This window comes from Methanobrevibacter sp. (genome assembly GCF_015062935.1).
Classification (GTDB): Archaea; Methanobacteriota; Methanobacteria; order Methanobacteriales; family Methanobacteriaceae; genus Methanocatella.
The window spans coordinates 1-57671 of sequence record NZ_SUTM01000011.1 but is presented as its reverse complement, the minus strand read 5'-3'; the positions used below and the strand labels follow the sequence as shown (position 1 = coordinate 57671).

General features: G+C 34.3%; 65 protein-coding genes (1 of these 65 running past the window's edge). 22 read left to right on the top strand and 43 right to left on the bottom strand.

Annotated elements, in window-relative coordinates:
• A protein-coding gene (locus E7Z81_RS06715) for a phosphoglycolate phosphatase (protein WP_292745626.1) crosses the window boundary here: on the top strand, window positions 1-85 show its end. It extends 620 nt beyond the left edge of the window; the window shows 85 of its 705 coding nt (coding positions 621-705); the start codon falls outside the window, past its left edge; the stop codon is at window positions 83-85.
• A gap of 7 nt (window positions 86-92) precedes the next feature.
• Entirely contained in the window at window positions 93-1403 is a 1311-nt protein-coding gene (locus E7Z81_RS06710; RefSeq protein WP_292745624.1) for a TldD/PmbA family protein, read from the top strand.
• Window positions 1404-1418: 15 nt separating this feature from the next.
• Here E7Z81_RS06710 and E7Z81_RS06705 read toward each other — a convergent pair whose 3' ends face one another.
• From E7Z81_RS06705 to glp, 3 genes are read right to left on the bottom strand one after another with little or no spacing between them, the layout of a single operon-like run.
• Window positions 1419-1670: a hypothetical protein gene (locus E7Z81_RS06705; protein ID WP_292745622.1), complete on the bottom strand. Its 252-nt coding sequence runs from the start codon at window positions 1668-1670 to the stop codon at window positions 1419-1421.
• A 9-nt stretch (window positions 1671-1679) separates the two neighbouring features.
• Window positions 1680-2141 carry a GyrI-like domain-containing protein gene (locus E7Z81_RS06700; protein ID WP_292745620.1) on the bottom strand — a complete coding sequence of 154 codons (462 nt, stop codon included), beginning with the start codon at window positions 2139-2141 and terminating at the stop codon, window positions 1680-1682.
• Window positions 2142-2167: 26 nt separating this feature from the next.
• Window positions 2168-3391, bottom strand: coding sequence for a gephyrin-like molybdotransferase Glp (glp, locus tag E7Z81_RS06695; protein ID WP_292745618.1), 1224 nt, complete (start codon window positions 3389-3391; stop codon window positions 2168-2170).
• A 106-nt stretch (window positions 3392-3497) separates the two neighbouring features.
• On the opposite strand from glp, the gene eif1A reads away from it, so the two are divergent.
• The 4 genes from eif1A to E7Z81_RS06675 all read left to right on the top strand — a co-directional run bounded on the left by eif1A (window position 3498) and on the right by E7Z81_RS06675 (window position 6566).
• Entirely contained in the window at window positions 3498-3803 is a 306-nt protein-coding gene (gene eif1A, locus E7Z81_RS06690; RefSeq protein ID WP_292739265.1) for a translation initiation factor eIF-1A, read from the top strand.
• Between the two features lie 27 nt (window positions 3804-3830).
• Window positions 3831-4604: a serine protein kinase RIO gene (locus E7Z81_RS06685; RefSeq protein WP_292745616.1), complete on the top strand. Its 774-nt coding sequence runs from the start codon at window positions 3831-3833 to the stop codon at window positions 4602-4604.
• Window positions 4605-4710: 106 nt separating this feature from the next.
• Window positions 4711-5652, top strand: coding sequence for a bile acid:sodium symporter family protein (locus tag E7Z81_RS06680; protein ID WP_292745614.1), 942 nt, complete (start codon window positions 4711-4713; stop codon window positions 5650-5652).
• Window positions 5653-5948: 296 nt separating this feature from the next.
• Window positions 5949-6566, top strand: a complete 618-nt coding sequence (locus tag E7Z81_RS06675) for a KH domain-containing protein (protein ID WP_292745612.1) — start codon at window positions 5949-5951, stop codon at window positions 6564-6566.
• 30 nt (window positions 6567-6596) lie between these two features.
• Here E7Z81_RS06675 and E7Z81_RS06670 read toward each other — a convergent pair whose 3' ends face one another.
• On the bottom strand, window positions 6597-6818 hold the full coding sequence (locus tag E7Z81_RS06670) for a hypothetical protein (RefSeq protein ID WP_292745610.1): 222 nt from the start codon (window positions 6816-6818) through the stop codon (window positions 6597-6599).
• A complete protein-coding gene (locus tag E7Z81_RS06665; protein ID WP_292745608.1) occupies window positions 6811-7548 on the bottom strand; it encodes a hypothetical protein in 738 nt (245 codons plus the stop codon). The genes E7Z81_RS06670 and E7Z81_RS06665 overlap by 8 nt, the downstream gene beginning before the upstream one ends.
• 417 nt (window positions 7549-7965) lie before the next feature.
• Between E7Z81_RS06665 and top6B the strand changes: the two genes are divergently transcribed.
• The 5 genes from top6B (at window position 7966) to E7Z81_RS06640 (ending at window position 13349) form a co-directional block, all read left to right on the top strand.
• Window positions 7966-9675, top strand: coding sequence for a DNA topoisomerase VI subunit B (gene top6B, locus E7Z81_RS06660; protein WP_292745606.1), 1710 nt, complete (start codon window positions 7966-7968; stop codon window positions 9673-9675).
• Window positions 9676-9684: 9 nt separating this feature from the next.
• Window positions 9685-10782, top strand: coding sequence for a DNA topoisomerase IV subunit A (locus E7Z81_RS06655; RefSeq protein ID WP_292745604.1), 1098 nt, complete (start codon window positions 9685-9687; stop codon window positions 10780-10782).
• Between the two features lie 133 nt (window positions 10783-10915).
• The gene (locus E7Z81_RS06650) at window positions 10916-11188 is read left to right on the top strand and encodes a metal-sensing transcriptional repressor (RefSeq protein ID WP_292745602.1); all 273 of its coding nucleotides are present in this window, start codon (window positions 10916-10918) and stop codon (window positions 11186-11188) included.
• A 61-nt stretch (window positions 11189-11249) separates the two neighbouring features.
• Window positions 11250-13115 (top strand): cation-translocating P-type ATPase, encoded by a 1866-nt coding sequence (locus tag E7Z81_RS06645; protein WP_292745600.1) that lies wholly within the window; start codon window positions 11250-11252, stop codon window positions 13113-13115.
• A 30-nt stretch (window positions 13116-13145) separates the two neighbouring features.
• Window positions 13146-13349, top strand: a complete 204-nt coding sequence (locus E7Z81_RS06640; RefSeq protein ID WP_292745598.1) for a heavy-metal-associated domain-containing protein — start codon at window positions 13146-13148, stop codon at window positions 13347-13349.
• Between the two features lie 12 nt (window positions 13350-13361).
• On the opposite strand, the gene E7Z81_RS06635 is transcribed toward E7Z81_RS06640, so the two are convergent.
• A complete protein-coding gene (locus E7Z81_RS06635) occupies window positions 13362-14117 on the bottom strand; it encodes an alpha/beta hydrolase (RefSeq protein ID WP_292745596.1) in 756 nt (251 codons plus the stop codon).
• 271 nt (window positions 14118-14388) lie between these two features.
• On the opposite strand from E7Z81_RS06635, the gene E7Z81_RS06630 reads away from it, so the two are divergent.
• The gene (locus tag E7Z81_RS06630) at window positions 14389-15405 is read left to right on the top strand and encodes a phosphorylating glyceraldehyde-3-phosphate dehydrogenase (protein ID WP_292745594.1); all 1017 of its coding nucleotides are present in this window, start codon (window positions 14389-14391) and stop codon (window positions 15403-15405) included.
• A gap of 36 nt (window positions 15406-15441) precedes the next feature.
• Window positions 15442-16278, top strand: coding sequence for a TIM barrel protein (locus tag E7Z81_RS06625; RefSeq protein ID WP_292745592.1), 837 nt, complete (start codon window positions 15442-15444; stop codon window positions 16276-16278).
• Here E7Z81_RS06625 and E7Z81_RS06620 read toward each other — a convergent pair.
• Together E7Z81_RS06620 and E7Z81_RS06615 are read right to left on the bottom strand one after the other, a co-directional pair.
• Window positions 16275-17423: a zinc-ribbon domain-containing protein gene (locus E7Z81_RS06620; RefSeq protein WP_292745590.1), complete on the bottom strand. Its 1149-nt coding sequence runs from the start codon at window positions 17421-17423 to the stop codon at window positions 16275-16277. The two genes, E7Z81_RS06625 and E7Z81_RS06620, sit on opposite strands and share 4 nt — an antisense overlap.
• Window positions 17420-18493 (bottom strand): metallophosphoesterase, encoded by a 1074-nt coding sequence (locus tag E7Z81_RS06615; protein WP_292745588.1) that lies wholly within the window; start codon window positions 18491-18493, stop codon window positions 17420-17422. The genes E7Z81_RS06620 and E7Z81_RS06615 overlap by 4 nt, the downstream gene beginning before the upstream one ends.
• A gap of 89 nt (window positions 18494-18582) precedes the next feature.
• Here E7Z81_RS06615 and E7Z81_RS06610 point away from each other — a divergent pair, with 89 nt between their 5' ends.
• Window positions 18583-19707, top strand: a complete 1125-nt coding sequence (locus tag E7Z81_RS06610; protein WP_292745586.1) for an AAA family ATPase — start codon at window positions 18583-18585, stop codon at window positions 19705-19707.
• Here E7Z81_RS06610 and hemA read toward each other — a convergent pair whose 3' ends face one another.
• The 3 genes from hemA to E7Z81_RS06595 are packed head-to-tail and all read right to left on the bottom strand — an operon-like array spanning window position 19708 to window position 22008.
• Window positions 19708-20907, bottom strand: a complete 1200-nt coding sequence (gene hemA / locus E7Z81_RS06605) for a glutamyl-tRNA reductase (RefSeq protein ID WP_292745584.1) — start codon at window positions 20905-20907, stop codon at window positions 19708-19710. It lies immediately after the preceding gene.
• Window positions 20907-21524, bottom strand: a complete 618-nt coding sequence (locus tag E7Z81_RS06600; RefSeq protein ID WP_292745582.1) for a bifunctional precorrin-2 dehydrogenase/sirohydrochlorin ferrochelatase — start codon at window positions 21522-21524, stop codon at window positions 20907-20909. The genes hemA and E7Z81_RS06600 overlap by 1 nt, the downstream gene beginning before the upstream one ends.
• A gap of 1 nt (window position 21525) precedes the next feature.
• Window positions 21526-22008, bottom strand: coding sequence for a methanogenesis marker 9 domain-containing protein (locus E7Z81_RS06595; protein WP_292745580.1), 483 nt, complete (start codon window positions 22006-22008; stop codon window positions 21526-21528).
• Window positions 22009-22241: 233 nt separating this feature from the next.
• Between E7Z81_RS06595 and E7Z81_RS06590 the strand changes: the two genes are divergently transcribed.
• Window positions 22242-22931, top strand: a complete 690-nt coding sequence (locus E7Z81_RS06590; protein ID WP_292745578.1) for a M48 family metallopeptidase — start codon at window positions 22242-22244, stop codon at window positions 22929-22931.
• Between the two features lie 6 nt (window positions 22932-22937).
• Here the strand turns inward: E7Z81_RS06590 and atwA are convergent, their stop codons facing one another.
• The 11 genes from atwA to E7Z81_RS06535 form a co-directional block, all read right to left on the bottom strand.
• The gene (atwA, locus tag E7Z81_RS06585) at window positions 22938-24536 is read right to left on the bottom strand and encodes a methyl coenzyme M reductase system, component A2 (RefSeq protein ID WP_292745576.1); all 1599 of its coding nucleotides are present in this window, start codon (window positions 24534-24536) and stop codon (window positions 22938-22940) included.
• A gap of 72 nt (window positions 24537-24608) precedes the next feature.
• A complete protein-coding gene (locus E7Z81_RS06580) occupies window positions 24609-25319 on the bottom strand; it encodes a tRNA-dihydrouridine synthase (RefSeq protein WP_367263064.1) in 711 nt (236 codons plus the stop codon).
• A 29-nt stretch (window positions 25320-25348) separates the two neighbouring features.
• On the bottom strand, window positions 25349-26110 hold the full coding sequence (locus E7Z81_RS06575; RefSeq protein WP_292745572.1) for a GTP cyclohydrolase III: 762 nt from the start codon (window positions 26108-26110) through the stop codon (window positions 25349-25351).
• 20 nt (window positions 26111-26130) lie between these two features.
• Window positions 26131-27036 (bottom strand): 2-phospho-L-lactate transferase, encoded by a 906-nt coding sequence (cofD, locus tag E7Z81_RS06570; RefSeq protein ID WP_292745570.1) that lies wholly within the window; start codon window positions 27034-27036, stop codon window positions 26131-26133.
• An 8-nt stretch (window positions 27037-27044) separates the two neighbouring features.
• Window positions 27045-27809 (bottom strand): coenzyme F420-0:L-glutamate ligase, encoded by a 765-nt coding sequence (locus E7Z81_RS06565; RefSeq protein ID WP_292745568.1) that lies wholly within the window; start codon window positions 27807-27809, stop codon window positions 27045-27047.
• A gap of 33 nt (window positions 27810-27842) precedes the next feature.
• Window positions 27843-28469, bottom strand: a complete 627-nt coding sequence (locus E7Z81_RS06560; RefSeq protein ID WP_292745565.1) for an IMP cyclohydrolase — start codon at window positions 28467-28469, stop codon at window positions 27843-27845.
• Window positions 28470-28487: 18 nt separating this feature from the next.
• Window positions 28488-28901, bottom strand: a complete 414-nt coding sequence (locus tag E7Z81_RS06555) for a biopolymer transporter ExbD (protein ID WP_292745563.1) — start codon at window positions 28899-28901, stop codon at window positions 28488-28490.
• An 8-nt stretch (window positions 28902-28909) separates the two neighbouring features.
• Complete coding sequence (locus E7Z81_RS06550) at window positions 28910-29749, bottom strand: MotA/TolQ/ExbB proton channel family protein (RefSeq protein ID WP_292745561.1); 840 nt, start codon at window positions 29747-29749, stop codon at window positions 28910-28912.
• 93 nt (window positions 29750-29842) lie between these two features.
• Window positions 29843-30457 (bottom strand): ribonuclease HII, encoded by a 615-nt coding sequence (gene rnhB, locus E7Z81_RS06545; RefSeq protein ID WP_292745559.1) that lies wholly within the window; start codon window positions 30455-30457, stop codon window positions 29843-29845.
• Window positions 30458-30496: 39 nt separating this feature from the next.
• Window positions 30497-31570, bottom strand: a complete 1074-nt coding sequence (locus E7Z81_RS06540; RefSeq protein ID WP_292745557.1) for a rod shape-determining protein — start codon at window positions 31568-31570, stop codon at window positions 30497-30499.
• A gap of 2 nt (window positions 31571-31572) precedes the next feature.
• A complete protein-coding gene (locus E7Z81_RS06535; RefSeq protein ID WP_292745555.1) occupies window positions 31573-32211 on the bottom strand; it encodes a hypothetical protein in 639 nt (212 codons plus the stop codon).
• 415 nt (window positions 32212-32626) lie between these two features.
• Between E7Z81_RS06535 and E7Z81_RS06530 the strand changes: the two genes are divergently transcribed.
• Genes E7Z81_RS06530 through E7Z81_RS06515 form a run of 4 tightly spaced genes read left to right on the top strand, consistent with a single transcriptional unit; the run spans window position 32627 to window position 35671 of the window.
• Window positions 32627-33328 carry an archaetidylserine synthase gene (locus tag E7Z81_RS06530; protein WP_292745553.1) on the top strand — a complete coding sequence of 234 codons (702 nt, stop codon included), beginning with the start codon at window positions 32627-32629 and terminating at the stop codon, window positions 33326-33328.
• A 42-nt stretch (window positions 33329-33370) separates the two neighbouring features.
• The gene (locus E7Z81_RS06525; protein WP_292745551.1) at window positions 33371-34537 is read left to right on the top strand and encodes a DUF515 domain-containing protein; all 1167 of its coding nucleotides are present in this window, start codon (window positions 33371-33373) and stop codon (window positions 34535-34537) included.
• A 37-nt stretch (window positions 34538-34574) separates the two neighbouring features.
• Window positions 34575-35297, top strand: a complete 723-nt coding sequence (locus E7Z81_RS06520; protein ID WP_292745549.1) for a class E sortase — start codon at window positions 34575-34577, stop codon at window positions 35295-35297.
• Window positions 35297-35671: a dihydroneopterin aldolase family protein gene (locus E7Z81_RS06515; protein ID WP_292745547.1), complete on the top strand. Its 375-nt coding sequence runs from the start codon at window positions 35297-35299 to the stop codon at window positions 35669-35671. Before E7Z81_RS06520 ends, E7Z81_RS06515 begins: the two co-directional genes overlap by 1 nt.
• Window positions 35672-35674: 3 nt before the next feature.
• On the opposite strand, the gene mfnA is transcribed toward E7Z81_RS06515, so the two are convergent.
• From mfnA to rplJ, 3 genes are all read right to left on the bottom strand, one after another.
• Window positions 35675-36832: a tyrosine decarboxylase MfnA gene (gene mfnA, locus E7Z81_RS06510; protein ID WP_292745545.1), complete on the bottom strand. Its 1158-nt coding sequence runs from the start codon at window positions 36830-36832 to the stop codon at window positions 35675-35677.
• A 62-nt stretch (window positions 36833-36894) separates the two neighbouring features.
• On the bottom strand, window positions 36895-39168 hold the full coding sequence (gene ppsA / locus E7Z81_RS06505; protein WP_292745543.1) for a phosphoenolpyruvate synthase: 2274 nt from the start codon (window positions 39166-39168) through the stop codon (window positions 36895-36897).
• Between the two features lie 183 nt (window positions 39169-39351).
• Window positions 39352-39834 carry a 50S ribosomal protein L16 gene (gene rplJ, locus E7Z81_RS06500; RefSeq protein WP_292745541.1) on the bottom strand — a complete coding sequence of 161 codons (483 nt, stop codon included), beginning with the start codon at window positions 39832-39834 and terminating at the stop codon, window positions 39352-39354.
• Window positions 39835-40058: 224 nt separating this feature from the next.
• Here rplJ and E7Z81_RS06495 point away from each other — a divergent pair, with 224 nt between their 5' ends.
• Together E7Z81_RS06495 and E7Z81_RS06490 are read left to right on the top strand one after the other, a co-directional pair.
• Complete coding sequence (locus E7Z81_RS06495; protein ID WP_292745539.1) at window positions 40059-40286, top strand: KEOPS complex subunit Pcc1; 228 nt, start codon at window positions 40059-40061, stop codon at window positions 40284-40286.
• A gap of 75 nt (window positions 40287-40361) precedes the next feature.
• Complete coding sequence (locus E7Z81_RS06490; RefSeq protein ID WP_292745537.1) at window positions 40362-41360, top strand: hypothetical protein; 999 nt, start codon at window positions 40362-40364, stop codon at window positions 41358-41360.
• Here the strand turns inward: E7Z81_RS06490 and E7Z81_RS06485 are convergent.
• On the bottom strand, window positions 41344-42438 hold the full coding sequence (locus tag E7Z81_RS06485; protein WP_292745535.1) for a nucleotidyltransferase family protein: 1095 nt from the start codon (window positions 42436-42438) through the stop codon (window positions 41344-41346). The genes E7Z81_RS06490 and E7Z81_RS06485 overlap by 17 nt on opposite strands.
• 88 nt (window positions 42439-42526) lie before the next feature.
• Between E7Z81_RS06485 and E7Z81_RS06480 the strand changes: the two genes are divergently transcribed.
• The gene (locus E7Z81_RS06480; RefSeq protein ID WP_292745532.1) at window positions 42527-43783 is read left to right on the top strand and encodes a dihydroorotase family protein; all 1257 of its coding nucleotides are present in this window, start codon (window positions 42527-42529) and stop codon (window positions 43781-43783) included.
• Window positions 43784-43832: 49 nt separating this feature from the next.
• Here the strand turns inward: E7Z81_RS06480 and E7Z81_RS06475 are convergent, their stop codons facing one another.
• The 17 genes from E7Z81_RS06475 to mtrE all read right to left on the bottom strand — a co-directional run.
• The gene (locus E7Z81_RS06475) at window positions 43833-45068 is read right to left on the bottom strand and encodes a 4Fe-4S binding protein (protein WP_292745530.1); all 1236 of its coding nucleotides are present in this window, start codon (window positions 45066-45068) and stop codon (window positions 43833-43835) included.
• Between the two features lie 20 nt (window positions 45069-45088).
• Window positions 45089-46516: a Ni/Fe hydrogenase subunit alpha gene (locus E7Z81_RS06470; protein ID WP_292745528.1), complete on the bottom strand. Its 1428-nt coding sequence runs from the start codon at window positions 46514-46516 to the stop codon at window positions 45089-45091.
• A gap of 1 nt (window position 46517) precedes the next feature.
• Window positions 46518-47444, bottom strand: coding sequence for a F420-nonreducing hydrogenase (locus E7Z81_RS06465; protein ID WP_292745526.1), 927 nt, complete (start codon window positions 47442-47444; stop codon window positions 46518-46520).
• A 16-nt stretch (window positions 47445-47460) separates the two neighbouring features.
• Window positions 47461-47886 (bottom strand): hydrogenase iron-sulfur subunit, encoded by a 426-nt coding sequence (locus E7Z81_RS06460; RefSeq protein WP_292745524.1) that lies wholly within the window; start codon window positions 47884-47886, stop codon window positions 47461-47463.
• A gap of 330 nt (window positions 47887-48216) precedes the next feature.
• Complete coding sequence (locus E7Z81_RS06455) at window positions 48217-49467, bottom strand: SufD family Fe-S cluster assembly protein (protein WP_292745522.1); 1251 nt, start codon at window positions 49465-49467, stop codon at window positions 48217-48219.
• A complete protein-coding gene (locus E7Z81_RS06450; protein WP_292745520.1) occupies window positions 49436-50191 on the bottom strand; it encodes an ABC transporter ATP-binding protein in 756 nt (251 codons plus the stop codon). Before E7Z81_RS06450 ends, E7Z81_RS06455 begins: the two co-directional genes overlap by 32 nt.
• Window positions 50192-50335: 144 nt before the next feature.
• A complete protein-coding gene (locus E7Z81_RS06445) occupies window positions 50336-50605 on the bottom strand; it encodes a PRC-barrel domain-containing protein (protein ID WP_292745518.1) in 270 nt (89 codons plus the stop codon).
• A 54-nt stretch (window positions 50606-50659) separates the two neighbouring features.
• Window positions 50660-51268, bottom strand: a complete 609-nt coding sequence (locus tag E7Z81_RS06440) for an NTP transferase domain-containing protein (protein WP_367263042.1) — start codon at window positions 51266-51268, stop codon at window positions 50660-50662.
• 18 nt (window positions 51269-51286) lie between these two features.
• Window positions 51287-52756 (bottom strand): methanogenesis marker 14 protein, encoded by a 1470-nt coding sequence (locus tag E7Z81_RS06435; protein WP_292745516.1) that lies wholly within the window; start codon window positions 52754-52756, stop codon window positions 51287-51289.
• A 163-nt stretch (window positions 52757-52919) separates the two neighbouring features.
• On the bottom strand, window positions 52920-53852 hold the full coding sequence (gene mtrH / locus E7Z81_RS06430; protein WP_292745514.1) for a tetrahydromethanopterin S-methyltransferase subunit H: 933 nt from the start codon (window positions 53850-53852) through the stop codon (window positions 52920-52922).
• 13 nt (window positions 53853-53865) lie between these two features.
• The gene (mtrG, locus tag E7Z81_RS06425; RefSeq protein WP_292745512.1) at window positions 53866-54105 is read right to left on the bottom strand and encodes a tetrahydromethanopterin S-methyltransferase subunit MtrG; all 240 of its coding nucleotides are present in this window, start codon (window positions 54103-54105) and stop codon (window positions 53866-53868) included.
• A 13-nt stretch (window positions 54106-54118) separates the two neighbouring features.
• A complete protein-coding gene (locus E7Z81_RS06420) occupies window positions 54119-54325 on the bottom strand; it encodes a tetrahydromethanopterin S-methyltransferase subunit F (RefSeq protein ID WP_292745510.1) in 207 nt (68 codons plus the stop codon).
• A gap of 13 nt (window positions 54326-54338) precedes the next feature.
• On the bottom strand, window positions 54339-55052 hold the full coding sequence (mtrA, locus tag E7Z81_RS06415; protein WP_292745508.1) for a tetrahydromethanopterin S-methyltransferase subunit A: 714 nt from the start codon (window positions 55050-55052) through the stop codon (window positions 54339-54341).
• The gene (locus E7Z81_RS06410; protein WP_292745506.1) at window positions 55053-55382 is read right to left on the bottom strand and encodes a tetrahydromethanopterin S-methyltransferase subunit B; all 330 of its coding nucleotides are present in this window, start codon (window positions 55380-55382) and stop codon (window positions 55053-55055) included.
• A 17-nt stretch (window positions 55383-55399) separates the two neighbouring features.
• Window positions 55400-56212, bottom strand: a complete 813-nt coding sequence (mtrC, locus tag E7Z81_RS06405; protein ID WP_292745504.1) for a tetrahydromethanopterin S-methyltransferase subunit MtrC — start codon at window positions 56210-56212, stop codon at window positions 55400-55402.
• A gap of 1 nt (window position 56213) precedes the next feature.
• Window positions 56214-56915, bottom strand: a complete 702-nt coding sequence (gene mtrD / locus E7Z81_RS06400; RefSeq protein WP_292745502.1) for a tetrahydromethanopterin S-methyltransferase subunit D — start codon at window positions 56913-56915, stop codon at window positions 56214-56216.
• A 13-nt stretch (window positions 56916-56928) separates the two neighbouring features.
• Window positions 56929-57671, bottom strand: a 743-nt coding sequence (gene mtrE / locus E7Z81_RS06395) for a tetrahydromethanopterin S-methyltransferase subunit E (RefSeq protein WP_292745500.1), incomplete at its 5' end; no start/stop codon positions are given.

Genomic DNA, 57671 nt, shown 5'->3' with positions numbered 1-57671 from the left:
CAAACTCAAACAGATCAGCACATACACCTGCGAAAAATTATTCGGAGACGGTGTAGCTGAAGCCATCGAAAAATTTGCACTATAGTGATAATATGATATATGAAATAGCTGAAAAAGCAAAAAATGCTGTAAAAAATAACTGTGATGCCTACGAGATTTATGTAGATGAATCAAACGTTATTGAACTTGACTCCAAACAGGACGAGCTGAACTTTGCAAAAGAAGAAATCGAGCAAGGGGTCGGAATAAGAATCATCAAAGACAATAGAATAGGTTTTGCATTTACATCAAACTTGGATAAAATTTCCCAAACAGCAAATCAAGCTATTGAAAATGCAAAATTAACAAAGCAAGATGAAAATTATGCCTTTGCCGAAGAAGAAAAAGTGGTTGATGTAAAAAAAGTTTATGATAATAAATTCAATGATTTAGACCTTGATGAAGGTGTTGAACTTTTAAAGAATGTTATCTCAACAGCCACCGACAGCGGATGCGAAGTAACCGGTTCAGGTTTTTCAGCAAGTGAAGGACGTTCATTAATTCTCAATTCCAACGGAGTTTCAATAGAAGATGAAGGAACAGGCTTTGGAATAGCATTGTCCGTGACACTTCAAAAAGACGGAGAAATTGCAACTGCATACAATTCCCAGTCCTCAAGATTCTTCGATCTTGATGGTGAAAAATTAGCAAATGAAGTATGTGATTTAGCAAAAAGATCACTAAACACTAAACCGGTAAAAACCAATGATTATGATGTAGTGCTTGACTACTATGCTGCAATTGGTCTTTTGCAGACATTTATGGGAGCATTCAATGGTGAAAATGTAAGAAGAGGAAGGTCGATTCTGAAAGATAAAATGGGCAGTGAAATAACAAACCCTACCCTTACAATTACAGACAATCCGCTTTTAGAAAAAGGAATGAACACCGGAAAATGTGACGGGGAAGGAACTCCATCTCAAAAAACTGACCTGATAAAAGATGGTGTTTTGAACTCATTTATTTATGATATCTACACTGCCAATACCGTAGATACCAAAACAACATCAAACGGATATAGAGGTTCATATTTAACAACCCCAATGATTGCACCAAGCAATCTGGAGTTTAAATTCAGTGAAATGAAGGATTTATCTGAAATTGACAAGGGAGTTCTGACAACTAGCGTACTGGGTGCACATACTGCAAATCCAATTTCCGGAGACTTCTCAGTTGAAGCAAGCAATGCATTCAAAATAGAAAACGGAGAATTGGCAGATCCTATTAATAAGGCCATGATTTCCGGAAACATATTTGAAATCATGAAAAAAGTAGAAGGTCTGAACTCCGAAATAAAGCAATACGGATCATTTGTCATGCCTAAACTATTGGCGCATGACTTGCGTGTTGTTGGTCAAAATTAAAAAAAAGAAGAAAAATTAAATTCTTTTTAATTTTTCTCTATATCTATCGAGTGAATCAGTTTTATAATCGTTTTCTAAATGAATGGAAGTCAATTCCTTGTTTTTGTCAAAATCTCTAATTTTTTCTTTTAAAATTTTATCAATATCTTTATCCAATTGTTTTAATTGGCTTTCATAAGCAAATTCTGTTTTTCGCATATTGATGTTGGTTTTGCGAGCAAGATTTGCAATTTCTTCTTCAATATCGATACCTTTCTTTTTAGACATCAAATCACCCTACATCTCAATTATAGGCAATTGAATTTCAGTTACGAATTCATCTTCGTCATCACAGTTGTAGAAGTTTTTAATTAGAACTTCTTTAGGAGATCCGATGATATCATAATGATTTGCTTGTGCGATTTCAACAAGTTCGGCATAGGTATCCATGATATTATCTGTGGAACCGTAATGCTTTCCGGCCAGAACCTTGTTTTCAATCATGTCCACGACACGAATTCTGTCAGTTTCATCTGCATCTTCTTTTATTGCAATGCTGACATCATAAACTACATCACCCTGATTTACTTCATGTCTTGGTGAGAAATAAACAATGAACGGTTCGCCTTCAGTTTCAATATTTTCAGCATCTACCCAACCCATTAGTATTGAAAGGAATATTCCTAAATCTTCAATTGGAGTTTTGCAGTTTATTACTCCTAATTTTTGTTCCGGAATCATTTTTACTTCATAATCCATAATAGCACCTACTTAAAATTTTAATTTTAATTGAATAAATAAACTTCTACTTCTTCACCCTCGTCAACCAGTTCAACCAATTTTGGAATTTTCACATAACCGTCGGCAGTGGAAAGTGAAAATATAGCTCCTGAATCCTTGAATATTGGCTGAATATTTTCACCATCTACTTTAACAAGCTGATACTGCATTCTTCCAACCTGAGAGTGAATTCTTTTTGTGATTTTGCCTTTAACAGTAGCCAATTCAAAGTCCTTGTCTATTCCTGCAAGTCTTGTTAAAGGTTCAGCTACAAATGCATTGAATATCATTAATGCAGAAACAGGATTTCCAGGAAGGCCGATGACAAGTTTGCCGTCAATGACGCCTACAATTGTCGGTTTTCCAGGCTGGACTGAAATTCCATGGATACGAACTTCTCCAAGCTCATCAAGAACATGTTTTAATACATCTCCCAAACCTGCTGATGTTCCGCCTGAACAGAACAGTATGTCAACTTCTTCAAGGGATGTAACTATCTTCTCTTTTACCTCATCATAGTCATCTCTCATAACCCCCAAGAATTTTGCATCTGCACCACAGGAAATGGCATCGTTTTTAATCATTCCACCATTTACATCATAGATTTTTCCATATTCCAGCTCTTCACCCTGAAGTGTAATTTCATTACCTGATGACACTATACCAACAGTCGGTTTTTTATAAACTTCAATAGTTTCAAATCCCTGGGAAAGCAAAACACCGATTTTACCAGGGTTGAGGAAATCACCTTTTTTAAGAATCAGTTTACCTTCTTCAATGTCAGAACCTTTTTTGGCAACATCCTGAAATGGTGTTACTGTAGTTAAAAGATTTACTTCGCCGTCCATCTTTTCAGCATATTCAACCATCAAAACAGCATCAGATCCTTCAGGCATTGCTGCGCCGGTACTGATTTCAATACATTTTCCTTTCTCTACCTTTTTATCGGTTGTTGCACCGGCTTCAAGAAAATCAATGACTTCCAAAGTGTTTGGAGATTCTTCGGATGCGCCGAAACTGTCACTGGCCATTATGGCAAATCCGTCCTTCAAGGCTTTGTTGAATGGAGGAAAGTCCATTCTTGAGTAAACATCTTCAAACAGTATTCTGCCATAAGCTTCACTTACATCAATCTCTTCACTTTGTGGCTTTAAGTTTTCATTAAATAAATTTTGAATAATATCAATAGCTTCATCACATTCTTTAATTTTTAAAAATTCGGTTCCCATTGTTACCACTTTATATAAAATCCAATAAATTAATATATAATATATTGATATAAATATAAATAATTTAATCTTATGGAGAACGTATTATTATTTTGGAGGAGAGTATTTGTCAAGACCTAATAACAATAATCAACAAGAGTACAGAAGAGTAAGAACTCCTAAAAAAGGAGAAATACCTGGAGTAGTTGAACAAATCATGGGACACGGAAAACTAAAAGTCCGCTGTGCTGACGGAAATATAAGAATGACCAGAATCCCTGGTAAAATGAAAAAACGTATTTGGATTCGTGAAGGAGATGTAATCCTTGTAAAACCATGGGACTTCCAGGCTGATGAAAAAGCAGACGTAATCTGGAGATACACCAAAACCGAATCCAACTGGCTTGAAAGAAAAGGCTACTTAAAAATGTAGTCTTCACTACTTATTTTTTTGATACAAATGGACCGCAAGATTGCTAAAGCCGACAAGGCACATGAAAAATTGCATTCCCAGAAAAGAAAAAAGGACAGTTCCGACAGGAAAGTGGGAAATGAAATTTTTGATAAGTTGACACTTGAGACATTATACAAATTAGCAAATCAGGGCCATATTGATGTTTTAAACGGCGCCATAAGTACAGGTAAAGAAGCCAACGTACTTACAGGCATTACAGACGATGAAAAATTTGTAGCTGTTAAAATCTATAGAATAGCTACTTCTGATTTTAAAAAAATGGACTATTACCTTAAAGGCGATCCGAGATTTAACATTAAAACCAAAAACAAAAGAAAAATCATCTATTCATGGGTTACAAAGGAATTTAAAAATCTGACCAGACTGTATAATGCTGGAGTAAATGTTCCCGAACCTATAACCAGTGCAAATAATGTATTGATTATTGAGTTTATCGGCGATGAAAACGGAAATCCTGCACAGCCCGTTAAAAACCAGCCGCCACAAAATCCTGATGAATTTTTCAACAAACTGCTTGTGCAGCTGAAACTCTTTGTAAATGAGGCAAAACTGGTTCATGGAGATTTGTCCAATTACAATATTTTAAATCTGAATGAAGAACCTGTTATCATTGATGTTTCACAGTCAGTAGTTTTAGACAATCCTATTTCTAAAGAACTGCTTGAAAGAGACATAAATACATTAGTTCGCGAATACACCAAACTTGGTGTTAAAACCAGTTTTGATGAAATATGGGAATATGTCAATCCCAAATTTTGAATACCTCCCCATAAATCAAATAAATAACTCACCAATCGGACAATCCAATTTATCAACCGCAATAATTACCAATACGTTTTTAATGTTCTAAATCAAAAATTGAACTATGAAAGGGATTTTTAACATTATTGAAAAATATTTTTTTATAATAATATTGGTGGCAGTAGCTATTTCTTTAGTTTATCCGAATTCATTCAAATGGGTTTTAAGCGAATATAATGGCATCAATATTCTTAATTTACTTTTAAGTGTTGTTCTTTTTACAATGGGAACCACATTGAAAACAGATGACTTCATTAATGTGTTAAAAAATCCTAAGGCAATTGGAGTTGGAATTTCAGCGCAATATATCGTAATGCCACTTATAGCATTTGCTCTTGCAAGGGCATTTTCACTTGATACCGCCTTGACAGTCGGACTCATTCTTGTTGGAACAGTTCCTGGAGGAACCGCATCTGACGTCATTACTTTTCTTGCAAAGGGAGATGTGGCACTGTCAGTTTCTTTGACTGCAGTTTCTACTGTAATTTCTCCTATACTAACTCCAATAATCACATTATTGTTAATAGGCAATCAAATTCATTTCAATCCAGTAGACATGTTCATTTCAATTGTTCAAATAGTGATTGTTCCAATTATTTTAGGTTTAATCCTGAATTACAAATTCCCTGATTTTTGTGAAAAATTAAAAAAATATTTGCCTACTGCATCATCAATTGTAATCTGTTTAATCGTTGCAGGAGTAATTGGAGCCAATAAACAAGCTATCTTAACCTCATCCGCTATAATACTCATTGTCATTATCCTACAATATGCCCTTGCAATGTTAATCGGATTTGGAATTGGCCGCCTTGCAGGAATGGACAGAAAACAGATAATTACAGTAGCTATCGAACTGGCATTTCAGAATTCAGGTTTGTCAACCAGTCTTGCAAAAACCCATTTTCCAAACTTATCTCAGGCAACAGTTCCAGGAGCGCTTTATTCAGTCCTGCAGAATTTTGCAGGATCAATTCTTGCATATGCCTTCAGAAAATATCAATCCTAACGGAGAAATGCCCACCAGTAACTCACATATTACAGGGCAATTCGAGTTTGTTTTTTAAAATAACTGATGGCGATTCAGGAAGATAATGGTGTTACTCCAGTAGCATTCCAACTTATCTTTATTTTTATTATTTTTTAGAATTTATTTATCATCATTTTTTATATATCATTAATTTACATGGAATTCTGAAGAAAAACCGCAAGTAAAACATATTTTTAGGGAAATATGACAATCCTAAATTTTAAATATTTTTGATTAGATAAATATTATTAGTTTTAATTTAAAAAGGTGATAAAATGCCGGAAACAGATTATTTAAAAATACCTCAAAACAGAGTTGGGGCTTTAATCGGAAGCAACGGTAATGTAAAAAAATCAATTGAAAAAGCAACAGGAACACTGCTGGATATAGACAGCGATGACGGTACTGTTTACATTACACCTAGAGAAGATATGGAAGACCCTTTAGGTGTCTGGAATGCAAATCATATTGTTAAGGCAGTAGCTCGCGGATTCAATCCTGAAGTTGCTTTAAAACTTGTCAGTGATGATATTTATTTAGAGGTTATCAGCTTACCATTATACATTGGAAAATCCAAAAAAGCCCTTGCAAGACATAAAGGCAGAATTATTGGAAAAGACGGGAAAACACGCGAAATAATTATGGAAATGGCTGAAGTGGACATGGCAGTTTATGGCAAAACTGTTTCTCTAATCGGTGAAATGGACAATATAATGATTGCAAAAGAAGCCATTGAAATGATTTTGAACGGATCCAGACACAAATCTGTCTATGGATTTTTAGAACATAAAAAAGAAACTTTAAAAATGAAAGAATTCAAAGACCTCGTTGGAATTGAAGACGATAAAATTGAATTCAAGGACGGCATCGACTTTGATGAAAAAGATTATTAGGAGTTAATACTCCTAAAACTTATTTTTTAATTATTCTGTGAACCGATACCAAAAAGTCATTTTTTCGGGAATGACTGTAATGCCAATATCAGCAAAAATCTCTTTTAATTTGTATTTTCCAGAAACTATATTTGGATTATTCATTCTTTCTCGAGATTTTTGACGATTTTCTGGTGAAATAAGTTCTGATTTATTAAAACCAACATCTTTAGTAACTATTACTTTTTTTTCACCTTGATAATAATCATGCATCCAAATACCTCCTAGTTAGTTTAATATTATCCAATCTATTATTTAAATAACCTAACAAAAAATTACCATATTTCTCATTAAGATTATCCAATACAAGATAACCTTCATCCAAATCTTCACAAATTTCATCCAAAATAGCTTGTAAACCTTCATCCAAATCTTTACGAATTTCATTAATAAAGGACTCATCAAAAACCTCTGTTTTTGATTCTAAAACCCATAATTCCCTTTGAGACAATACAATTTCAAATTCTTCAAAATCATACTGCAACATTTCAAAATTTTTGCCCGAAGGAGGAGAGCCATATTTTCTTGGATGATTATGAGCAGACGCAATATGCATTCCTTTGAGAAAATTTGGATATATTGTCCCACTTACATGGTCAGGAGAGCCATCATCTGCAAAATTACATGAAACAATGTTTCCAGTTTCAATGTCAAAATAGATCATGCATTCCACATCCAAGTCATGAGTTTTCTTTCTGAACATGTCAACAGTTTTTACAGCCTTATCCGAAAATTCAGCAGGCAGGTCATCTTTAGTTATCGGCGAAAGTGACCAGTCAATTGGAAGATGCCTGTATCTTTCATATTCCTTGTCAGTTATTTTAACTTCAAAAGGAATCAAAAATCCACCGCGATTATCTCTAAGAAGTCTCTTATGCGATTCTATGAACTCATCAAGGTGAAGTTTGCGGACAATATTGTTAATACTATTTTTTGAAATCATGACTTTTAATTTATTATTAAAATTATTTAAACTAGTCAGTTTCAAATAAAAACAATTTTACTGAGTAATTACAATATTATAAAGCCATACAACTTTTTATTTATTTTAAAAAATAAACTCCATAAACCTCTAAAAACAGAATCAAATAAATATTACATATCTGAAACAATTTTAATAAAAGATTGCTATAAAAATTATGGAATTAATAGCAAACTATTATATACTTCAACCAACATATATAGATAGCATAGTGTAAATACTATATTTTCTACATGTTTTTAAATTATTATTTTACCATATATTTAATCGACTTAGATAGGGTAGGGTATAAATATTACTTTTCAAATGCTCTCTCATTTCATTTAAATATAGTCAGGATAATAACTAAAACATACTTAATTATTAGGAGGAAAAATTTTGGCTCAAGAACAAGTAGGACTTGACTGGGAAGAGGACTTTCAGAGATTGACCCCATCTGAGTTCTTCAGAAAAAATAAACAGATGCTTGGATTCACAGGTAAAATTCGTTCTTTAACTATTGTTTTCCACGAACTGATTACAAATAGTTTTGACGCAGCTGAAGAAGCAGGAATATTGCCTGATATTGATATAGAATTAAAGCGTGTTGATAAAGAACATTACATTTTAAGACACAAGGATAATGGACCTGGAATTCCTGAAGACTATGTAATGCAGGTATACTGTATGATGTTTGCAGGATCCAAATTCAGAAACATCCAATCAAGAGGACAACAAGGTTTAGGATGTAGTGGTTGTGTGCTTTTATCACAGATGACTACCGGTAAACCTGCACGCGTAATTTCATGCTACAAAGACGGGGATGAAATTAAAGGAGTGAAAATGAAATTCCAGATGGATGTTAAAAACAACCGGGGAATTTTAATGGAAAGAGAAGATTATCCTGCCGAAAGTACTGGAGTATGCATTGAATTACAATTCAAAGAAGTATCATACTCACTTGCAGAGCAGGGTGCTTTCGAATACATCAGAAGAACCATGATTGGAAACCCTCACGCAAAAATCACATTCAGAGACCCATCAGGACACAAATATATTTTCAAAAGAGCAGCGAATGTTGTCCCAGTACAACCAAAAGAAGTATTACCTCACCCTAAAGGTGTAAGTGCTGATGACTTAATGACAATGGCACAAAATACCGACAGTAGAAGATATAAAAGTATGTTAACCTCATCAATGTCAAGAATGTCCAACAAAAGAGTTGATGAAATTGCTGAACTCACCGGCATTGATATGAATAAACGTCCTAAAGCTATGACATTCCCTGAAGCGGAAGCTATCGTGCACTGCTTTAAGAAAATGAAATTCATGGCTCCTCCAACAGACGGACTTATACCAATCGGATCCGAACAGATTGAAAAAGGTATGAAACAGATTCTTAAACCTGAATTCGTAACCACAATTACCAGAAAACCTGTAACCTATGCAGGAGGTGTTTCATTCATTATTGAAGCAGGACTTGCATACGGAGGAGATGCAGGAAGAGTTGTCAATGAGAAAAGAAAATCTGAAATTATGAGATTTGCTAACAGAGTTCCGTTAACATTTGATGCAGGAAGCTGTGCTATTACAGAAGCCCTCAAAAGTATTGACTGGAAACGTTACGGCCTAAAAGATATGGACAACACCCCATTGACATTATTTGTAAATATTATTTCAACTCAGGTACCTTACCTTTCAACAGGAAAACAAAGTGTTTCACCAGAACCTGAAATTGTTCACGAAATCAGACAGGCAACAATGAAATTAGCCCGTAAATTACAAAAACACCTGAGAGCTAAAAGAGCAGCTAAAGAAAAAGAAAAACGTTCTAAAGTATTTGAAGAATACGTTCCAGTTATTATCGAAGAAGCTGCAAAACTCGGTGAAACCGGAGTTCCTGAATATCAAGAAGTTTTAGCAAAAGTAACAAAAAGAGCTCTTGCAGAACTGCTTGGTGAGAAAGTTGAAGAAGAAGAGGAAGAAGAAGAACTTGATGCAATTATCATGGAAGAAGTTGATGAATACGGACGCGCAGTTGAAGAAGGTCAATCCGCATTAGATAACTTCGAAGAAGATGAAGTTGAAGATGGTTTTGAAGATGAATAGGTGATTTAAATGGCTGAAGATACAAAAAAAGGTAGATTACATAAAGAAGAAAGAAAAGAATATACCTTCAATAAGCTAAAAGGTTTAGGTCAAGAAATCATTGAAGAAATTGAAAAAAACAAAGTCCCTAGTATTAGAATCCCATCAAGAGGTACTGGAAATATTGTTTACGATGACGCAAAAAGATACTACGTCTTAGGTGACAGATTCGGTAGAAGGTCCTTAGGTAATGTGAAACAAATCAGAAAATTAGGACAAATGGTTTATGTTGCAAACTTCTGTAAAGATCTTGTTGCTCGTGAAAAAACAGCTACAATCAGGGAAATGTACTATGTTTCCGAAGGATGGGGAATCAGTTTTAAATCACAGCAAGAATCCAACATCGTTGGAGAAGACTTAGAAGTAACTCTCGGAACCACCCGTGAAGATTTAGGTTTAATGCCTGAAGAAGACGGTGCATCAGTTTACGGAAACCTTACCCTTCTTGATGAAGTGGAAGTTAATGCTGCAAAAATGGGAAAATCCGGTTACACAATTTCTCCTACTATTGACCAGGTCGAATTTTTAGACCATAAAGTAGACAAAGTACTGGCAGTGGAAACCATGGGAATGTTCCACAGGTTAGTTCAGGAAAACGCACACGAAAGGTTTAACTGTTTAATTGTTGGACTTAAAGGACAAGCCGCTCGTGCTACAAGAAGATTCATTAAAAGAGTCAACACAGAATTAGACTTACCGGTATATATCTGTAACGACGGAGACCCTTGGGGATTCCACATTGCACAGGTAATTATCTCAGGAAGTGCAAAATTAGCTCACGTTAATCATGACCTCGCAACTCCTGACGCCAAATTCATTGGAGTAACTGCATCCGACATTATCAACTACGATTTACCTACAGATAAACTCAAAGATGTAGACGTCATGAGACTAAAAGAGCTTTCTAAAGACCCAAGGTATAAAACTGATTTCTGGCAAACCGAAATTAAGAAAATGCTTAAGATTGGTAAGAAAGCAGAACAGCAATCTTTCTCAAAATATGGGCTCGAGTACGTAGTAGACGAATACTTCCCAGCTAAATTTGAAGAAATGGAAAATCAAGCATGATCTTGAACTTTTCCTCCTTTTTTTATTTTTTTAAACTATTTTTTACACTTACATTTTTTTGGAACTGATTTAAGAAAAACTTTATATAGTGCAACAGCATATACATACCCCCATAGGTATAGGAAGTGTTATTTTGAAACAATGTATGGATAGTGACAATCTTCACAGAAGAATAAAAAAAATCATTGGCCAGTTAAATGCTATAGATCGTATGATTGATGAGGACATTCCTTGTGAACAGATATTAATGCAGGTAAATGCATCAAAATCTGCATTACACAAAGTAGGACATATTATTGTCGAAGGACACCTCGAACATTGTGTTAAACAGGCCATTGAAGATAATGATACTGATGAAGCATTGGGTGATATTTCATCAATTTTGGAATATTACTCTAGACTTTAATTTTTTTTAAAGTAACCTTATACCCCATGGGGTATACCTATACCATTGGAGGCTGTTTAAAATGAAATTTACAAGAGATGAAAAAAAAGACATATTGCTCATAATAATCTCAGCAATAAGTTTAATCATTAGTTTCATACTATCTCTCAATTATATTGCAGTAATTGCAGTAATTCTATGTGGAATACCAATATTCAAAGAGTGTGCCGAAGGATTAATCACAGAATTCGACATAAAAGCAGATTTACTTGTATCAATAGCTATTATCGCATCAATAATAATCGGAGAAGTATTTGCTGCAGGAGAAATTGCAACAATAATGGCTATCGGAGGATTTTTAGAAGAATATACTGTATCAAAAACCCAATACAAATTAAAAGAACTTGCAAACATAACCCCTCAAGTAGCAACAAGAATAAAAAATGGAATTGAAGAAAAGATACCTGTTGAAAAAGTACAAATCGGAGACATCATAAAGGTTCTACCCGGAGAAAGTATTCCAACTGATGGAATAATTTTAAATGGTGAAACCTCAATTGACCAGTCAACACTAACAGGAGAGTCACTGCCGGTTGATAAGAAAGTTAATGATGAAGTATACAGCGGAACAATTAACCTCTTTGGATCATTTACAATGAAAACAACAAAAATCAGTGAAGACAGTTCCCTTCAAAAGTTAATCAGACTAGTGGAATCATCAGCACCTGAAAATGCAAAAATTGTTAGAACCGCAGACAAATGGGCAACATTAATAGTTGTCATAGCTTTTACTGCAGCAATATTAACCTATTTATTCACATTTGAAATAATAAGATCAGTTACAATACTAGTAGTATTCTGCCCATGTGCACTGGTACTGGCAACCCCAACAGCAATAATGGCGGCCATCGGAAATTTAACAAAATACGGAATACTAGTTAAGGATGGAGAATCCATTGAAGAGCTGGCACAGGTAAGTGAACTGGTGTTTGATAAAACCGGAACATTAACATATGGTACTCCGGAAGTTGTCAAAGTATTTTCAGACAACTCAGAAGAAATGATGCATTTATTGACATCACTAGAATCAAAATCAGAACATCCATTAGCTAAAGCTATTGTCAAACATTACAACAACAGCAATCTATCTGAAGTTGAGAACTTCAAAATGGAAATCGGAAAAGGAATAATAGGGCACATTAACGGTTTAAAAATAATAGCTGGAAATAGAAATCTCATCGAATCAGAAGGCATACCTATGAAATATGGTAAAAAACCGGAAAATGGAGAGATAGAGATTTTTGTTGCAAAAGAAAACGAAATCATTGGAAAAGTTTTACTTGCAGATACATTGCGTGAAAGTTCAAAACAAACAATCAAAAAATTAAAAAGATTAAATGTGAAAACAACATTGCTTAGTGGAGATAATGAAAAAACAGCTCTTGCAATAGCAAAAGAAGTCAAAGTGAGAAATGTAAAAGCAAACTGCCTGCCTGAAGATAAGACAAACTACATCAAAGAGGAACAAACTCTTGGACATAAAGTTGCAATGATTGGAGATGGAATCAATGATGCGCCTTCCCTTAGAAAGGCCAATGTAGGAATTGCAATGGCAAAAATAGGAAGTGACGTTAGTGTTGAAGCGGCAAACATTGCATTAATCAAAGATAATATTGAAGACATTCCTCATTTAATTGATATAGCAAGAAAGACCATCAAAACAATAAATATCAGCATCGGATTTGCATTAACATTGAATGTTGTAGCAATGGCTTTAGCAATTCTGGGAATACTAAATCCAATTGAAGGAGCATTGATTCATAATATCGGTTCAGTCATTGTGATAATTTATTCATCAACACTGACAAAATACAAATTGTCATCTAAAGACTACAAAAGTTCAAAAAAGTTAGGTGTAACTAAAACTTTAAATAAACAGATAACATAATATTAACTATCGATATTAAGGTGATTTATTATGGCTGAAAAAGAAATTAAAGTAGTGGGCATGCACTGCCCATCATGTGTAAAAGCTGTTGAATTATGTTTAACTGATGTTGACGGAATTGATGAAGCTAAAGCAGATTTAGATTCTGGAATAACTAAAATCACCATGTCCGGCGACGTTAGTGATGCTGAAATTAATGAAGCAGTTGAAGAAGCAGGATTCAAAGTAGAATAGAATCCTTTTCACTTATTTTTTTAAAAAATTTTTTAATATTTTTAAAATTTCAATATTATTTTTTCCAACAAGCAGATTATGCTTAACATTATCAAAAACAACCATCTGAGAATTTTTGATTTTATCATGCATTGATTCCTGAAAACTTAAAAGGGACATCTCATCATATTTTCCCGCAAGAATCAAAGTAGGAACATCAATTTCATATAAATTGTCTTCAATATCAATATTCATACAGACATCAACCGCTTTGATTATACCCTCAACATTAGCGTTTTGTGCTGAAACCTCTTTAATCAGTTCAAGTTCTGAAATATTTTCCTCAATGACCTGCGGACAAAGTACTTTCGGTAAAATCAAATCATAAAACTCCTCAAAACTATTTTTTAATGCTATTTTAAAATCATTGAGAATATTTTTTAAATATTCCTCAGTTTTGGCAAAACTGGACATTATCACCAATGAAGACACCAGTTGAGGATGCTTGATAGCGAAATCCAATGCGATTGCGCCGCCTAAAGAAAAAGCAATCAGATTTACTTTATCAATCTTTAATTCACCTAAAAGGTTAAATAAATCATTTACATATGTATCCAATGTAATATCATCATTTCCCAGTTCAGAATCTCCATGACCTCGTAAATCAAACCTTAAAATCTGAAAATCATCTTTTAGAGAATTTGCCAGAATCTCCCAGTAGAGCAGATTATCGGAAAGGCCATGTATGAAAACCAAGGTTTCTCCGCTACCTTCAATTTTATAATTCATATTAACCTATTTATCCAAGCTTACAAATATAATTGCACATGGAAAATAAGTTTAAAAAGCAAAATGATTAATGTTAATGTGAAAAATGAATCACTAAATTGAAATAAAAATCAAAATTAACAAAATACATGAAGCTAGATTAAAAATAAACATACCATAACTAACTGAAAAAAATCAGAGTGGCAAATATCAAATTATAAATAAGTTAAAAAACAAATTTAAATCATATAATAAATTTTTAAAAATTATTATAAATCAAAAAGGGATTAAAATGAAAACTGTTGCAATTAATGGTTATGGAACCATCGGTAAAAGAGTGGCAGATGCTGTAGCCGCTCAAGATGATATGAAAGTTATTGGTGTAAGTAAAACTAGACCAAACTACGAAGCTAGAACTGCAGTTGAAGAAAAAGGATATCCATTATATATTGGAATCCCAGAAAGAGAACAACTATTCAAAGATGCTGGAATCGAAATCGCAGGAACTGTTGAAGACATGATTCAAGAAGCAGATGTAGTAGTTGACTGTACTCCTGGAAGTATTGGTCCGCAAAACCTCGAAATGTATAAAAAAGCAGGTGTTAAAGCTATTTATCAAGGTGGAGAAGACCACGAATTAACAGGTCTTTCATTTAATGCTATTTCAAATTATGATGATTCTTACGGTGCAGATTATACCAGAGTAGTTTCATGTAACACTACCGGTTTAACCCGTACATTATCAACTATCGATCCAATTGCAGACATTAAAAAAGTTAGAGCAGTAATGGTAAGAAGAGGATCAGACCCATCTGAAATTAAAAAAGGACCAATTAATGCAATTGTTCCAAATCCTCCAAAAGTACCTTCCCACCACGGCCCTGATGTAAAAACCGTAATGAAAGGTATTGATGTAACCACCATGGCATTGCTCGTACCTACTACATTAATGCATCAACACAACATCATGGTTGAAATCAACAATGACGTTGAAACTGAAGAAATCGTTGAAGCATTGGAAAAACGTTCAAGAGTAATGGTTGTTTCTGCTGAAGAAGGATTAGGATCCACTGCTGAATTGATGGAATATGCCAAAGAACTCGGAAGAAACAGAAATGACTTATATGAAATTCCAGTTTGGAGAGAATCCATTAATGTCGTAGGAAATGAACTGTTCTACATGCAGGCAGTACATCAAGAATCTGATGTAATACCTGAAAACATTGATGCAATTCGTGCACTTTTAGAAATGGAAAGCGACAACGAAAAATCAATTGCAAAAACAAACAAAGCTATGGGAATATTCTAAATTCCCTCTTTTTTTACTATTTTTTTAACGATTTAAATGAAACATAAAGTACTTTTTGGACCTGCAGGAAGCCCTATCGATTATAAAGGCGCCGCATACAAAGCTCCGAAATATATTTCTGAAGAAGGACTAAACTCCTATGAATACCAATCACCATATGGAGTTAGAATTGGTGAAAAGGCTGCAACAACATTAAAGGAAGAATCTGAAAAACATGACATTTTAGTGTCAATGCATGCCCCATACTACATTAACTTATGTGCTAAAGAGGAATCCAAACTTGATAAAAGCATCGGGCATCTGATTGCAGCTGCACGTGCAGGAGAATGGATGGGTGCTTATAGACTGGTATTTCACCCGGGAGCTTATTTAAACAGAAAACCTGAAAAGGCCATGGAAATATCCAAAAATACAGTCAACAGGCTTTTTGAAGAACTTGAAGCGGAAGGAATTGAAGAGTTTACTTTTGCCCCTGAAACCACAGGTAAAAGAACCCAACTCGGAAACGTTAAAGAAGTTGTTGAACTGTGTGCCACATTCGACCATTTTGAACCTACAATAGACTTCGCACATGTTCATGCAAGAGGGCGTGGTTTTTTAAATAAAAAAGAAGATTATAACTGCATTTTTTCAACAATTGAAGACCATCTGGACATAGACATTTTGCACTGCCATTTTACAACAATCGAATACGGCAGAGGCGGAGAGGTAAAGCATCACGTATTGGATGAAGGTGACGAATATGGTCCCAATATTGAAGATTTACTCAGCAATTTAATCGATAACGGTTGGAATGCAAATATTATTTGTGAAACTCCACAAAGAGACTTGGATTCTTTAAAAATGAAAGAAATATATGAAAATATGATTTAATAATCTTTAACAGAATCAATCAGATCATCCATATCATTAAACAGGTTATGGATATCATCATTATCTTTTTTATTTGAGCTCATATGAATAATCAATTCATTTGTCAAGTCTTCCATTTTGTCAATAAATGCCTGAAGAGTTTCAATTTTTGCATCCAATTCTCTAATGACAAACGGACTTTCAGAAGTATCCAATTCCGCCATTTTTCTTGCAACATCAACTTGAATTGAAAATAAGTTATTTGATTTAGTTATTGATGTTGTAAAACGTTCATAAGCCATGTGATTAGGATCAAATAATTTTACCACCAATTCACTGGCCTTAGCTTGTTTTAAATTATACTCCTGTTCCAACTCTGTGATTTTGGAATCATATTGTGAAGGAACTTTCTTAACAACCGGTTCCTCCCTGAAAATAGGCTTTCCGCATTCGGAGCAGAAATTTTGATTTGCATCAATTGAAGCTCCGCAGTAAATACAAAAATGATTATGATTATCTTCAAAACTCATACTAATATTATTTACATACTTATCTTTAATAAATCTTAGTTCTTTGATGAATGATTCGTGAAAAATTACAAACCTGTCAAAACGCAACAGCAGATTTGCTTTTGCAATATCAAATTCTTCATTAGGATATTCAATATTGATTGATTCGAAACTGGATTTTGACTCTTTGGCAGAATTAATTAATCCCTGCAGGGAATTTATCATTTTATGATATGAGGAAATTAAATCTTCATCATCGAATTCCTTCCAGATGATATTTTCAAATGCCAACATCTTGAAGACAACTTCAGACAAGGAATTCAATGTATCGTCAAACAAATCAGTTAAACCTTCAAAAACGTTTTCCATTCGTTTAATGCGCTCTTTGAATATTGCAAACTGAGATTCCTTTGAAATCTTTTTTATTTCAGAGGTAAACTCGTCAAGAGAAGATGAAAAATCCCCCATTAATTGAGAGTATTGGGAGCTTAGCTGCGAAAACTGGTTAGCAACCTGAGTTAAAAATTCCTCACCGACCAAATCATAATTTAAACTGGACAATTTAGCATGTTCATAATCGGATAATAAGGAACCGCAATTCAAACAAAATAAATCATTATCTCTGTGAAATTTGCCGCAAGTTGAACAATGCCTCATTTTATCGCCTCTCTTAATTTTAAGATTACCAACTCTGAATCAGTACCCCATCTCATCGGAGGATCCATTGAACCTACACCAGTAGTTACATGCAAGTATTTGCCCAGATTATTTTTAAACAGTCCCATATTATATTTGAAAATCAGCTCTGCAAAAAAGATAGCAGGATAAAACTGGCCCCCGTGAGTGTGACCTGACAACTGAAGGTCAAAGCCCAATTGTGAAAATTCCTTCCAGTAATATGGCACATGGTAATTGAGCACATTAACAAAGCCCGGTTTAATTAAAGATTTGTCCAATTCAGGTTTTTTCTTATCATCAAAACTGAATGTCAAACCGAAAATGTTGAGACATTCAAATTCAATGGAATCATTGTCCAAAACAATGATTCCCGCATTTTTACATGCGTCAATGACACTGTCGATGCCAATGTAGAAATCATGATTTCCGGGAGTGAAAATAATCGGCATATTGACATCCTTAAATTCCATAAAATCATCCTTTTCAACAACTGATGAACCGTCAGCCAAATCTCCGGAAATTATAGCCAAATCACAATCTTTTTCAAGTTCCTTTAATTTTTGAGAAATCTGGCGGATAATTGGCTTGTGACGTACAGAACCAAAATGAACATCAGACAAATGGACAATATTAATGTCCCGTGTGAGATTTTCAAATTCCAAAGTTTCCTCATTGACAACTAACTTATGAGCTTTATGGTAATTATAAATTCCCAAAACAGGGACAATAGCGAGAAGTATGCAAATTATCCATAAAGGAATTGAAACAAATAATCCTACAAGATAAATCAAAACAATGTCAATTAGAAACATGAGTGAAACCCACATTCCGACACAATCCAAAGTTGTCAGAAACCTTCCGAAAACTGTTGATTTTCTAGCTTCAAAAAACATTGGCACAAGATGAATTGCGCCAATAAGAATTGCAGGGCCAATCAAATATAAATCATTGACGCCGCCAAACAGTAAAAAGATATATTTAAGCAGGAAAAATTCAAATAAAGCATAAAATGGAGCGCTTAATATTACACGCCTTGTTCTAAAACTCATAAGCAAACCTCTAAAAATATTTTGTTTGCACAAGTATATAAATAATTAAAACAAATGTTATTTTGTAAAAAATATCGGAGGTGAATAATTTGAAAAGTGACAATAAACAGCCGGAAATCAAAACAACTAACCAAAAATCAATTAAAAAAGAAACAGAAACAAAAGACTATGCTGAATTAGTGGTTTTAAAACCCGTAGGATATCCATTCGATTTTCCTTTAATGGATGAAGACATAGAAATTAAAAATACTGTATTATTTGAAGAATATGCCCGTGAACAATGGCTGGGATTAGTTGTAAGTGAAAATTCACATTTATTTGATCAAAAAATCATTCCAGATTACGGTTTTGAAATAGTTACTGCAAAACCGAATAACTCAATTATTTCAGAAAAAACAAAAATTAAACTCATCACTGAAGAATTAAAAACAAAAAGAGACAACGTTAATGTTAGTTCAAATATCCGCCTCCAGGATATAGTTGGCCAAGAAAATGCAAAAAACAAGGTGAAGGTAATTAGAAAATACCTTGAAAATCCTGAAAAATTCGGACCGTGGGCTCCTAAAAATATTTTATTTTATGGACTTCCAGGAACAGGTAAAACAATGCTTGTTAAAGCTCTTTCCAATGAGTTTGAAGTTCCACTGCATTTGATTAAATCAACATCACTGATAGGAGACCACGTAGGAGACAGTGCATCCAAAATTCACGATTTGTTTAAAAAGGCCGGTGAAAATTCACCATCAATAATATTCATTGACGAGATGGATGCAATTGCACTGGACAGGTCATTTCAATCATTGAGAGGAGATGTTTCAGAAATTGTCAATTCACTTTTAACCGAAATGGACGGGATAAGTGAAAACGAATCAGTCATTACAATTGGAGCAACCAATAATCCTGCATCACTTGATAATGCAGTCAGAAGCAGATTTGAAGAAGAAATAGAATTCAAATTACCTACAGACAATGAAAGGATGGAGATTTTAGAAAATAATCTTAAAACAATGCCTATAGAATACGACCTTGACTTGAATAAAATTGTCAAAGTGACTAAAGGATTATCCGGAAGGGATTTAAAAGAAAAAATATTAAAAACAGCTCTTCACAATGCAATTGCCAATGATGAAACTATCATAACAATGAAAAATATAGACTATGCGCTTAAATCTGTTAAGATAAAACATAATGAAGTTAAAGGAATGTTTGAATAATTATTTTGAATTAAACAAATATTCCGCAGCTGCAATAACCTCTTTGTCATCATCTTTTGCAGCATCTTTAACATTTTTTGAAATATCAAAGAATATCTTATTAACAATGGAATTTGTTAAATTATTTAAAATTTTTGCACTGCCATCTACATCAGCCAACTTAACTAATGCTTTTTGAGTTTCACGTTGTCTTATCTCTTCCATAGATGCTCTTAAATTACCAAGAAGATCATCAACTTCCATTATTTTGAAGGATTCTTTAAGTAAAATGAACTCATCTTCAATGATGTTTTCAGCTTCACCAAATTCCTTAATTCTTAGCTGAGTATTGGCATCAGCAATCTCTCTTAAATCATCGATATTGAATAATTTAACACCCAAATCAGACACATCTTCAGAAATATCACGAGGATTTGCAATATCAACCATCATAACATTTTCATAATCCATATCAATATCTATAAGGCGTTTTTTAGTTATTATGGCATGAGGAGCACTGGTAGCACTTATAACCAAATCAGCAGTGGCCAAATACTTTTCCAATTCATTGAATAAAATAGCTTGTCCACCCAAATCTTCAGCAAGCTCCACTGCAACATAATAAGTCCTGTTTGCAACAAAAATAGCATTTAAATCTTTTTCAGCCAATGCTTTTGCAACTAATTTACCCATCTTTCCGGCACCGATGACCAGAACAGATTTATCGTCAAGACTGCCGATATGTTTTTCAGCCAAATCTATAGCGGCAGAACCAATGGAAACAGAACCCTTATTAATATTGGTTTTATTTCTAACTACCTGACCAACATGAATAGCTTTTGTAAAAACAGCATCAAGACCTCTTCCGCAATGACGGTTTTTGATGGCCTTATTCTTTGCATCCTTTACCTGACCCAATATCTGGTCTTCACCAACAATCATTGATTCAAGACCTGAAGTCATCCTTAAAAGATGCATCACTGCAGATTCCCCATACTCAATGATAATATTCTGATTTTCATGAGACAGCAATTCATCATCTTCGGAAATATAATCATTTTTAAGATAATATTCTTTCCTATTGCATGTGGAAATCTCCACATACTCACCAATTGAATATTTATCCTGTAATTTCCAAAACAAATCATCAATATCCTTTGAAATACTTTCCATGGATTGGATATCTGCAATTTTATGGTCAACTCTTAAATTAACTATCACTATAATCCCCTTATCAAGTTATCAATGTAAAGTTTTGCTTCATCAATTTGATTATTTTTAATAAAATCATTAATTTTTTCATCTTCAAAAATGCTGTAAAGATAGTCACGCCTTTCCTTTTGATTTTCAACAGAGTCTTTTAAAAGTGAACGTGCATAGTCCTGAAGTTCAATCTCCAAAATATCTTCAGCCGTGATGATTGACTGAATTTTCTTTCTTAATTGACGAGCCATCAACGGACTTTTGCCGTTTGTAAAAATAGAAATTTCAATATCTCCAATATTAAAACTTGTAGGGACAATAACATCCCCCTCATAAGGCAAATCAGCCCTATTTACCAGTTTATCCTTAGCCAAATTGGAAACATAATCAGACAGCTCTTCATCACCACTGGCTATTACAACCAAATCAGACCAATTAACCAACTCATCAACTTCATCAGTGGAGCATAGAACAGCTCCCTTGTCCGCCAATTCATCAGATAAAAAATTGCCCGCCAATCTTACATTGGCGCCATGGTCTAAAAATTTATTAGCTCTCCTTGTTGCAACTTCGCCGGTGCCTAAAATAAAAACATTCATGTCAGAAGTTTTTAAATAAAGAGATGTCCAATTCATTTTAATCAGAATTTTCAAGAGAGCGAGCATGCAATACTTTGACAGCAGCCCTTAAATCATTATTGCATTCAGTTAAAACATTCATAGCTTCTAACTTAGAAATCTGAAATGTTTCAGCTAGCGCTTCAGCCCTTTCATCAGGATCAGGTTTTTGAACTCCAGTCAATCTTTCAGACAATTCCTTTTTCAAGTCCAAATATTCATCATGACTCATCCCCATATTCCTTAAAGTCATATCTCTTAAAGGACATGGTTTTGACGGTTTACAACACCATACAAGTGACCCGAAACAGGTCCCTGCCCCTTCACCTAATCTAGTTTCTTTTGCAAATTGAGTTTTTATTTCTACATATTCTTGTGGAGTCAAATTAACTTGTCGTAGTGCATTTAATACAGGACATGGTTTTACAGGAGGACAACAAAAAGCAAGCCCTCTTACATCTCCTCCCCTACATATATGAGATGGTGCATCTTCCCAAGTCATGATAAACCTCCAAAATAATTTTAATTAACTTATTAATTGATATAATATAATAATATAATTTATTTTAACTTTGAATATATAACCTTTTTTATAAAAACAATTTTATGCAATAAATTCATTGATTAAAAAAGAAATTAATAATATATGTGCATTATCTTTTAATGGGACATGAAAAAAAATATTCTAGTTTGACCCTAAAGGTTTAAAACCTTATTTGACCATATCAATATTAGATGATAAAACAAACCAAAATTATTGAAAATATAACTGTCACCATAGAAAGAAAAAACATTAAAAACATGTATCTGCGCATACTTCCTCCAAATGGAGAAGTTAAAGTGTCAGCACCGTTATTTTTATCTGACGAGGACATCTCCAATTTTATAAAGTCAAAAAAGGATTGGATTTTGAAAAAACAGAAATACATTACAGACAATAACATCAAGGCACCTCTGAAGTACAATACCGGCGAAACACATTATCTTTGGGGCAGACCATATAAACTGCAGTTAATTTCCAATGAGAATATAAAACATGCTTTAATTGACGAAGAACAATCAATAATGTATCTGCCTGTTTCCAAACGAAGCACAATAGATAAACGTCGCAAATTGCTTAATGAGTTTTACAGAAACGAAATGAAAAAAGCAGTTCCGGCAGTTTTAGACAAATGTACAAAAATCGTTGGAAGAAAACCATCAGAAGTAAAAATAAGAAGCATGAAAAATTGGGGAAACTGCAATCAGAATAAAAGAATTACCCTAAATTTGAATCTTGCAAAAAAAGATCCCATATGTCTGGAATACGTCATGATTCATGAATTATGTCATCTGATAGAATTCAATCATGGAAAAAAATTTAAAAAATTAATGGACAAATTTTGCCCAAACTGGAAAGAAATAAAAAAAAGATTAAATGAATAAGAAGACTTATCTGTCTTTAAGCATATCTTCTTTTTCATCTGGAGTTAATTGCTGTACAATTTCTTCAGGAGTACCGATATCCAATAATTTTCCTCCCCTCATTAAAGCTGCCCTGTCACAAACATCTAAAACAAAGTCCATATCGTGAGAAACGATAATGAAAGTTTGTTCTAATTCTGCACGAGCTTTAAGGATGGAATCGGTAACAATTACTCTTGTAATAGGGTCCATAGTACCTGTTGGTTCATCTAAAACAATGAGTTTAGGTTCTTTAATTAATACCTGAGCAAGAGCAACCCTGTGTTTTTCCCCTACACTTAACTGGTCAGGGTATTTATCAAGAATAGTTACTGCAACTTCATCAGAAAATCCGACTGTTGTTAATGCATGAATAGCTTTAATTTTACCAAATTCAGCAGGCAGATTTAAACTGATTGCATCGGTTAAGTTTCCTAAAATAGTCCTGTGAGGATATAAAGAATATTCCTGATGTAATAAACCGATATAAGGCATGATTCTTCCACGGTTTAAAGGACCAACTTTTGTCATGTCAATCCATTCATCACCAAGTTTGATATCGATTTTACCGCTACTTGGTTCGGTTAATCCCATAAGCATACGGGTGGTTGTAGTTTTTCCAGAACCGCTTAAACCAACGATACCGAAAATTTCTTCTTTATTGATTGTTAAATTAACGCCGTCTACAGCTTTAACTACTCCTCTTTCAATTGAATAATAATGTTTTTTAACATCTTCAATCACAACTTCAGGTTCACCGAATTCAGGGATTTCAGGCTTTTTAGGAACTGGAACAGTTTCCATAAAATGATCAACAACAGTTTGAGGTTCACCTTGTTCTTTAATTTCACCATGTTCCAACCAGATTACCTCATCTGCAAGTTCAATCATTACTTCCGGCCAGTGGGAGGTAATCAGCATAGTAATTCCTTCATCTTTCACACCTTCTTTTAAGGTATTGTGAAGTTTTACTGCTGTTTGTGGGTCTAAAGTACCAGTAGGTTCATCAGCTAAAAACATCATTGGATTTTTAGCCAATTGTCTTGCCAATACTACTCTTTGTTTTTCCCCACCACTTAAATCACGAGCAATGTGAGTAATCCTGTGGTTCATTTGAACCATTTCAAGCAGTTCTAATGCAAAATAGATTTTTTCATCATATTCAATTTCATCGCCCATCGCTCTTAAAACATTCTCAATAACAGTTTCTTCATCATATAAAGCGAAGTTACGTTGAAGCATGATGGAAATTCTTCTTTTAATACTTGAAAATAATTTTCTGTCACAGTTATAAAAATCAATTTCTTGCTGTTCTAATGTTCCGCCACAGCTACATTTTTCACCAACGTGGGATGGAGAATCAACAGCCAAACAATCCGGACAAACAGCAAGGTTCATTATAATTTGACCAGCGTCAGGTTTATAATCTAAAGTACCCCTTAGCATATTTATTAAAACAGATTTTCCACTACCACTACGTCCTAAAATTCCTAAAGTCTCTCCTTCATTAATCTTTAAGTTAATATCTTTAAGAACATCAACACCGTCAAATGTTTTTGTAATATTCTTAAGAGTTATAAAATCCATGAAATCACCTATTAAGATAATGTTTATTCTAAATGATTAATAATACTTTCTAATAACAATTGTTTTAAAATATCAAAAATTAGCAATATTAAAATCTAAATTCCCTGAAATAACCGCACGAGCTATTGAAAACCCATAAACTCCAGTATTAATCATTTTTTTAACATTTTCACTAGAGTTTACTGAATTATTTCCAATGACTTTAATATCAGAACAATCACAGACACTTTTTAAAAGATTATAATCAGCGTCAAACACTCCTTTTTTCATAGCATCAATATGCAAATAATCAGCACCTGCATCTTCAATAATCTTAGCTATGTCAAGAGTATTAACTCCATCGACATTAGCTCTGATTTTTACTGAAACCTCACAGTCAACATTATTGACAATTTTAGATATGAAATTACCCAAATCGTCCCTTTTTAACATTTCTTGGCCACAACCAATGGCTATAATTTCTTCTTGACGACAATGACAGTTAATTTCAACAATATCCAATCCATTAATTTTTCCAACTTCAATTATTGGCTGCGGAGTTGTTGACCGTACATTTGCAGATACTTTTACATCCTTATGCATAGATTTGATTGAAGCAACTTCCTTTTCAATATGGGAAAAAATTTCATCAAGAGGAAAATGGAATTCTTTCCTGCCCCTCTGAATTATCTTATTGCTTGCTTCAATTGTAGGAGCATCTAAACTATATCCTCCCAAAGTAGCTACATCAAAACCATACGGAATAACCTTATTTAAAAAAGTACTGTCAGTTATTCCGGCCATAGGCGCAACTACTTTAAGCATAATACTCCTCAGTATTCTTTTTCAACTACCCAAGTCCACATTTCATTGTTATGGGCACGAATTTCTTCAAGACCAATATCAGCCATATATGCTGCATCTTCAGCATTTTTACCTCTGCCGATACCTGCCTTAAGTTTAATTCCAATTTCTTCATCAATTTCAACCATGATATCTTCAATTTCTTTTTCTGAAAGTCCGTTACATGGGGACATGAAATTATCTCCACCGATGAAGAATAATAATGCTCCTTTTTTAATTAATTTTGTCATTAAGTAATGTTGAGCTTTATTAACCATGAAACTTGTATCAAAAGCAGATTCAATATCGGTTAAGGTTTCTGTAACGCTGTTAATATCAATGTGCGCTGCTTGAACAAAGCTGTCTTCTTCACTGACTAAACTATCAATAGCTAAAATCTCTTTTCTTTCTCCAGATTGTGCGCTTCCTGCTTTTTGTAAAGCAATTGTAGCTAATTTTTGGGCTTCATGCGGAGTTTCTGCAGCACCTACTCCCATACTAACAGTAATAGGATACCTATTTCTAATTGATCTTTGAATTCTTAAATGGTCTTCTTCATTGAGTCCATTTGAAACAGCAAGCAAATTATCAAATCTTGTGAAGAAAACTAATCCTTTTTTATTACCAAAATGATTATTTAAATCAGCAAATAAATTTGCTTGAAGCATTTGTAAATCAGATTCAGTTCTTGGTCTTGGAGTTACAGTCCAAGGTCCATAATTGTCAATTTGTATTAATGTCATTTGTATCATTGAATAACCGCCCCTCAATATTAAGGAATACTATCTATAATCAATTGTGCTAAATTTTTTTTAACACCTAAATTATTCATTATAGTATTTGTAATTGTTACCTTATTAATTATTTGATTTAATTCCTGTTCTAAATTAACATCTTCATTGTCGATTACAATATTATCTAAAAAATCTTTATACAATGTGGCCACACCTACTGATGAAACATCAATATCCAATGCTTTCATGAATTTACTTGCAGGACCACTGACGGAATCAGAACCGATAATAGGAGATACCGCTATAACATATGTATTTTTTAATGCTTCTCGCACCCCTTCCATGGACAATATCGGTAAAATTGAAGTAATTGGATTTGATGGTCCGATAATTACTGCATCAGAATTGTTTATAGCATCAATAACACCATCAGCAGGCAAAACCTTTGAAAACTTTACATCAAGAACTTCAGGTTCCTGTTGATGTTTAATTAAGAAATCATGAAATTCCAGCTCACCGATATCGGTAATTATCTTAATATCGGAGTCCTGTTCACTCATAGGAATGACTTTACATGCAAGACCCATATTTTCCGCCTGAATTTGACAGGCTTTTTTCAGACCGTACTTCTCAATCAACAATGTTTTCTGTATTTTTGTTGCCCTGTCTTTATCACCAATTCTTAACAGTTCAGGACAACCTATTTCCTTTAAGCGTTCATGAGTGATGAATGTGTCTCCCTTAATTCCGTACCAAAACTCATCGTTGATCAAGTCCGCCATGGTATATAAAACTGTATCAATGTCCGCTGATACATAAACACCTGAAAAATAATCATTTTCCAAAGTATTGACTATAATATTTAATTCACTTGGGTCAACAATTTCTTTTAATCCTTGCAGTAATTTTGGAGTTCCTGTCCCTCCGGATAACACAGTAATCATTTTTACACCTATTTTCTAAATACATCAAATTCTTTAGGCATCAGTAACTCATCAATATTTGAGTCAGTATTTCTCAATTGGTCAAAACTGTCAAATCCTCGAATTATTACAACAGGCAAACCTTCATCAGCCTGCCCCATAACAAGAGATGCTGCGGCAGAAAGTTCATCAGCAGTTGCAATTTCAGTGGTTTCAAGTTCACGACCATATAAATCTTTTTCACCAACTCTCCTCCAAAGTGGGGAAATACCTGAACAGCCTATCGCAGTTCCAATAGCTCCAAATCTGAATGCCCTTCCCTGGGTATCAGTAATTATAACAGCTATTTCCTGGCCAAATTCCTTTTCCAAATATTCACGAATTTCAAAAGCAGATTTATCTGCATTAACCGGCATTGGAGTGGCAAGACCTTCATCAGCATTAGATTCATCTATACCGGCATTTGCACAGACAAAACCGTGTTTGGTTTCTGTGATGATGAAACTGGGACCAACTTTAATAACCTCGTTTGATTCCTGTAAAATCGCTTCCACAAGTTTAGGGTCTTTGTTAGCCTTTTTGGCCAAATCTAAAGCTTCCTGTGAAGGAGTTAAATCGTCCAATCTGATGAAATTTCCTTCAGATTTTGAAATTAAAGTTTCTGCAATAAGAATTATGTCTCCATGATTAATGGAACATCCCTGTTTGTTAATTGCATCTTTAATAATGAGAGAAATGTCATCCTTATCATTAACAATTGGAATATTCTCTAAACCTATCAATTCAATTGTCATAATATCATCTAAAAAAAATTAAAAAAAAATAAATTATGGATTATAGACATCTATTGTCCATTCTCCATTGAAAACTGCTGCACAGGAAGTTACTGGCTTTTTATAATTAGCAAAAGTACCTTCATCAAAAATAAATTTAGCAGATTCTGTAGCAGTTTTAGCATTAAATTCAACTAAGTCATGTACTTGGCTTCCATATGTTGAAATGAAAACCGCATCACCATATGGAATTTGCTCAACCAATAATTTTTTATCGTTTGCAATTCCTACATAACAGCCATATTCATCTTTCTTATTTGTTGATGTGACAACAGCAGCAATCCTAGGAGTATGATAATCATCCTTTTCATAATCCATGGTAAGCAATGAATATGCAATTGCATCTTTAATATTCATTCCTAAAGCTATCTTATCTGCTATAACATCAGTATGAGAACCATTAGATACAATGGCCATATCCCTAACAATACGGATACAGTTATATGTGATATAGGTGTTCTCATAAATGTCCTTTTCAAAACCTTCCTTTGGAACAATTGCAGCGCGATTTTCGAATTTTAAGCATTGCCTATTTGGAAATGATCTGCTTGAAACACGATATGCTACAAAAGGTTTACCATCACTATTCATCCCTGTTGATAAAATTCTACCAGTATACACTTTAATTTTCCCCCTAAGTTATAACTCCGGACGTTGAACTGCCTGTTGTACGGATATGTCAGGCGGTGTTGTAATCACAATTTCACCTGGCCTAATTGAAACTTGACCTTGGTCAATTACCTTAGCTTGAACACCGACAGCTCCTCCCGAGATTGCATCGGATCTATCCTGACCATTTACTGTAACCTTATGCAAATTTGCGACAGGTACAATGTAATACTCCTGGTCTCCAGAAACATCAGTGACGTTTGGTTTTCCAGTAGCATCAGAAGCAACATCAGAATCATCAGTTTGAACATCAGTAGCTGAAAAATTACTTGTAACAACTAAAAAAATCATTATTGTGAAAAGAATATCAATGAAAGGAACTAAATTGATACTTGGTTTTTGACTTAAAACTTTCTTTTTATGCCTTTTAACATCAATAGCCATCTAATCACCTATTGTTTTAATTTACTTTCAGTAATTTCAGCATTAACATTACATTTCTCTAAAATAATATTCGAAATACTCTTATCCAACATACTAGGTTTAAAAGAAACCTTAATATTGGCGTAAGGATCCGAAATTAATCTTGTATTAACAACACCTTCAGCTTCCTGTAAAGCATCAAGTGCGCATTCCACATTAGAATCAACTCTAACTTTAACTACAGCAAATCCCCAATTGGTCATTTTTGTAGCTAACTCGATTTTGTCCATTTCGGCATCAATGAGATCTTGAATATAAGAATAAATTGGCAATAGAATAATTGCAACTAGAAGCCCCATAATAGTAGTTGTTAAAGCAACGTAAATACCTTCAGCCATAGCTGCAGAATCAGGATGGACACCAAGGGACTTGAATGTCATCCAAATACCAATAACAGTACCTATCAAACCTAAAAACGGAGCCAACTCAGTGATAGTTTTAATAGTACTTAATCCTTTTGTCATTTTCGCCACTTCAACAATGAAGATTTGTTCCATACTTTCCTCAACTTCAGTTTTATTTTTATATCCGATTTTTAAAGTTTCAGAAATAATCTTGGAGATAGGGTTTTTAAATCCATTAATTTGTTTTAAAGCTTCTACAGCTCCACCCCTTTCCATGGATGCGGTTACAACCCCAAAAATCTCAGTAGTATCTACTCTACTAATTTTCCTAAGATAAGCAATCTTTCTTATTGAAATAACTAAACCATAAATACCAATAAAAAGAATGATATATGTAATAATTCCCCCTTGAGTGAAAATATCTACAATACCATCAAGAAATGGACCAATATATTCAATAATCATTTTTATCCTCTTATCCATTTAAATTTAAAAAGTTTATAAAAATAGTTTTATTAATTCATATACTTAAATATTGTTTAAAATATATGAAAAAAATTATTTCATTTTAGCTACAGTTGCCCAAGACCTTCTAACAAAATCAGGCATCTCATCATAAGTATAATTGGTTAAAAACTCTTTTGTTTTTGGATCTGAAGGATAACCGGAACCAATTCCACCGGATTTAATAAAATCCTTATTAATTTGTGCGATTTGATCATCTCTTTCTGCTTTAGCGATGATTGAAGCCGCACTAACTTCAATATATTTATCATCAGCCTTATGTTCCGCAATAACATTAACGCCAGTATCATTGCATAAATTGCTTTGGAAACGTTCGGCCTTAACATCCACTGCATCCACAATAGCTTTTTCAGGTTTGATTTTTAACAAAATAGATTCCATGGCATTTTTCTCAATTTCATTAAGATTAATGCCTTCAGCTCGCATTTCATCAATTTCCCTAGCAGATATGACAACAATCTCATAATCAAACATTTTTTTAAGTTTACGGGACAGAATAGTACGCCTGTTAGGAGTTAATCTTTTAGAGTCTTTAACGCCCATACGCTCTAAAACTTTTTCCATTTTTTCAGGAACAACAACACCTGCAATAACCATGGGACCTAAAACAGAGCCTCTGCCTGCTTCATCAATACCTAAAATATCCATAAAAATCAATAAAAAAAAGAGAAATAAATAAAAATTTATTTATTTCATAGCCCTGAGACGGACTTCAGGTTCTAACGCAAGAGGTTCAGCAGCAACAATAGCTGTTCCTTTTGCAACAACAGTCATTGGATCATCAGAGATTTCAATTGGAATTCCAATTTCATCAAAGATTCTTTCTTTAATTCCACGTAATCTGGAAGTTCCACCTACAGCAACGGCATTGTTATAAACACCCATCATTAATTCAGGAGATAATCTTTCCAAGATAACATTTAAACCACCGATAATTTGTTGCATATATGGTTCAACAGCTTCAGCAATCAACATTGAATCAATAACAACTTTTTTAGGCCTGTTAGTTTCTAAAGATTTTCCAATAACTTCAACACTTAAGTTTTCAATTTGTTCGCTACAATGGACCATACCCACTTCCATTTTTGCGGATTCTGCATCATGAATACCAATAGCTACATCATATTTTTCGGCAACAAGCTCTACGATTTTATTATCGATATCGTCACCACCACATCTAACAGTTTCAATATCATTAATACCGCCGAGGGAAATGATTACAATATCAGTTGATCCTGCACCAATATCAACAACCATAGTTCCATTCGGTTCTGCAATAGGCAAACCTGCACCAATAGCTGCAGCTAAACCTTCACTTATAACCAAAATATTTTGTGCACCTGCTTTTCTGCCGATTTCTTCAGCAGCATTCTTTTCAACTTCAGATGCATCACCAGGAATACCGATGACTATTCTTCCAACACTTTCGCCCTCATTGATACCAATTTGCATTGCTTTAATGAGTAATGCTTGTGCTTGTACAACATTTTCAATAACTCCTTTTTTCAAAGGTCTTACTGCAAGAATATCCTCTGGAGTTCTTCCAAGCATTCTTTTAGCTTCTTCACCAACAGCTAAAACTTCTGAAGGGTCATCTTTTTTCACAGCAACAACTGATGGGATTTGATATAAATCAAATTTATCACCAGAAGGTTTTGCGATAACAGTGTTTAAAGTTCCTAAATCAATTCCTAAACTATTGCTAATGACTCGGGTATTTTCAATTTGTGGTTCTTCCTCATCTTTTCCAAAAATATTCATGATTATTCCTCCGTTACAATATCTTTAAAATCTATAACGAAAATTTTATTAGATGTAGCTACGCTTTGAAATCTACCAACGTCCTTATCTTTTTCGACAGAAACGACTACAGTAGTTAATACAACTTCATTTGCATTGTAAAATGGTTTCAAAGCAGATTTAATGAAATTTGGCAATCTAACGTCATTATTTATATCAACATCGATGAAACTAGTAGTCTGTGATTTCTGAAGAATCTTAAATGGTATTTTTGATTTTTCAATTCTTGAAAAGGCAAATTTTAAAACATTATCCGGTGCCACAAGGACCATCAGATTAGGTTCATCGGACAGGTATCTGCGGGGAATCTGAACATAGGCACCGCCGCAATTTGCCGCATATTGTTTAAACTCATTAATCACAATGGAGTTTCCATAAAGCATCAAGAAATCAAATTTTTTATCTAATTTACCATCTTTTAAAATCGCATGCTCCCTGAATAAAATTTTAATGTTTGAATTGGACAGAATAGCTTTATAAGCCATCTCATCAACCAAATCAACATTACCTGCAATGACACACCAAGTTTTTTCAATCTTGAAACTACTGTCTGTAGTGACTCTTGCAGCTTGTCTGAGAACACGGATATTATCTTCAATCATTTGACTACTCGCAATACAATTAATATAAATTCTGAAACTAAAAATAAATATCCATAATCATTTTTATAAAAATTCAAGCCTGGATAAGGCTTAAATAAAAAAACATTATAGCTATTTATTAACAGTCTAACAATTAATATTTATTAAAAATATTATTATATATATTTTATCTTTGATGGTTAATTTTACAAAATTAATTAATAAATCTCAATTTTTTTAATCAAACTAAATAATGACGCCGAAATGTTAAAAAAAATCACCATATAATAAGTATTATCTAAAAAAATAAAAAATATAACACACTCCAATAAAAATAACACTTATAAATAATTAAATACAAATATAAGTAAAAATAAGCTAAAATCAAAGACAAATTTAATATGTCAAAACATAGAAATTAATTACTGGAGAAAACATGAAAATTGAAGATACATCTATAAGAAAATTTATAGCAATATCAGACATAATATCATTATTGAATATGAGCTGCGGTTTTATATCAATACTGAACTCAATAAACCAAAATTTTGAGCTAGCAGCATTATTCATGATATTTGCAATCATGTTTGACTCAGTAGATGGTTGGGTAGCGAGAAAAATAAATAGAAACGATGCATTAGACTTTGGGAAAAATATAGATTCCCTATCCGATGCAGTATCATTTGGTGTGGCACCAGCAGTATTCCTATATTCAACTATTAACACCACCACCGATATAATTCAACCAATAACAATAATCGTAGGCCTATTAATTGTAATTTGCGGAGTTTTAAGATTGACAAGATACAATGTCATTGCCGATAAAATCGAAACAAAGGATTTCATCGGATTTCCAATTCCGGGAATTGCATTTATATTAGCTACATTATACCTAAGCGGAATATATAACCCATATCTAGCGTTAATCTTAAGCATTATCATTTCATTAATAATGATAAGTACCATAAGATATCCCAAATTCGACAATATTCCGACATTGGCCGTATCATGCATACTAATCGTGCTGCTGATATTGCCTGTTAAATTTGTCCTATTTAACATCAATATTCCTGCGTTATTGTTGTTGATTTTCTGTTTATATTACTTTATAATTAATTTAATTAAAAATTACGCTTAAATTGACACCATCTACTTTTAATCACCAATTAGGAGTAGAACCATGACCGAAGAAAAACCAAGAGATCCATTATTTCCAAAGGGTTTTGGAGAAACAAAGGACCTTAAAAAGCAATACACGGAAGAAACTCTCAAAAAACCTGCGAAAAAAGATGAATTAAGTCCGCTGAAAAAATTGAATCATAAAATCGGAGTTTATCTCAATCCCAAATCAACAAAGATAAGCGATGATGAGCAAAAAAGAAAAACCGGAGTTATCATAACTGCATTAATATTAATTACATTAATCGTATCATCATATTATTTCTTAATTTATCAACCGCAACAGGAAGAACTGTCACTTATGAAAACAACAAAGTTGAATGAGCTTCATGACCTATATTCCGGACCACTGGTAACATCACCAAATGAAATTACATTGGAAAACAAAATCAATAATGCTAAAAGTACCGGAGAACTAGAAAGCATAAACATACTATCGCAGGCGTCAAAAGACTGGAAATCCTACCATAAGAAATCTATAAGCTCAAATATTGATTCATATAACCGAATTATGGCAGTATATTCAAATGAAAGTAAAGACATAATAATGAGCGGAGATGAAGCCGTCAATATCATCAATGAAAATGACGCAACGGTTTTATCAAAGATAAAATTTGAAACACCAAATACCGTGTCAGTGCCAATACTTGTTTCAAGACTGCAGGCCGGAGCGGGACTGATTAATGTAGGCAGCGTCGTTGACATATATCTTAATTCAAACTTCACCAATGAAAGCGGCCAGACCAATTCAAGCCCGGACATAAGCGGATGCACAGTACTTTCCATAATGAGATATGAAGAAAATGGAGAAATCGATTCGGAATATTCAAAGTCCAGAATGAACATTAACGGAAATGACACATATCCCAGAGAAAACACAAAATCATTTTCATCAAATGTTTTGGAACTGCTGAAGGGGTCCATCATAAAAGGATATAGTGAAAAAGAAACTATTGAATTACTCAAGGATTATGGGGTCAAATTATCAAACTATGAACGGCAAATCAATTTAGGAGATCTCGATGCACAGTACATGCTTTTGATTGAAACTCCACAGGACAAGGTTAATTTCCTGTTAAACAATATGGAAAATATAGTGTTGACCATACCAACATCCAAAGCTCCGACATGGATAGTTGAAGAGTTGAGAAGTACCTATGCATATTAAAAAAATTATTATATTAAATATTACAAAATTAATGATTATGAACAGACAAACTATTTCAACAATAATCGTTATTATTTGCATTCTTATAATAGGATTATATGCAATGGGGGAAGTGAATTATTTTTCATCCAAAATTGCTGTGGAAAGGAATATTGAGTCCCCTGCAATTGTCATTCCTTCAATAGGAGTTAATGAAAAGATTAACAATCAATCATTATCACAGGGAGTATTGCATGAACCAAGTTCATATATGCCTGAACAAGGTGACGTGCTGCTGTTTGGACATAGAACCCTGCAAGGTTCACCATTTTTAAGACTTAATGAACTGTCCAACGGCGATGAACTGCTTTTGGAATGGCCAGGAATAGGTGAATTAAAATATACTGTTGTAAACTCAATGATTGTTCCTGCGGACTATAAACTAACAGCAGTTGAAGGAGAAAATAATTTATATCTCATCACATGCGACCCAATTGGATCAACTGAAAACAGACTAATCATTCAGGGAGAATTAAGCAACGTCAGTTCAATAAATGACGATATCATTAAAAATAATCCTCAAGAATCCAACGCATGGATTATTACTGCAATATTTTTAGTGGTAGGATTGATTTTCAGTTATTTCTACCCTAAAGAACAAAGGATATTCATATTGGCTACTGTACTGATTATCTCTGCAATACTGGCATACTGTTGCATAAATCCAATCCCTTCAGAGCTGATATATGACAAGATAATCTTTTTAAACGGAGGAATATAATGGACGTTGATAAAGAATATTTCTCCAATATAACCACAAGGGAAAGAGCCATATTTGAAGGAGCCATTAGTATGGGGGCGTTATTCCACCAGTTTGTTGGAACCCCCATTAACAAAAATACAAAAAGCGGTCTTGAAACAAGTATGGAAGAATCTTTAAAATTGCAGCCTGCAATAGAAGATGTTGATGTGACTATCAGATTCGACAAACTCGAGCAGTCAATGACCGAATTTGAATACACCTCCCTTACAGGGGATATGTTGGATGTTAAAATTTACACAAAAGTAGAAAATGTCAAAGCTACAATAAGAATTGAGTTTATTGAAGAACTCAATTACCCTTTAATGTATGTTGAAGACATTACAGAAGATTGAAAGTTAATATATTTCTTTTAAATCTTCTAATAATTCTTTTAAATGACTTTTTTTGATATGGTTCATAAGGACTATTCTGATAGCTATCGGACATTTGGCTACAGAAACCTTCCAATCTTTTTCTTCTAATTTTTGAGCAAAATCGTTAGTGTCCAAATCAGGATGATTAAATGCAACAATATTTAATTCCGGTTCGCAGACAACATCATATCCTATTTCATTTAAACCATCATACAGATATTTGGTGTTGTTCATCAACTCATCGGCAATTCTGCAATACCCCTGCTTTCCGAAATATTTCATTATTGCATAAGTTGCCACAGTTGAAGCTCCTAAGCGAGTACCTACAATTGTTGACTGGGTTTTAACTGTCAGGTATGGTGAATCAACAGCCATAACATCAAGATACTCCTCTTTTCTAAAGATGATACCTCCTGCAGGAATAGGTGCCAAACCCATCTTATGAGGGTCAACAGTGATTGAACAAACTCCCGGCAGTGAAAAATCAAAAACAGGCAAATCATATCCTAATTTTTTCAAAAATGGAATGGAAAACCCTCCAAAAGCAGCATCAACATGGAAGTAAATATTATTCTCAAATGCAATTTCGGAGATTTCTTTTATGGGATCTATTAAACCCAATTCGGTTGTACCGGCAATAGCTACAATTGCAATAGTCTTATCAGAAATAACGTTTTTTAAAGCATCAACATCGATTTTATAATTTTCATCAAGTTTTGCTTCAACAATTTTTAGATTTAACATGTCCGCAGCTTTTTTAAATGAAAAATGAGCGGATTCTGGTATAATTATTTCCCCATCAGTTATGCCTTTGTATTTTCTTGCATGATTTCTTGCGGCGCGAATAGCCATTATGTTGGCCTCAGTACCGCCAGTTACAATATTGCCATAAGCATTATCTAAACTAAGCAATTCACCAATAGATTTGATAACTTCATTCTCAATAAATTTAGTTCCTTTAAAAAGACCAGGATCTCCAAGATTGGTATCAAGAAACTTGCAGTAAACTTCTTTTGCAAATGGATGGGCTTCAGTACACATTGACCCTAAAATCCTTCCATCAGCATAATCATAATCCAATTTATGAATATCCTCAAGTTCTTTTAAAATTTCATCTTTAGCTATCGGTTTATCTTGCATAAAATACCCTAATAAAAATAAATCAAATCAAAATAATAAAAATAAAAAAAAGAATAAAAAGATTATTCTAAACGTTTACGAGCAGCGTCAAGAATAATTTTTTGTTCAGCTCTAGCAACAGTCTTTCTCACATCAGCGATAGCGTCAGCATTTGAAGATACACTTGTAATTCCAAATCCGACAAGTTTTTCTACAATGTGAGGTACACTACCTGCTTGACCGCAAATACTACAGGTTACACCTGCTTCAGCACATTTTCTAATTGTTCTTTCAATTAATTTCATTACTGCAGGGTGCTCTTCTGAGTAGTGTTTTGCTACAAATTCATTGTTTCTGTCAACTGCAAGAGTGTATTGAGTTAAATCGTTGGTTCCTAAACTTACAAAGTCAATTCCAACTTTAATGTACTCATCAATCATGATTGCAGCTGCTGGAATTTCAACCATCATACCGAAGTCCACATCTTTGTGAGGTTCTAAACCTACTTCAGAACAGAGTGCTTTAGCCTGTTTGAGTTCTTCAGGACTTTGTGATAATGGAATCATGATTCCAATGTTAGTGTAACCTTTTTCGTGTAATTTCTTAATAGCTTTGAATTCACATTTGAGGATTTCAGGTTGGTCAAGTTCCCTTCTGATACCTCTCCAACCAAGCATTGGATTGTGTTCTCTAGGTTCATTTTCCCCACCTTCCAATGTGATGAATTCATCTGTTGGAGCATCTAAAGTTCTGTACCATACAGGTTTTGGATAGAATGCATCTGCTACAATCTGAACATTGTCTGCGATTGTATCAATTAATTCATCTTCTCTTCCATCTGCAATGAATTTACCTGGGTGAACACCTGAGGTTAACATTAAGTGTTCGGTTCTTAAAAGTCCGACACCGTCAGCACCGGTTGCAGCTGCTCTTTCTGCTGCTTCAGGCATACTTACATTAGCTTTTACTTCAGTGACAGTAATGATTGGAGCTGCTTCAACATTTGCTACTGCTGGAGCTTCTTCTTTAGTTTGAGAGATTCCTTCAAATACTAATCCTTTTTTACCATCTAAAGTAACACCAGTATTTTCTTCCAGGGTAGCTGTAGCATTACCTGTTCCTACAACACAAGGAATTCCAAGTTCACGGGAAATGATGGATGCGTGACAGGTTACTCCACCTTCATCGGTGACAATACCGCTTGCTCTTCTCATAGCTGGAACCATATCCGGGGTGGTCATGGTTGTAACCATGATGTCGCCATCTTGGATTTTATCCAATTCATCGATGTCGAAAACGATTTTTACTTTACCGGTTGCCATTCCAGGACTTGCTCCCAGACCTCTTACAAGAACATCTCCAACATCAGAAGGAGAGTCATCTGCTTCTTCTTTAACATCTCCTAAAGTAGTAATAGGTCTTGCTTGTAATAAGAATAAGTTTTCTCTTTCAAAAGCCCATTCGGTATCCATAGGTTCTCCATAATGAGCTTGAACTCTTTTACCCATTTCGGTTAATTCGATGAGTTCTTCGTCAGACAATACTCTTTCGTTTCTTAAATCTTCAGGAACATCAACTTTTACACTTGTTCCGTTTTCATCGTTGGTGTACATTACTTTTTTGTCACTGATTGTGACATTGATGATTTCATTATCTTTTTTATCAACTTGATAGTTATCAGGAGTTACGTCTCCAGATACAACAGCTTCTCCAAGACCCCATGATCCTTCAATTAAAGCAATTTCTTCACCGGTAGATGGGTTTACAGTAAACATTACACCAGCTTTGTCTGCATTTGCCATTTTTTGAACAACAACAGCAATGTATACTTTTGAGTGTTCGAAGTTATTTTCTTCCCTGTAAAAAATAGCTCTTGCTTCAAATAATGATGCCCAACATTTTCTAATGTATTCAATTACTTCATCATCACCTGAAACGTGTAAAAATGTATCTTGTTGACCTGCAAATGAAGCTTCAGGTAAATCTTCTGCGGTAGCGGAAGACCTGATTGCAACGTCAGTGTCATCTTCACCTACTCTTTGACAAAGTTCATTATAGTATTCACGGATGAAAAGTACTAAATCTTCTGGAATAGGAGCTTCAATGATTATTTGTTTAATTTCTTCAGCAGCAGCTTGAAGAGCTTTAGTATCATTAATGTCAATCTTTTCAAGGATTCCCATTACTTGATCGTTAATTCCAGCCTCATCCATAAATCTTTCATAAGCTTGCGCAGTTACTACAAAACCAGGTGGCACAGGAATACCTGCTTGGGTTAATTCACCCAAATTAGCACCTTTACCGCCCGCAATTCCAATGTCAGACTTGTTCAAGTCCTCAAATTTTACAACATACATAACATATAACCTCTTGGATTAAAAATTATATTAAATTGACAACATTAGCCTATAAAATATTACCAATTATATGTATAATATTTTTAATTTTAATGTTTAAATATTTAATTATAAAAATTGAAAAAAAGTGAGATAATAAAAAAAAGTTAAAAAAAAGAGTAGAAAAAGAAATTAATTAAAAATCTATTTAATTAAATCTTCGCCTTTGTCAACAACGATTTTGCATGGAACTGGTAATTTCATACCTGCTCTTTTTAATGCAACTTTTGCTTGTTCAAAGTTCTTTTCTTGGCAGTCAATAGTGATGATTCTTTGATCTTTTTTAACGATAGCTTCAACACTGATTGGTTTACCGAAAGCGTTTCTCATACCACTTTGTACCCTATCCGCACCTGCACCGGTTGCCATTGGGTTTTCCCTTACGATTTGGTGAGGGTATACTCTTAATTTTAAGTGGTAACCCATTCTACCAGCAGCTCTTTGCATTAATCTGTTAGAAGCAATCCTTGCAGCTTCTAAAGAATTGTGTCTAATTTGAGCTGGTTTTTTAACAGCTAAACTTACTGCTACTGGAAATTCATCTTTTAAATTACCCATATCATATTGTACGATTCTTGAGTTTGGGGTTTTTCTAATATAATCTCTTCTTGTATAAGCACGAACCATTATAATTCCTCCGAAATAAAAATAACATGAAAATCATGTTCAATTGAAAAAAATAGCTATGAAATTTGAGTTTGAAAATAGCTATATAAAAATTATATATCGTAATATATAGAATACTTAAATATATTAATTAAGTTATTAATAAAGGTTACCATAAAATCCATGGAATAAGATAAATATCATCAACTGAAAATATTAATATATAATTTGCAAATGTGAAAAAAATGAAAATTAAATCAACATTAACATTAAAATACAAATATAACGAATCAGCTTCCTTAATATATGATTCACTGGAAGTTGATAATGAGAATTATGTTAAAGGCAATATAAATAATGAAACAATTGAATATAAAATAGACAGTGAAAGCTTAGGGAGTTTCCTTGCAACAACTGATGATTTAATCGCATCAGAAATAGTGGCTGAAAAAATTATTGACAAAACTTCCTAAACTATGAAAACTTATATATAAATAAAAATCATAAATATAATCATTAATAAAATTTATCAATGAGAGTGTATACTTATGGAATGTCATTATCACCCAGAAAGAGAAGGAACAGATATTTGTGCAATATGTGGAAAATCTATTTGTAAAGAATGTGGTTTGGAAATTGCCGGAAAAGTTTATTGTAAAGATTGCCTGGAAAAAATTGTCGGCCTCGGACTGGACAATACCCAACAGCAACCTGTGCAAAACGAACCGGTACAAGAAGAAAATATCTACCAGCCACAGGAAGAATATGAAATACCATATGCTCAAGAAGAACCTGTTCAGGAATATAAAGTTATTAGTGACGATTCCCCATACAATATAAAAGACAGTATTGAATACAGCGGAGGACTCGAATCATCATATATCAGTGATAATGAAAGTATTTATCAAGAAGCACCTCAAGTACAGGAAGCACCACAAGTGCAGGAAGTTCCTCAAACTGAATACGAATACATTCCACAGACTGAAGTTCCTCAACAACCAGTTGCTGAAGAACCAGAGTATATATATCCAGATCATAATTATGAACCTCCAACAACACACGCAAGACAGGAACTTGAAGACAAATATGAAAAATATTTAGATGATTTGTACTTTGAAGAAAATGAAGTTCCATTAGGAGAACAACTTGCAAAAGACGAAGCTCAATATGGATCTTTAACCAGAAAAGAATATAAACCTAGACCTGTTGTTGAAGAAGTTCCACAAAAAACCATTCCTAGAAATGAAACCCCTGAAGAAATGGAAGCTAGAATCAGAGCTGAAATCGCCAGGGAAATGAGTGGTGAAAAACTAAAAGACCAACCAAATGAAAAAGGAATTCACAACTTAAATTACCAAGAAGAAAAAGAACCAATGGGTGTTGTTGATATATTATTAACAATAATATTGATTCTCGTGATTTTAGTTGTAATTTATTACCTAGTATACCTATTTATGTTAGGTTCTGTATATCCAACATTTATGGATGCAGTATTCGCACTTAAAAATCCACAAAATGTTGTAAACCACGTTATAACTGGCGTTTAAATAATGAAATATTTTCATTATTTATCTTTTTTTTAAATTTTTCCAAACAATCATCATTCTTATATCCCAATATCCGTATTACTGAGGGATATTTATCTATATACTGTGAGACTAATTTTTTAGGAATCGGATTTTCCAGGACGCTTAGGACCCTTTGGCGAAAATGAGTTGAAAATCCCTGTAAAATCGCATCCTCAATTTCATCAATATTATCAAACGGCCTGTTTTCAACAATACTTTGTGCCAATTTATCGCTGAACAGGTTTAAACCTGCAAGATCATCAAATGAATACTGATTTGCAGTTTCCAGAATACGGTCTGCATCTCTTATTCCATAAATGATTGAATCATTTTTTATCTCACGTTTCAAAACCTCGATTGTTTTAGGAGGCATCATGTCCAAAACATTATCAAAATTATCCTCAAGAATACTTTCACGAATAAGGGTGCCACTTACACCTCCTATACGCTCTACAAAAATAAACTTATCCTTAAAGTCAAATCCTATTTTACTTAATGAGTTTGCAAAAGAGGTTATGACATAGTTATCCTCTTCCAGCTTGCCTTTTAAAAGAATTTCATTGGTGGTCCTGTCGACTACCTTATAGGGTTTTGAAGCAACATGATGGCCCAAGTTAACTCTTTTCAATATTTCATCAATACCTTCCACAGGCTTGTATCCTCTAGGAATATAATCGGTATTCAATGCTTTGAACATGCGGCACAGGCATAATGAATACTGTCCGGAACCCATTATCCCCATAGGTGGTCCCTCAACCACAACATCAGCACCAACAGAAATTGCAATTTCAGCCCTAACTTCCCTGGGCAATATATATGGAATACCTCTACCACTTCGTTCAAATAAACCCGGCACAACAGCTACAAATAATGAGTCAGGAAACATATGTTTTGCAGTTTTCATGCAATGAAAATGACCATTATGTAAAGGATTATACTCAGTAAAATCAGCTATCAAATTAATATCTGATGATGCATCAGAAACATTACAATTTTCATTCAAATCATTGTAAAAAAATTCCATATCACGTGAAAGAATATTTGAAACTTGAGACATAAAATTAAATATAACACTTAAATTAAAAAAAACTTATGTTTTAAAAGAAAAAAAGATAAAAATAACATTAAAAATAAGGGGACAGACAATGGATTTAGTAATAAAAAATTGTAAAATGGCCAATAGAACTGGAGAATTTTTTATTGGGGTTGAAAATGGAAAAATAGTTGAAATCTCAAAAACTCCCATAAAAGGAGATGAATACATAGATATAAAAAACAATTATATCCTACCAGGTTTCATTGATCCCCACGTACACTTTAGAGACCCGGGACTAACCCAAAAAGAGGATTTTAAAACAGGAAGCATGAGTGCAGCCAATGGAGGATTTACAACAGTTATAGATATGCCGAACACAGTGCCTAAAACAAATACCTATGAAGCACTGAAAGAAAAGATAAAAATTGCAAAAGACAAATCCGTTGTTAATTTTGAACTGCAGGCAGGACATAACACCCTTGAAGAAATGGAAAAGATGGTAGAATTAAATCCTATTTCATTTAAGGTATTTATGGACCTTGAAAGTGATGAAAGTCTGGAAGAAATCTTTTCAAACCTGGGAAAATTGCATCAAACAACAAAATACAACGGCCTTGTTGCAGTTCATTGCGAAAAACAATCCATTGTTAGTGATGAGACAAAAAAATTACAGGAAAAAGAAGAAAATGAAGCTATAGACTATAGCTATGCAAGGCCTGCATCATCTGAAGACGAGTCCGTAAAACAGGCCATTCAACTTGCCGGAGACAATGATTTGAAATTGCATATATGCCATTTAAGTTCCCGCAAATCATTAGATATCTTAAAAAGTGCAAGTAAAAATCAGCCTATAAGCTGGGAATTTACACCACACCATTTACTGCTAGACAATTCCGCATACAATGTATATGGAACATTCATTAAAACCAATCCCCCACTAAGAGAAAAACAGGACAGCATCAACATTAACGATTTAGATGAAAATTCAATCATAGGAACAGATCATGCCCCACACACACTTGAAGACAAAACAAAAGGAGTCTGGAGCTCATCACCAGGAATTCCAAATCTCGAAACAGTAGTCCCTCTGCTTTTAACTGAAGTAAACAATGGAAATATCGATTTAAAAATCATTCCTAAAATCCTGTCACAAAATGCCGCAAAAGTATACAGACTTGAAAATAAGGGTAAAATAGATATCAATATGGATGCTGATTTTACAGTGATCGATTTGAAAAGAAAAGGCAAATTCAACATAGAAGAATTTAAAACAAAAGCAGAATACTCTCCATTTGATGGTTGGGAATATATGGGAATGCCTATAATGACAATCGTTAATGGAAAAGTAGTAATGGATAAAATATAACTAATTTTTTTAAAAAAAAGAAAATAAAAAGGTGTGCGTGTTATCACACCTATTTATAACATAATGCGTCTTCAGGACATGCTTCAATACATTGACCACATAAAGTACAGAATCCTGCAATTGGTAATTTAGGATTTTCTGTTTTGTGAATCATGTCATAAGGACATGCTTCAATACAATCTCCGCATTGGTCACATTTAGATGGGTTGAAAGAAATCCTGTCTCTTGAAACAGGTTCGCCATCAATAGTTACTTCATATGCTTCAACTTTCAATGCATCGTTGGAACATACGGAAGCACAAGCTCCACATCTAATACAACTTACGAAAGATGGTTCTGAGTCAGTTTCTACTAAAGCAGGGCAGGACATACCAGTTTTGGTAACTACACGGATTGCTTCAGTAGGACATTTATTAGCACATGCACCAATGAAATCACATTTTTCGACATCTCTTCCGATACCTTCTGCATCTACAGGAGCACCTTCACCCCATTCGACTTCAATGTCTAAAGCGTCAACAGGACAGACTTTTACACATAATCCACATGCAGCACAAACGCTAGGGATTGCAACAGTTAAACTAGCACTGTTAGCAGATATAAAGTCTCCAGGACAAGCTTCTACACAAGTATTACATCCGATACATTTAGCTGAATCGAAAGTGAATGAAGTAATTTCTTTTGAACGTTTAACAGGTTTTTTCTCGGAAATGAAAATTGCATTCCAAGGACAAGTTTGGGAACATAATCCGCATCTGATACAATCATCATTTACAGTAATAGGGCTTCCTACTTCTTCAAGAGTGATTGCATTTACAGGACAAGGTTCTACACAAGTTCCACATCCGACACAATCATTGATGTAAACAGGACCTTTGCCTTTAAGATCTAATTCATATTCAGCAGGTTCTTTTACACCAGGAATTCCGATTACGTCAACTGGGCAAATGTCAACACATTTTTGACACATTACACAGAAACCTTCAACTTCTTTCAATTTAGCTCCAGTGACTTTAATGGTTTCTTGTGGGCAAACTTCTTCACATTTACCACATGAATCACATAATACAGAGTTGAATACTAATCTTGCTTGCATTACGCCGTCAACAATTTCGAATTCTTCAACTTTTAATGCACCGTTAGGGCAAGCATCTGCACATTTAGGTTCTTCACCACAAGTGTCACAATGAACAATTGAGTCAGGTGTTACTTCAATAGCTGATGTAGGGCAAGTACCTTCACAAGCTCCACATTTTATACAGCCATCTTCATTAAATACTATCATTTATAAAAACCCCCTTAAATTTAGAATTTTTTAATGAGGTTTCCTTCACTGTCTACAATATCTACTTCAGCTAATCTCATTTGACTATCCATTGAGTGGGTAGCGCAAGATAAACATGGGTCGTAAGCTCTGATAACCATTTCCATTAAGTTAAAGATTTTGTCATCTACTTCTACACCAGGTTTGATGTAATCTTTAGCTACTTGGTGAATACCCATTTCCATTGCAGGGTTGTTTTGGATTGTAGCTACAACAATGTTAGCTTTAGTACATAATCCATTATCATCAGATTGATAGTGGTGGATTAAAGTACCACGAGGAGCTTCAACAATACCTACACCTTCACCTTCGGTTCTTTCTAATTCATCTGGGAATTTTTGACCAGATAAATCTTCTTCTAATGCATTAGCAGCACATTCAGCAGATGCTAATAATTCAATAAGTCTAGCATAGTTGAATAATAATGGTGCTTGAGCATATCCGAAAGCGTCACGGAAGTCTTTAAGAGCTTCTTGTGCGAGAGGTGCTTCTTTAGGCATTTGGTCACAAACATTGATCCTAGATAATGGTGCTACTCTGTAAATACCTTCTGGGTATCCCATTTCTTTAATGTAAGGGAATTTTAACCAGGAGTAAGGTTTTACGTGTTCAGCAACGATGTCAACATATTCTTCGTTTCTGTATTCGAAGAGGTCGCTTCCATCTTTGTCTTTGAATCTTACGTTACCGTTATATACATCCCAAGTTCCGTCAGGTTTTACGATACCACAGTGTCTGGTGTCACCGAAGTTACCTAATGAAGAAATTAAGTCAATGTTTTCTTCAAATACAGGGATAGCTAAATCTAAGGTAGCTTGTGCTAATTCAACATTTTGTTTAGCTCTTGCGAGTAAGTCTTTTTGAGTTTCATCATCTAATTCGGTAGAAATACCACCAGGGGTGGATGAGGTAGGGTGAATAGGACGACCACCGATTTTTCTAACCATTTCTAAACCGTTTCTTCTGATGTTAATAGCTTGAAGTGCAACTTCAGGCATATCTTTAATAACTTGGAAAACATTTCTGGTTTTTCTAGTTCCGTTTGGAATGATTAAATCTGGTGCTGCTAAGAAGTAGAAATGAAGAGCGTGGGAGTGCATGTATGAACCCCAGTTCATAATTTCTCTCATTCTGTATGCTGCAGGTAAGATTTCGTAATCATCGTATCCGAAAATTTGGTCAACTGCTTTAGCAGCTGCTAAGTGGTGTTGTACATCACAAATACCACAAATCCTTGGAACTAATCTTGGTAATTCTTCTACAGGACGGCCTGTTAAGAATTTTTCAAAACCTCTGAATTCCATAACATGTAATCTTGTTTCTTCTACATTTCCAGCATCATCGAGGTGTACTGTAATTTTTGCGTGTCCTTCAATACGAGTGACAGGCTCCATAGTAAGTTTAACCATTTTATTCTCCTCCTTTCTGCATTTTCATAGGTACTAAAGCTGCAGGTAATGTGTAAGAGTAGAAAGTACCTACAATATCATCTAATTGATCTGCGACAGTTTCAGGGTCAACGGTTTTATCTTCTTGTACACCGTAGTCAGATGCAATCGCACTGATCATTTTTGCTCCTTGGTCTAATACTTTAGCGGTAGGACCGTAACATCCTCTACATTGGATACCAATGGAAGGACATTCAGCACCACATAAGGATACTGTTGCAGGACCCATACATACTAAACCTTGGGTAATTAAACATAAATCAGGTTCTGGTAAACCTAATTCGAATTGTCTTTTAATGAAGTCCATAGCTAAACCTGCAGGTGGTTTTTCTCTAGGACATACTTCACAGAGGTTGGTTGAAGGTAATTCAATTGTTTCTCCTCTTAATAATGTTAAAATAGCTTCAGCTACAACATCGGAACGAGGTGGGCAACCTGGAATCATTAAGTCAATATCCATACATTCACTTAAAGGTCTTACTCTGCTTTCGAGATGAGGTACATCTTCGTGAGGAATAATTCCTTCAGGGTTTACAGTAGATACGGAATTAATGTATGCTTCTTCTTCTAATTCTTCAACGGTCCATAAGTTTCCAAGACCTGGAATACCACCGTAGCAAGCACAGGTTCCGTAAGAAATAACCATGTTAGCTTTTTCGTTTAACATTTCAGCTAATTCTCTGTTTTCGTCGTTTCTGATTCCACCTTCGACAATAATAATGTCTAATTCAGGTACTTCATCATATTTAGTATCCATGAGTACAGGGGAAAATTCGAAATCCGCGAATTCCATAACATCAATTAAGGATTCGTGGAAATCCGCAATGGATAAGTGGCAACCGGAACATCCGCCTAACCACATAGTTCCTATTTTTACTTTATCTGCCATATAAAATCCCTCCAATTTATCCTTCAGCATCTAATTGTTTTTTCAATGGAGCTGGACCTAATTCTTTGATTCTGTTAACCATCATTTTAACAGATTCAGAGAATTTTTCACCTTCGGATGCGGAAATCCAGTCGTGGTGAACTCTTTCTTTTCCAATTCCCATATCTTCAACTAATTTATAAATTAATCTCATTCTACGATCTAATTTGTAGTTACCAGCGTCATAGTGGCAGTCACCCATGTGACATCCAGCTACGAATACACCGTCTGCACCTTCTTTAAATGCTTTTAAAACAAATTGTGGATCAATTCTTCCAGAACACATTACACGAATAACTCTAATATTCGGTGGGTATTGCATCCTTGCAGTACCAGCTGTGTCTGCTCCTCCATAGGAACACCAGTTGCAACAAAACATTACAATTTTTACATCATCAGCCATAGAGTTTCTCCTCCTCTATAAATATTTTTTTGCGAATTTAAAAAATATTAATTTTTCAAATTCAAATTTTAAAGTTTTTTAAAAAATTTTAAAATCTTTTTTTTAAGACATACAGTTTTAGGCACGCCTTAAAATCACAATTTTATGTACGTAATGAGCTAGCTCAGCATTACATTATGTACTGATTAATATATTTCATTAATAATTAATATAAAGCTTACTTAGAAACTAAAGCCAAAAAGTTTATATACTATAAAACAAGATGTAATACGATAAAAAATCAAATTATTACTTTTAAAAAAAAGAGAAAAAAAGAGAGAATAGATGGAATTACATTCCATCAAGGCTCATATCAATCATTCTTTGAGTTTGCTCAGCCAATTCATCCGGAAGACCTGTTATATCCATATTTAAAAATCCTCTAACAATCATGGATTCTGCATCTTCTTCGTCAATTCCCCTAGAAGTTAAATAGTTGATTTCTTCTTCGGAAATTTTACCGACAGCAGCCTCGTGAGACATTTCGAGATTTGCAGAACTGGCTTCAAGTTCAGGAACTGCATAAATAAAACTGTCATTGGATAAAACTAAACCATGACATTCCAAATGACCTTTAACATCAGGCACAGTTCCTGCCAAATGACCTCTTGCATAAATTTTAGATTCATCCTGAGCAACAGCTCTTGAGATAACTTCTCCTCTAGCACCTTCAGCATTAAGAAGAACTCTTGATCCAACATCAATAATGGAATCTTTTTTACCACCTTGAATACTTTGGAAAATAGCTCTTGAATTTTTACCATCACAGTAAGCTGTAGGGAATGATTGAATAGTGCTTACAGGACTAGTTAAAATGTAATTATTGATATAAGTAGTATCATCCATTAATTTAACACCAGTTCTAGGACGTACTTCAACTTGTTCCGCCCAGTTGTGAACCATTGTAAAAGTAATTTTTGAACCTGGTTTCAAGTACATTTCAGATACACCAACGTGCATTGCAGAACCTACATCGTCACCAGTTGCACATCCAGTAATCAAATGCAATTCTGAGTTTTCCTCAGCAATAATTACATTGTGTGCAGTTTGCATAATATCCTCATCACTGATAAACATACATGCCTGTACAGGCATGACTTCCTTGGTTCCAGGTAATGACCTTACAAAATACCCACTTAAAACTCCGTTTTCCTGTTCGTTTAAAGCAGTTTTAGCTGTGTATTTATCAGCATCAGGTTTGACAACTTTCCAAAGATAGTCTTCCAGCCAGCTATATTTTTCCAATGCAATGGCCATATTCATTACTTCAATTGAATCGGACATGCTATTGTTAGTGAAAATATTACTTTGATCAACCTGTAAAAATGAACCTGACCTGTTTTTTTCTTCAGTATCTACACCCACTTTTAAAAGGTCGTTTTTGGTCTGTTTGCTTAAATCATCCAAATCGTCAATCATGTCCAAAGCATTGACAGTTTCATCAGTAAAATTTTCAATAGTAATATCTGCACCTAAAGCTGCTTTTTTATCTTTTGCTCTTTCAGCATCACTATAAACATTGCGCACACTCAACACATCCATTAAAACCATTTTTTCTAACGTCTTCTAAAATTTCTGAAGGATTTCCAGAACAAGAAATTACTCCATCAATTAAAACATGTGCTTTATCTGCACTAACAAAATTTAAAATATAACCTAAATGAGTAATTAAAAGACCGCTTCTTTTTCTGCTACGTTGTGGTTTATCCTTATCCAATAAAGTTCCAATTTCAGAAGCCAATAATTCGACATTTTCAATATCCACACCAGAATCCGGTTCATCAAACATTGTGAAATCAGGCATTTGAGCCAACAATTGTAAAATTTCAGAACGTTTTACTTCTCCCCCAGAGAATCCTAAATTAACATCCCTGTCCAAGAACTCATCGCTGAATTTAAGTTGTTTGGATAATTCTTGCATTCTAGGATTTAAATCTTCATCCATGTCCTGATGAGAAATAATTTTTAATAAATCTCTTACTGACACACCTCTAATGGATGGAGGTGTTTGAAAACTTACACCAATTCCTAATTTAACACGTTCAGCAGTAGTTAAACCAGTAATCTCTTGACCTTTAAATTTAATTGATCCTTGAACAACCTTATATTGTGGGAAACCTAAAATAGTTAAGAATAAAGTACTTTTACCAGCACCGTTAGGTCCTAAAAGAACATGAGTTTCACCTTCAGCAATAGAAAGGTTAATGTCTTTTAAGACTCTTTTTCCAGCTACTTCAACTCCCAAATTTTCAATTTCAAGCAACATATAATCACCTTAAAAATAAATATGAATTTGTTTTATAATAATATAATTATGATTTATTAAATATAAATAGTTAACAATTGATTTAAAAACAGGAAGTATTTTTTGAAAAAAATTATTAAAAATAAAAAAAGAGGATAACTGAAATTATTCAGTTACAATAATGAATTCGCCGACTTTTTCGACTTTAGCGAAAGGAACTAATAATAAGTCACCGTTTCTTTTAGCACCTTTAACATGGATATTACGGTCACTTTCTACTCTGATAGCAATATCAACAATTTTACCTGTTTTTTCGTTGATAATTAATTCGTCTAAAACACCAAGGATACGTGCATTATTAGTAGCTACCTGATAATTTTTAATTTCACTCCATAATTTTTCTTCTCTTTTAGGCATTTGTTGTTTATTTTCCATTAAATCACCTGATAAAAATAAATTTAATTATATAAATATTTAATTTCATCATATTTAAATATAATATCTGTTATAGTATTTCTCTGCAACTTTGCTATCCAGTAGCGTATTGATATTTAACGCCAATTCCACTTTTGGAATAATCAGCTGATCTTCGTCCTGAACGATATTGACGCTTCGCAAAACATTCAAACCTGAAGGAACCAGACCGTTAAATTCATAGGAATATTGTAAACCCAACTCCTTAAAAATTTCAACCGGAACCAATGTTGATAATGCATCCTTATCAGATTTAAGGTAATGATTTAAAACACAATCTATAGTTTCTGTAGAAATAAAAGGTAAGTCTGCATTTATAAAAAGTAGAATATCATCTTTAGACTGTTTTTCAAAATAATCTAAAATATAAGACAAATCAGTTAAATAATCATCACCTGAAGTGTCAAGTATTTGAAAATCACCATCTAAAGAATTTAAATAATTTGTAGTTTCACGAGTGTGTGGACTAACTGCAATAATGATTTTATCGATTAATTTAGATGCTTGTAAATTATCAAGCACATATTTAATTAAGGGTTTACCGCATAATTCGAAAAGAGGTTTTTCACAGGGAACTTTAAGCCTAGTTCCCATACCTCCAGACATCAAAATTGCATAAATCATATGAAAATCACAATTATTTTAAGCGAATTTGCCGCCAGCCATTTTCATACGGTCTTTAAGGATGCATCTTCCACCTTGTTTACCACCAATAGGAACTTTTGGAGTACCCATTGAATTCATACAACGAGCCATAATTGCTGAACCTAATGCAAGACCGTCTTCGACAAATACAACATTTTCAAATTTATCCTGAACGGCTTCTAAAATCAATTCCGGTTTGCGTCCAGTTATACCAGCCCTACCAGTAATACCTAAAGCGGAACCTGGAACAATGACATTTTCAGCAAATGCAACATCCAAAACCCTTTTAACAATATTGGTACTTACATAGTCCAGTGTGGAAAGTAAAGTTGGAAGGCCGTCAGCATCATAGAACTGTGCACCCAATTCCATCAATTCAGGAAGTTTATCCCCATTAAATCCTACATCACACCCAATTAAAGTGGTACCTGCTTTTTCAGCAGCTACAGGATTTACAGGAACAGTACCGAATCTTTCAACATCCATCGGAACTTTTGTAATATTGATTAGTTTATGTGCTTCCAAAGCGTTGGCTTCAGCTTTTTTATGGTCAGCTTTTTTCATTGCTTTTTCAGAGTACAAATCTAAAGCAGCACCGTTTTTCTTATCAATCTGACCTGAACCTCTAGCTAAAGAGTCGCTTACAACACCAGCCAGACCTAAAAAGTTTCCAACAGTGTTAGCATATGGTTCATTGTCATTAACAATACGTCCAGCCAAAGTTGAACCGAAATCCAGAGACACACAAGGGTTTCTGTAATCAACTTCAGTCCATTTAGCACCTAATTTAATTCCTGCAGTAACAAGCTCCCCTTCCATTTCATTTGCTACAGTTTCTTTTCCTTCAGGAGGAACTACACTAACAACAGCTCCATCAAACATGATATTTTCCAAAAGGGAATGTCTTTGCAATCTTTCAGGAAGTTGTGAAATACTCATTGCAGGAGACATTTTACGAGGAGGAATATCCGCCTCAAGACATCCGTCAGCAAGTGCAATAATAAGTTGACCAGCTTCTTCTGCAGTTGCAAAACCAGCAGTTACACCTGTTGATCTAACAACGAAATCCAAATCTTCATCTTTATCAACATGACATTTCTTTAAAGCCTCTAAAACTGTATCCCTAATCAATTCAGTTACAGCTTCTTTAGAAAGTTCAATACCCCAAACTGTTTTACCGAATACATCTTCAGATGGTTTAGGCGGCCTAATATCACGAGTCATTTTAACTGTTTTATTAAGCAAATAAGACTCACTAGTGTTTAAGTTAGTTGCCATTACAATACATTTTGTGGTAGTGTTTCCCAGTTCTACAGAAGCAGTTACATAAAAAGTATCAGGTTTTTGAACAGCACCTGGACTTGCAGGACCTGCCTTTTGAGCTCTTAAAGAAGCTAAATTACCTTCTTTTGAATGAGCAATAATAGGTTTGGGACCTTTATTAAAAATTTTACTTAAAAAAGACATTTTATAACCTCAATTATAATTAAGTAATAATATCTTTTTATAGCAATATAAATTTTTTTAAAAAAATCCGTGAAAAAAAGTGCGATAAATAGTTCAAAAATAGAAAAAAATTTAAAAAAAAAAGATTAGATGAAATGAATCATCTAATCGGGACCCTTTGTGTTTATAATAAGTTGTTAATTGGGTGGTCTTCAATAGGTTCGGTACCGATATCTTTTGCTGCTTCAGCAATCATGATATCTGCCATACCACATGCAGGGAATGCAAGTCTTGCGTTTTCGATTGGTCCGAAGAGTACAAAGTCCCCACCAGCCATTTGTTGAACGATATTGGAACCAATATCACAAACAGGCCAAGCTTCTTTGTGTTCTTTTTTGTATCCTCTTAACCAGTCCCATGCGGATGGTACGTTGTGAATACCAGATCCTACTGGGTATCCCCATTTAGCTTTAACTGCGTAAGAAGTTCTTACAGCAGGTCCTGCACCTTGACCTAATGGAGTAACTGCTACATCCATCCATGGTTTAGTAATACCACATTCGTCAGCCATTTCAAGAATACCTTGATCGATTACATCTCCACCAGTTTCCCAGATTTCGATTTTTCCTTCTACACCCGGTTTCATTGGGTTGAAACCTAAGAGAATGGATGCGTCGATATCAGAGTTTTTAACAGCTTCGATTTCAGCAGGTTCTGCAGCCATACTTAAAGAGTTGTAAACAGCTCTATCAGTTAATCCAACTTCTTGAACATATTCTACACCTGCAATTTTAGCAGCAGCTGCAGTTGAATCTATAAGGAAAGGTTTGTCACAGATGTCTCCAACAAATTCTAAGTATTTTACCATAGCTTCTGGAGTAGCACCGAAAGTTTGTACAACACAAGGGTTTCCGGTAACGTCAGACATTTCTTCCATAGTTTTAACTCTTTCTTCAGCAGCATCTTTATCAAAGATACCTTCTTTTTCATCACTAATAATATTGTGTCCGCCGTAAAAGATTGTTCCAGCTAAAACAGTAGGGTATTCACCAGGTTGTCCTCCCATTTTTACGCCAGCAATATCCACGACAAGTTGTTCTTTATCAAATCTTAACATAAATATAAACCTCCTATAATAAGGCAGATAACATTGAAGCTATACCGAATTTAATAGCTACAATTAATATAATTAATCCAATTATAATACCATATAAAATACCAACATCTCTACCATTTTGTTGGCCTAAACGTTGATAGTATTCCCCAACAGTGAAATCAACTTTTTCTTCTGCATCATCTAATTTTGCAACAATTTGATTGAAATCATCTGAGGAAACCATTACTTGAGGTATTGAATCTCCTTCACTCATAAATAACACCTCTTTAGAATCCTAATGCTTTTGCAATAAAAGGAATAATTACGATTAAAAGTAATGCAATGCAAGCACCATAAGCAAAACCTTTAAATCTTGTTGCAAGTAAACCTGCGAATAGTTTACCTTCTCTTGCAAGGAGTTTTGAACTGTATTCAGCATCGTCTGCTGCAGTTTTCATCCCATTAATATTTGGTTTGTTTGAAATTTGTACCATATTCATATCCTCCTTAAATCAAGAATAAAACTCCAATTATTAAAGTAAAAGCTAATCCAATCATTATACCTTGTACTTTACCAGAATAATTACCTGCCATATTTTTTTGGACAGCACCGACCATGTCGATTTTTGTGTTTATATCCCTAATTCTTGCTTCAATGAGTGCAGTTTCAGCAGAAACAACTTTTACTGCTTCTCCTTCTTCTTCTTCACCACCGTCATCATCAACGGAAATGACCATAGCTTCTTCTTCAAAAGCACCTGGATCTTTTTCTACACATTCATTGATTTTTGATTGAATTGCTCCAATATCTTCTGTGTCGATTAAATCAACAATTTCTAATTGTTGTTGGAATCTTTCAACACCGTCAAGTGGAACATTTTCTACGAAAGGAATAGCACCGGTTGCTCCAATAATTTTCTTTTTGTCAGGGTCTGCACCGTTTTCGTGTAAAGCTTTAAAACTTTGACCGGTAATGTGACCTTGCACTTCAGCACCAGCTAATATTAAGAAACGAATATTAGGGTTGGAAATAATATTAGCAACTACTTTTTCTATTCCTAAGTTTTCTGTTTTACATGGACCTGCAATAGCTGCTCCAGAAAGTTCAGCTTCAATGTGAGAAGCTAAAGTTGTTACTGCAACTGGGCTTTCTGGATCACCGACAATGTAGTCTCCACTGATAACCGGCCAGCCGTCTGCAGGAGCTTTTTTATCAGCCATCTATAAAACCCCCAATACTTGTAATATAGGTAATGCAGCAAATATAATGAATGTAGCTAATAAGAATCCGTATACCATGTTAGTTAATAATCCTGCAGTAATGTAAGAACCTTCCCTTCCAGGGTAGGAACCAACAGGACTTGTGTATGGATCTAATGAAGCCATTAATTCATCAGCAGCTAATTCCACTTTTGCTACTTGTTCGTTTACATCATCCATAGATAGGAGAACAATTCCTGAACCTAAAGATGAACTTAAAAGCCCTGTGACAGGGTCATATGCGAAATTCATTTCAGGTACAATTTGTACCATAGGTAACATTTGAGCCATATTTAATTCCTCCTAATCTAATTTTCAACTTTAGGCCATAATCCAGCCCATTTGGTTGAAGCAGCATCGTTCATTGAAGCTAATACGAAAGCTCTGAATGAGATAATCCAACCAATTAAACCTACGATGAATACAATGAACCAACCTAATCCACCTGAAGTTACAGACATGAGACCTACTAAAGTCATAGATAAGAATGCAGTAGATGCTGCACATTTTAAAGTTCTTACTTGATCTTCGTTTGGTCCTAAACATGCGTTGAATGGATGTTGGATAGCCATAGTACATAAGATAAATAATACAGCAATGAAACCAGTTGCTACAACATTTTCATAAATTGCAGTCATATCGTAAGAACCTGCAATTGCAACTGAGAATGCAAGAACTGCTAAAGTTGCTGCACCAGCAATTTCAATGGTACATTGAAGCATAATAGGTATTTTCATTCCTACAATTTTAGTAGCAACTAATGCAATAATAGCACCAATAATAACAGCAATTACGAAAGCTGCGATTGGTCCGATAAGAGCCATTTTTAAGATAGTTGCTAGACTGATACCTGCTAAAGCAGAGATAACACCAACGGATAAGGACATGTAACCGATAGATGGTACACCAGTACCTAAACCGTAACTTGCTACTCTACGAATAGCGTCTGATCCCCATACGATAGCACAAACAGCACCGAGACCTGCAATAACTGATCCCATGTCGCCTAAAAATCCAGTGAGATAAATTGCGAGTAATCCTCCAACAATACCTAAAGCGAGTAACATTGTTGAACTTACTGCACCTGCAGCTGCACCATCAGCACTTCCACCAGCAGACATTTTAAATACCTCCAGTTAAAATAATACAAAAGATTCCGACAACGATAGATGCGATAGCACATGCAATAGCTCCAGTTCCAATTCTTTTGAATTTTGGATCGTGCATACCTTCGATGGTACCACCGATGTTGTATGAAGCGATTACAGAGTTGATAAAGAACACACCTACACCTAAAATAGCAGCTAAACCGATACTTACAGCCGGGTCAGTTACAAAAGTACTGTCTTGTACAGCATTGTAAATTCCGTAGTAGACTAATCCACCACCAAAACCACCAAGAAGTCCTCCGATAAGACCACTTACAAATGAAGTTAATGGTACACCGTGACCTTCAGTACCAGGGGTTTTGTATGCTTCTTGATTACGTTTGGTAATCCAGTCTACAGGTACTTTTGATGCAGCAGGAACAATACCTACACCGAAGATGTAGATTAAGTTAGCAATGAGCATAGTAATACCCATCATGATCATAGCACCAATAGCACCACCTATACCTACTATATAGAATGGTTCACCTGTCATAGTTGCAGCAGTAATAAGACCTGTTAAACCAGCACCAGCAGCTAACATAGCAGTACCTGTACCTACACCAGTAGCTGTTGCCATAGCTGCAGGAGCTCCTCCTACAGGAATAAAGTGCACACCTGCACCAATCATAATACCGCCTATTGCGATGAATAAAATTAAAGTAATTGGATCCATAATCGAAACCTCCTTATTCTTCCTCATATGGTCCATATTTGTTTCTTGCAAATACTTCTAAATAATTATCCATGATAATTAATAAGATAATTATTATAATACCTACAATAATACCACCATATACTCCAAATACTACTGTATTCCAGAAACTAAAGAATACAACGAGACCGAAACAGAAACCAGTTAATGGTCCACCGAATTTAGCACAGAAGTTTACTACATCCATAGAGTTTTTAGCACCTAATGGAGCTTTAGTAACAATATCCCCTTGAATAGCTACAGGGGTACCTCCACCAAATTCGAATTTTTGATACTCACTTTCTGCACCATAGTGAACGTCCCCGGTTGAAGAACCGATAGCACCTAAAGCAATACCCCAAAGCATTGCTAAGAGTGGTAATGGGAATACGTGTAAAGGATCACTAAATCCTAATGGAATGGTCATTAAGTAAGAAATTCCGACAATACAAAAACTAGTTATAAATCCGTGACCTACAATAGGTCCTAAAGATTGAGTCAATACATCCATAAATAATGGTTGTTCAAATTGGGATTGTCCAACAATCCTTCCCATGTGGGATGTAACAGTATAAATAGCGTGAACAAAAGCAGCGACACAAGCACCCATTGCAATAGCTACTAAAGGCATCATACCTAAAGACATAACTATGTATGCAATAGCACCAGCAACACCACACCAAACACCATAAGCGACTGGTTCACCAGAAGCCGCCTTGTTTATCATACGGTGTAAAT

Bases quoted from the DNA above. Each gene is read 5' to 3' on its own strand.
- E7Z81_RS06685 (WP_292745616.1), top strand. From the start codon at position 3,831: ATGGACCGCAAGATTGCTAAAGCCGACAAGGCACATGAAAAATTGCAT.
- E7Z81_RS06665 (WP_292745608.1), bottom strand. From the start codon at position 7,548: ATGATTTCAAAAAATAGTATTAACAATATTGTCCGCAAACTTCACCTT.
- E7Z81_RS06445 (WP_292745518.1), bottom strand. From the start codon at position 50,605: ATGGAAAATAAACAACAAATGCCTAAAAGAGAAGAAAAATTATGGAGT.
- E7Z81_RS06495 (WP_292745539.1), top strand. From the start codon at position 40,059: ATGAAAATTAAATCAACATTAACATTAAAATACAAATATAACGAATCA.
- E7Z81_RS06480 (WP_292745532.1), top strand. From the start codon at position 42,527: ATGGATTTAGTAATAAAAAATTGTAAAATGGCCAATAGAACTGGAGAA.
- E7Z81_RS06440 (WP_367263042.1), bottom strand. From the start codon at position 51,268: ATGATTTATGCAATTTTGATGTCTGGAGGTATGGGAACTAGGCTTAAA.
- E7Z81_RS06615 (WP_292745588.1), bottom strand. From the start codon at position 18,493: ATGAGTTTTAGAACAAGGCGTGTAATATTAAGCGCTCCATTTTATGCT.
- E7Z81_RS06555 (WP_292745563.1), bottom strand. From the start codon at position 28,901: ATGGCTATTGATGTTAAAAGGCATAAAAAGAAAGTTTTAAGTCAAAAA.
- E7Z81_RS06705 (WP_292745622.1), bottom strand. From the start codon at position 1,670: ATGTCTAAAAAGAAAGGTATCGATATTGAAGAAGAAATTGCAAATCTT.
- E7Z81_RS06625 (WP_292745592.1), top strand. From the start codon at position 15,442: ATGAAACATAAAGTACTTTTTGGACCTGCAGGAAGCCCTATCGATTAT.
- cofD (WP_292745570.1), bottom strand. From the start codon at position 27,036: ATGATTACTGTGTTATCCGGAGGGACAGGAACTCCAAAATTACTGCAA.
- E7Z81_RS06700 (WP_292745620.1), bottom strand. From the start codon at position 2,141: ATGGATTATGAAGTAAAAATGATTCCGGAACAAAAATTAGGAGTAATA.
- E7Z81_RS06485 (WP_292745535.1), bottom strand. From the start codon at position 42,438: ATGTCTCAAGTTTCAAATATTCTTTCACGTGATATGGAATTTTTTTAC.
- E7Z81_RS06630 (WP_292745594.1), top strand. From the start codon at position 14,389: ATGAAAACTGTTGCAATTAATGGTTATGGAACCATCGGTAAAAGAGTG.
- mtrG (WP_292745512.1), bottom strand. From the start codon at position 54,105: ATGAGTGAAGGAGATTCAATACCTCAAGTAATGGTTTCCTCAGATGAT.
- E7Z81_RS06580 (WP_367263064.1), bottom strand. From the start codon at position 25,319: ATGGCCGGAATAACTGACAGTACTTTTTTAAATAAGGTTATTCCGTAT.
- E7Z81_RS06455 (WP_292745522.1), bottom strand. From the start codon at position 49,467: ATGGATGTGTTGAGTGTGCGCAATGTTTATAGTGATGCTGAAAGAGCA.
- E7Z81_RS06680 (WP_292745614.1), top strand. From the start codon at position 4,711: ATGAAAGGGATTTTTAACATTATTGAAAAATATTTTTTTATAATAATA.
- atwA (WP_292745576.1), bottom strand. From the start codon at position 24,536: ATGGATTTTATAACTCTTAAGAATATTACAAAAACATTTGACGGTGTT.
- E7Z81_RS06465 (WP_292745526.1), bottom strand. From the start codon at position 47,444: ATGGCAGATAAAGTAAAAATAGGAACTATGTGGTTAGGCGGATGTTCC.
- E7Z81_RS06640 (WP_292745598.1), top strand. From the start codon at position 13,146: ATGGCTGAAAAAGAAATTAAAGTAGTGGGCATGCACTGCCCATCATGT.
- E7Z81_RS06655 (WP_292745604.1), top strand. From the start codon at position 9,685: ATGGCTGAAGATACAAAAAAAGGTAGATTACATAAAGAAGAAAGAAAA.
- E7Z81_RS06525 (WP_292745551.1), top strand. From the start codon at position 33,371: ATGACCGAAGAAAAACCAAGAGATCCATTATTTCCAAAGGGTTTTGGA.
- E7Z81_RS06435 (WP_292745516.1), bottom strand. From the start codon at position 52,756: ATGTCTTTTTTAAGTAAAATTTTTAATAAAGGTCCCAAACCTATTATT.
- mfnA (WP_292745545.1), bottom strand. From the start codon at position 36,832: ATGCAAGATAAACCGATAGCTAAAGATGAAATTTTAAAAGAACTTGAG.
- E7Z81_RS06675 (WP_292745612.1), top strand. From the start codon at position 5,949: ATGCCGGAAACAGATTATTTAAAAATACCTCAAAACAGAGTTGGGGCT.
- ppsA (WP_292745543.1), bottom strand. From the start codon at position 39,168: ATGTATGTTGTAAAATTTGAGGACTTGAACAAGTCTGACATTGGAATT.
- E7Z81_RS06460 (WP_292745524.1), bottom strand. From the start codon at position 47,886: ATGGCTGATGATGTAAAAATTGTAATGTTTTGTTGCAACTGGTGTTCC.
- E7Z81_RS06530 (WP_292745553.1), top strand. From the start codon at position 32,627: ATGAAAATTGAAGATACATCTATAAGAAAATTTATAGCAATATCAGAC.
- E7Z81_RS06535 (WP_292745555.1), bottom strand. From the start codon at position 32,211: ATGATTGAAGATAATATCCGTGTTCTCAGACAAGCTGCAAGAGTCACT.
- mtrH (WP_292745514.1), bottom strand. From the start codon at position 53,852: ATGTTAAGATTTGATAAAGAACAACTTGTCGTGGATATTGCTGGCGTA.
- rplJ (WP_292745541.1), bottom strand. From the start codon at position 39,834: ATGGTTCGTGCTTATACAAGAAGAGATTATATTAGAAAAACCCCAAAC.
- E7Z81_RS06470 (WP_292745528.1), bottom strand. From the start codon at position 46,516: ATGGTTAAACTTACTATGGAGCCTGTCACTCGTATTGAAGGACACGCA.
- mtrA (WP_292745508.1), bottom strand. From the start codon at position 55,052: ATGGCTGATAAAAAAGCTCCTGCAGACGGCTGGCCGGTTATCAGTGGA.
- E7Z81_RS06575 (WP_292745572.1), bottom strand. From the start codon at position 26,110: ATGATACAAATGACATTAATACAAATTGACAATTATGGACCTTGGACT.
- E7Z81_RS06565 (WP_292745568.1), bottom strand. From the start codon at position 27,809: ATGACAATTGAATTGATAGGTTTAGAGAATATTCCAATTGTTAATGAT.
- E7Z81_RS06595 (WP_292745580.1), bottom strand. From the start codon at position 22,008: ATGACTTGGGAAGATGCACCATCTCATATATGTAGGGGAGGAGATGTA.
- E7Z81_RS06550 (WP_292745561.1), bottom strand. From the start codon at position 29,749: ATGATTATTGAATATATTGGTCCATTTCTTGATGGTATTGTAGATATT.
- E7Z81_RS06645 (WP_292745600.1), top strand. From the start codon at position 11,250: ATGAAATTTACAAGAGATGAAAAAAAAGACATATTGCTCATAATAATC.
- E7Z81_RS06710 (WP_292745624.1), top strand. From the start codon at position 93: ATGATATATGAAATAGCTGAAAAAGCAAAAAATGCTGTAAAAAATAAC.
- E7Z81_RS06590 (WP_292745578.1), top strand. From the start codon at position 22,242: ATGATAAAACAAACCAAAATTATTGAAAATATAACTGTCACCATAGAA.
- E7Z81_RS06410 (WP_292745506.1), bottom strand. From the start codon at position 55,382: ATGGCTCAAATGTTACCTATGGTACAAATTGTACCTGAAATGAATTTC.
- mtrC (WP_292745504.1), bottom strand. From the start codon at position 56,212: ATGTCTGCTGGTGGAAGTGCTGATGGTGCAGCTGCAGGTGCAGTAAGT.
- E7Z81_RS06490 (WP_292745537.1), top strand. From the start codon at position 40,362: ATGGAATGTCATTATCACCCAGAAAGAGAAGGAACAGATATTTGTGCA.
- glp (WP_292745618.1), bottom strand. From the start codon at position 3,391: ATGGGAACCGAATTTTTAAAAATTAAAGAATGTGATGAAGCTATTGAT.
- E7Z81_RS06635 (WP_292745596.1), bottom strand. From the start codon at position 14,117: ATGAATTATAAAATTGAAGGTAGCGGAGAAACCTTGGTTTTCATACAT.
- mtrD (WP_292745502.1), bottom strand. From the start codon at position 56,915: ATGGATCCAATTACTTTAATTTTATTCATCGCAATAGGCGGTATTATG.
- E7Z81_RS06620 (WP_292745590.1), bottom strand. From the start codon at position 17,423: ATGAGGCATTGTTCAACTTGCGGCAAATTTCACAGAGATAATGATTTA.
- E7Z81_RS06420 (WP_292745510.1), bottom strand. From the start codon at position 54,325: ATGGTACAAATTTCAAACAAACCAAATATTAATGGGATGAAAACTGCA.
- E7Z81_RS06600 (WP_292745582.1), bottom strand. From the start codon at position 21,524: ATGAATTGGACATCTCTTTATTTAAAAACTTCTGACATGAATGTTTTT.
- E7Z81_RS06475 (WP_292745530.1), bottom strand. From the start codon at position 45,068: ATGATAGTATTTAATGAAGATGGCTGTATAAAATGTGGAGCTTGTGAA.
- E7Z81_RS06450 (WP_292745520.1), bottom strand. From the start codon at position 50,191: ATGTTGCTTGAAATTGAAAATTTGGGAGTTGAAGTAGCTGGAAAAAGA.
- E7Z81_RS06520 (WP_292745549.1), top strand. From the start codon at position 34,575: ATGAACAGACAAACTATTTCAACAATAATCGTTATTATTTGCATTCTT.
- E7Z81_RS06670 (WP_292745610.1), bottom strand. From the start codon at position 6,818: ATGCATGATTATTATCAAGGTGAAAAAAAAGTAATAGTTACTAAAGAT.
- E7Z81_RS06515 (WP_292745547.1), top strand. From the start codon at position 35,297: ATGGACGTTGATAAAGAATATTTCTCCAATATAACCACAAGGGAAAGA.
- rnhB (WP_292745559.1), bottom strand. From the start codon at position 30,457: ATGGATATTTTAGGTATTGATGAAGCAGGCAGAGGCTCTGTTTTAGGT.
- E7Z81_RS06540 (WP_292745557.1), bottom strand. From the start codon at position 31,570: ATGAATATTTTTGGAAAAGATGAGGAAGAACCACAAATTGAAAATACC.